Consider the following 57671-nt stretch of genomic DNA (forward strand, 5'->3'; position numbering starts at 1 on the left):
AGGTTCTCGCTCTCGCGTTTCCCTTTCCGGCGGTTCCGACTCTATCAGATCCTTTCGGCGTCTGATTCCCAGTCAGCGGGAGTTGTCTTCCCGGCTGTTGGGCCGTTCCGACGTCCCAAACCTTAGCGGATCCGCTCCGCGATTCCCAATCGGGCCTTGCGGTCCGATCGGGCACCACTGAGACTCCAAATCGAATTGAATTCGGGCACGCCGAAATCAACCCGGTCGGGAGATCGTGCTGGTGGTTTGGGTTGCCGCTCATGCGGCGGAGGTGCTGTCGCAGAACCGTTACGGCTCCGTGGCAACCCGAAGAACATTACGGGGCGGGGATGGGAGTGTCAACCCTCCCCTGTCAAGATTTTTTCCGAGGCCCACGCGCCCCGGCATCAGTCCAGGTCGGTGAGCCGGCCGCCGGCGTCGGGCTGGGCGTGCTCGACCCGCCGCAGCAGCCTGGTGAGGACCTCACCGAGCACCGCACGCTCCGCCGGGGAGAGGTCCTGGAGCAGATCCTCCTCGAAGACGGAGGCGAGGCGCATGGCCTCCAGCCACTTCTCGCGCCCCTCTGGGGTCAGCTCGACGATCACCCGGACGCGGTTGGACTCGTCCCTCTCCCGGGTGACGAGCCCCTCGGCGACCATCCGGTCGATGCGGTGGGTCATCGCGGCGGGGGTGAGGCCGAGACGCTTGGCCAGCTCGCTTGGGCCCATGCGGTAGGGGATCCCGGAGAGGACGAGGGCCTTGAGGACCTCCCACTCCGCGCTGCTGATGCCGAGGGCGCCGGTCTGGCGGCCGTAGGCGACGTTCATGCGGCGGTTGAGCCGGGAGAGCGCCGAGACGATCTTCTCGACCTGGGGGTCGAGGTCCTGGAACTCGCGCTGGTAGGCGGCGATCTGTTCGTCGAGTGTCGGCTCGCCGGCGCCGGGGGTGTCGGCCATGGGCCGAAGTATCGCACGGGCACGCTTGGCGTTGAAGTCCTTCACGATGTAGTCTTTAGCTTCGAACTTTAGCTTCAAAGTCTTGAGACTTCAGTAGTCCGTGACTTGACGACCTGAGAGAGGTGAACGTGACCAGGGCGATGGGCGCAGCGATGCGCCGGATCCACGTGGGCAACGCACTCAGCGCGTTCGGGCTCGGTTTCACCGTCCCCTACCTGTACGTCTATGTGGCGCAGGTGCGGGGGCTCGGTGCCATGACGGCGGGGTTCGTGCTCGCCGTCTTTGCCGTGGCCGCGCTGATCGTGCTGCCGTTCGCCGGCCGGGCGATCGTGCGGCGCGGCCCACGGCCGGTCCTTCTCACCGCCCTGGTGACGGCCGCGATCGGTGCGCTGAGCCTGGGGCTGGCGGGGAACGGCCCGGCCGTGCTGGCCGCGGCTGCGCTGCTGGGGGCCGGGCAGGCCGTGATGCAGCCGGCGCTGGCGACGATGATCGTGGACTGCTCGACGGCGGAGACCCGGTCCCGGGCCTTCGCGACGCAGTTCTTCCTGCAGAACCTGGGTCTGGGCGTCGGTGGCCTCATAGGCGGCCACCTCGTCGACACCACCCGGGTCTCCTCCTTCACTCTCCTCTTCGCGATCGAGGCGGCGATGTTCCTGCTGCTGGCCGTCGTGATGTCGACGGTGCGGATGCCGCACTCGCCGCGGATCGGGGACGCGCCGGCCTCGTCGTCGGCGAAGGGCAGCTGGAAGCAGCTGCTCGGGAACCGGGCGATGGTGCAACTGTCCGTGCTGGGCTTCGTGCTGTTCTTCGCCTGCTACGGACAGTTCGAGTCCGGGCTGAGCGCGTACGGCGTGGAGGCCGCGGGGATATCGACGTCCGCGCTCGGCACGGCGCTGGCCGCGAACACGCTGATGATCGTGGTCGCCCAGTTCGCCGTGCTCAAGTTCGTCGAGCGTCGGCGGCGGTCCCGGGTGATCGCGGGTGTCGGGCTGATCTGGGCCATCGCTTGGGTCGTGGCGGGATACGCGGGGCTGGGGCACGGCAGCCAGGAGATGGCGGCGGCCGCGTTCGTGTCGACGTACGCGCTGTTCGGGCTCGGTGAGGCGATGCTGTCGCCGACGGTGGCTCCGCTGGTGGCCGACCTTGCGCCGGCGGGGATGGCCGGGCAGTACAACTCGGCGTTCGCGCTGGTCAAGCAGCTGGCGCTGGCGGTGGGGCCGGCAGTGGGCGGGCCGATGGGGGCCTCGCTGCATGCGCCGTACATCGTGACGTTCCTGCTGTTCTCGCTGGGGATCAGCGTGCTGGCGGTACGGCTGGGCAAGCGGCTGACTGACGTCCAGGACCGGCCTTGGCTCGCCGCGAGGAGCAGGGTCGTGGCTCGGGGCGGGGCGACTTCGGAGTCCGTGTCCGCGTAGTGGGTGGCGGGGGTGGGGCGCTTACCGGCGCTGGCCGGGTGCCTCCCCCAGCGCCCACCCGCGCCGCCCTGCGGCACGCCTGCCCGCAGCTATGCAGGACACTGCGCTGCAGCGCCCCGTAAGGGGCGCTGGGGGTACCCCCGGCCGAAGGCTGGGGGAGGAACTGCGCGACCAGCCCCCACCGGCCCGCAGCCGAATCACCAGGGCCGCACCCCTCCTGCACTCTCCCTACCCCTTCGGCAGTACGAACTCGCACCACACCGCCTTCCCGCCCCCGGGCGTCCTTCTCGACCCCCATCCCGAAGCGATCGTCGCCACGATGGCGATCCCCCTGCCCGACTCGTCGCCCGGTTCCGCGCGGCGGCGCCTCGGCAGGTGGTCGTCGCCGTCCGTCACCTCGATGATCAGTCGGCGGTCGGTGCGGCGAAGCCGCAGCCGCATGGGCGGGGTGCCGTGCTGGAGGGAGTTGGCGACCAGCTCGCTCGTGGCGAGGACGCCCAGGTCGTGGAGATCGGCCGGGAAGCGCCAGCTGGTCAGCACGCCGGAGGCGAACGCACGGGCGCGTGGCGCCGCCTCGACGCCGCCGAGGAGTTCCAGGGCGGCGTTGCGGAACAGGTCGCTGTCCGGGCCCGTACGGGCCGGATGCTGGAGGACCAGGACGGCGACATCGTCGTCGTGGTCGGCCGTGACGCCGGCCGAGCGGACCAGTCGGTCGCAGACGACCTGGGGGGTGCCGGTGGCTCCCGCCAGAGCGCGCTCCAGTGCCTCGATGCCCTCGTCCAGGTCCTTGTCCCGGCGTTCGACCAGACCGTCCGTGTAGAGGACGGCCGTCGAGCCGGGGCCCAGCGGTACCGAGCCTGACGTGTGGACCCAGCCGCCGGTGCCGAGCGGCGGTCCGGTCGGCTCGTCGGTGCGCAGCACGCTGCCGTGCTCGTCGCGGACCAGGATCGGGAGGTGGCCGGCGGAGGCGTACACCAGCCGGCCCTCGTTGGGGTCGTGGACCGCGTAGACGCAGGTGGCGATCTGGTTGGGGTCGATCTCGGTGGCGAGGCCGTCGAGGAGCTGGAGGACCTCGTGCGGGGGGAGGTCCAGGCGGGCGTAGGCGCGGACCGCCGTACGGAGCTGGCCCATGACCGCCGCCGCGCGGACGCCCCGGCCCATCACGTCGCCGATGACGAGTGCGGTGCGGCCGCCGCCGAGGGTGATGACGTCGTACCAGTCACCGCCGACCGCGGCCTCGGTGCCGCCGGGCTGGTAGGTCGCGGCGATCCGCAGGTCGTCCGGCTGCTCCAGCTCCTGCGGGAGCAGCGAGCGCTGCAGGGTCACCGCGGTCTCGCGCTGGCGGCGTTCGCTGGCGCGCAGCCGCTCCGCCGCCTCGGCGTGGTCGGTGACGTCGGTGGCGAAGAGGAGGACGCCACCGTCGCGGTCGCCGTTCTCGGCGACCGGGGTGCAGGTGAACGTGTAGGTGCGGCCGTCGAGTGCCTTGCGGGACTTGAGCGTGCGGGGCTTGCCGCTGCGCAGGACCTGGTCGAGGAGGGGGAGGAGGCCCAGTTCGGCGAGTTCGGGCAGTGCCTCGCGGGCGGGGGCGCCCGGGGGGCGTACGCCGAAGGCGGTCGTATAGGCGTCGTTGACGTACGCGATGTGGTGGTCGGGGCCGTGGACGAGGGCGACCAGGGCCGGGACGTGGTCGAGGACGCCACGGGCGGGCAGTTCGTCGACCGCGGGCACACAGGGCGGGTTGTCGGTCAGTTGTTCGGCGCGGGCCGCGGGCACGGAGCCTTCCCCCCGTCGGTCCGCGGGGACCGCGTGCTCGGTCCGCGCTGCGGCGCGGCGCTGCGTTCCGGGGAGCCGGGCGCTCCAGCGCGTGAAGTTCACGAAACCTTGCCTCGTGTCGTCGTCTCCGGCCGGCTCGGGGAGCGGCCGGGGGCCGGGGGAAGTCCCCCGGTGCAGTTCTGGGGAGAAGCTGGGAAGAAGCCTTGTGCTCGGTCGGAGGGCAGTCTGGCAGGGTGGCCGTCGGCGACGACATCCGTCAGACGCCGGGGCGGGCCGTGGAGTTCCTGAGTTCCGTCAGGACGACCCGTTCGAGTCGTCAGAGGGACTGTGAGGAGGCTTTCCACCGGCCGCGAGTTCGAACTCCGCTCGGGGATGTTCGAGTGATCCGAGCGAGACGATCTCCCGTTTGAAGAGCCCCGAGAGGGTCCATTCGGCGAGGACACGGGCCTTGCGGTTGAAGGTGGGCACCCTGCTCAGGTGGTAGACGCGGTGCATGAACCAGGCAGGGTAGCCCTTCAGCCTGCGCCCGTAGACCTGGGCGACGCCCTTGTGGAAGCCGAGGGAGGCGACCGAGCCGACGTACTTGTGGGCGTAGGTGTCGAGGGGTTCGCTGCGCAGTGCGTGGGCGATGTTGTCGCCGAGGACCCTGGCCTGGCGGACCGCGTGCTGGGCGTTGGGGGCGGTCTCGGTGCCGGGTTCGGCGGCGGTGACGTCGGGGACGGCGGCGGCGTCGCCCGCGGCCCATGCGTGGTCGACGCCGTCGATCGTCAGTTCGGCGGTGCATTTCAGCCGCCCGCGCGGGGTGCGCGGCAGGTCGGTGGCGGCGAGCAGGGGGTGCGGTTTGACGCCGGCCGTCCACACGAGGGTGCGGGTCGGGAAGCGCTGGCCGTCGCTGAGGGCGGCGACGCGGTCGACGCAGGACTCCAGGCGGGTGTCGAGCAGCACCTGGATGTTACGGCGGCGCAGTTCGGTGACGGTGTAGCGGCCCAGCTCGGGGCCGACCTCGGGGAGGATCCGGTCGGTGGCCTCGACGAGGATCCATTTCATGTCCTCGGGCTGGACGTTGTGGTAATACCGCGAGGTGTAGCGGGCCATGTCCTCCAGTTCACCGAGGGCCTCCACGCCCGCGTAGCCGCCGCCGACGAAGACGAAGGTGAGGGCCGCGTCGCGGATCGCGGGGTCGCGGGTGGAGGAGGCGATGTCCATCTGCTCGATGACGTGGTTGCGCAGGCCGATGGCCTCCTCGACGGTCTTGAAGCCGATGCCGTGCTCGGCGAGACCGGGGATGGGCAGCGTGCGTGCGATCGAGCCGGGGGCGAGGACCAGTTCGTCGTACTCCAGGAAAGTGGCGCCTTTTCGCTCCTCGGCGGTGGCGAGGGTGGCGACTTCGGCGGTGCGCTTGGCGTGTTCGATGGACGTCACCTCGCCGATGACCACATGGCATCGGTCCAGAACGCGCCGCAGGGGTACGACGACATGACGAGGGGAAATCGAACCCGCGGCCGCTTCGGGAAGGAACGGCTGGTACGTCATGTAGGGATCGGGGGTGACGACAGTGATGTCGACCTCACCCTCCCTGAGCTCCCGCTTCAACCTCCGTTGCAGCCTCAGGGCCGTGTACATCCCGACGTAGCCGCCGCCGACAACGAGAATGCGCGCACGTTCCTTCACCATCCCATGACGCACCCGTGACTGTTGTTTGTCCACAGCCCCGGCAATTTGTGTGACCGGACGGCGACTGTGCAGTGCGCCGGGCACGCGCCCAGGGCCGGACGAAAGGGGCCAGGTCAGCGGGGGCGGGCAGGGGGGCGCGAAGGCACCGAATCGGGAGGTAAACGACCCGTACTCCGATCGGGGGGCGCACCGTGCGGAACGTCCCCCTTCTGAATTGACAGCCTCTCAACTATGTTCGTGTGTCGACGGGGTGTAGGGGATGTGGTCGGACGGTCCGCGACGGGCGGTCCACCCGGCCCGGGGTCCATGGATCGGTCATGGGTCGGTCGCATTTCCGCTCGCTCCGGCCATCAGTGACGGGGAGAGTCTCCGGGGGGAGACGTCGTTAACCGGGGGAATACAAATGCACATTCAGGACACACATTGGGCATCGGCCTCCGCTCTGGCGGCCGGTGGCGGAACGGTGAGCGCGACGGCGGGCAACGGACGCGGTGACGGGCCGCGTACGACGCCGTTGCGGGTGGACGCACAGCGCAATCTGGAGCACGTGCTGCGTGCGGCGCGCGAGGTCTTCGGCGAGCTGGGGTACGGCGCGCCGATGGAGGACGTGGCGCGGCGGGCGCGGGTCGGGGTCGGCACCGTGTACCGGCGCTTCCCGAGCAAGGACGTGCTGGTACGGCGGATAGCCGAGGAGGAGACCTCCCGGCTGACCGACCAGGCGCGGGCCGCGCTCGGGCAGGAGGACGAGCCGTGGTCGGCGCTGTCGCGCTTCCTGCGGACGTCGGTGGCGTCGGGGGCCGGGCGGCTGCTGCCGCCGCAGGTGCTTCGGGTCGGGGTGCCGGAGGAGGTCGGCGGCAGTGCCGTGGCCGGCTCCGGGACCGAGGAGGCTCGGGTGCCGCAGCAGCGGATGCAGCCGGGGGCCGGGGAGTTGCGGCTGGTGCCGGAGGAGCGGGAGCCGGTGGCCGACGCCGCCGACGACGACGCGGGCGCGGCCGCGCTGCTCGACGTCGTGGGGCGGCTGGTGGAACGGGCGCGGGCGGCGGGTGAGTTGCGGCCGGACGTCTCGGTTTCCGACGTGCTGCTGGTGATCGCCACGGCGGCACCGTCCCTGCCGGATGCTGCGCAGCAGGCGGCGGCTTCGTCCCGGTTGTTGGACATCTTGCTGGAGGGGTTGCGGTCCCGGCAGTGACGGTGGCTTGCGGTGTGCGCGGGAGCGCGGCAGCGTGTGCCGGGCCATGACCGTGGGCGGGTGCGGGTTGACTGTGGCTGGTCGCGCAGTTCCCCGCGCCCCTTACGGGGCGCTGCAGTCCCCGGCGTTTTCCCTTACGGGGCGCTGCAGACCCCGGCGTTTTCCCTTACGGGGCGTTGCGGTCCCGGTGTTTTCCCTTACGGGGCGCTGTGGTCCCGGTGTTTCCTCTTCCGGGTGACCGTCTCGTCGCTCGGGGGCCTGGGCAAAAGACGGTGTGGCAGTCTGAGCCGGTGATTCGGTCGGTTGGGCAGGCATCGGGGGCGTTCCGCGATGAGCGTTGACGGGTGGGACGAGTCCGTCGGTGAGGGGACGGCCTCGCCGCAGGTGCCCAGCCAGGGCGGTCGGGCCGGGGTGCCGCCGGCCGGCGAACCGCCGGAGGGGAACGTTCCGGCACAGCGTGACGGCAGTGTGCTGCCGCCGCCCCGGGAGCTGCCGCACCCCGACAGCCAGTTGATCGAGCGGATGCGGGCCGGCGACGACTCGGCGTACGAGGAGCTGTACCGGCGGCACGCGGACGCGGTACGGCGCTATGCGCGGACCTGTTGCCGGGACGGGCACACCGCCGACGACCTGACCGCCGAGGTGTTCGCCCGCATGCTGCAGGCGGTGCGCGGCGGGTCGGGGCCCGAGTACGCCGTGCGCGCCTACCTGCTCACCTCGGTACGGCGGGTCGCCGCGCAGTGGATCAAGTCGGCCCGGCGGGAGCAACTCGTCGACGACTTCGCGCTGTTCGCGGCGCAGGCCTCGCACGGTACCGAGGTGTCCGACGCCACTGCATCCATCGGCTCCTTCGGAGCGGGCCTCGACCTCGGCGCGGATGTGCGCGCCATGCACGAGGCCGAACAGTCGATGGCGATGCAGGCCTTCCGTTCGCTGCCGGAGCGCTGGCAGGCCGTGCTGTGGCACACCGAGATCGAGGACGAGTCGCCGAGCGAGGTGGCCACCCTCTTCGGGCTGGACGCCAACGGCACGCGGGTCCTCGCCAGCCGGGCCCGTGAGGGCCTCAAGCAGGCCTACCTCCAGGCCCATGTGAGCGCCTCCCTCATCGACGACGAGGAGTGCGCCCGCTACGCCGACCAGCTAGGCGGCTACGCCCGCCGCAAGCTGCGGGTCCGCGCCGAGCGGGGGCTGCGCAAGCACCTGGAGGAGTGCGCCAGGTGCCGGCTGGCCGCCGCCCAGATCGAAGAGGTCGCGAGCGGTATCCCGGCCGTCGTACCGGTCGCGGTCATCGGCTGGTTCGGGGCCGCCGGGTACGCCAAGGCACTCGGGATCGTCGCCGGGGGCGCCGGGGTGGGGGCCGCGGGCGCGGCCGCCGCGGCGAGCGGTTCGTCCGGCGGGGCGGGCGGCGGGGCCGGGGGTGCCGCCGCCTCGGAGGGGCTCGCGGGGCCGGTGAAGGCCGGTATCGCCGCCGGAGTGGTCGCGGCGGCCATCGCCGTGGTGGCCCTCGCCCTGACGAACGACAGCCACCCGGTCAAGGAGGCCGTGAAACCCACCCCGTCCGCGCCGGCCGTGCAGCCCGGGGCACCGACTCCCACCCCGACGAAGAAGAAACCGGAACCCGAGCCGGTCGTCCTCGCCCCCGAACCCACCCCGACACCCACCCCGACACCCACTCCGACGCCGACCCCGAGCCCCAGGCCCGCCCCGAGTCCGAGGCCGACCCCCACCCCGTCACCCACGCCGGCCCCGAGACCGACCCCCACCCCCACTCCGACGCCCACTCCGCCGCCCGCCCCGGTCGTCTACCAGTGGAGCGAGCTCCGCTTCGACGTCACCGGCGACGGCACCCGGCCCGAGATGCGGCTCGGCGAGAGCAGCTGGGTGTGGCAGCGGTACGGCGTGACGGTCGCCGGCAAGGAGTACGCGCACGGTGTCACCGTGCACGGCCGGTCCTCCGTCACCATCGACCTCAACCGGCAGTGCACCGCCTACGACGCGATGGCCGGCGTCGACGACATGACCCTCGGCCTCGGCAAGGTCACCTTCGCCGTCTACGCGGACGGGGTGCGGCTGTGGCGGTCCGGGGTGGTCGAGGGCGGGCAGGCCGCCGTACCCGTCCACGTGGACCTCACCGGGCACCGGACCGTGCGTCTGGTGGTCGAGCCGCAGACCGCCTTCGACACGGTGGCGCTCGCCGACTGGGCCGAGTCGAAGTTCACCTGCCGGTAGCGGTCGGTGCGCTGGCTCAGGTGCCGGTGGCGGCGGTCGGTGTGCTGCTCAGTTCGCGCAGGGCGTCCTCCTCGGTGAGGGAGGCGCCGCGCTTGCGCTCGGCCGCGTAGCACTGCGGGCTCAGCGTCGCGCGGGCGGCCGCGTCGACCTCCTCGGCGCGGGTGCGCTCCGGCTGGGGGCGGACGCTCCCGGCGCGCCAGTGGTCGGCGGCGGCGTACAGCCGTACCGCACCCGTCAGATCGCCGAGCCGGGCCAGCATGTCGGCGCCGACGTCCACCAGCGCCGCCGTGATCACCTCGGCGCACCGGTACTCCACCGCCTCGCTCAGCCCCCGGGCCACGACCGGCAGCGCCCGCGCGGGGCCGTGCTCCATGGCCGTGAGCATTGCCTCGACCGCGCGGATCGCGGCCCCGAACTGCGGGGGCGCGGAGCCGGCCGCCGTGGCGTCCCGGGCGGTCTCGTAGCACTCGCGCGCCCGGGCCAGGTCCCCGTCGTCATGGGCCAGGATCGCCCGCAGCAGCGCCACGTACGCCTTCGACTCCGCCACCCCGTACCGGTCGGAGGCCTCGCCCGCCCGGTCGAGGGTGACCTGGGCACCCGCCCGGTCGCCGGAGCGGAAGGCGATCTCGGCGAGCCGGGCGAGCAGGAACGGCGTCTCCGCGTACGCGCCGACCTCGTGGGCCAGCCGCAGCGCCTCCCGGTACTCGCTCTCCGCCGCCGCGAACCGGCCGCGCGCCATGTCCGCCTCGCCGGCCGCACTGCACACCTGCGCGCCCATCCAGCGGTCCCCGACCCGCCTGCTGAGGACGCGGAGCTCGGCCAGGTCCTCGTCGACGCCCCGCAGGTTTCCGGGTGAGTCGACCAGGATGTGGGTGCGGTACATCAGGGTGACGCCGACCTCCCAGTCGCCGCCGTACTCCCGGCAGTTGGCGACCACGGCGGCCATGTCCGGGGCGATGTCCACGGCGGGACCGCCCAGGGTCCACGCGGTGAGCGGCCAGATGAGACCCGGCAGCCGGGCGGCCCGGGGACCGCCCGGCTCGAACGCGGCCCTGATGAGCGCGACGTACCGCGGAGTCCGCTCGTCCGTCACCAGGTCCGGCTGGCCGGACTCGGACGCCAGGAACAGGTCGAGCAGTCTGAGGTCCATGCGCAGTTCGTACAGCGGATGCCCGGCCTCGGTGCCGGGGGCGGCCAGGAGTGCGCCCACGAAGTCCGCAGCGTCGGCGAGCGCACGCAGCTCGTCCGGGCCTGCGCCCTCGGGCAGGGCGTCCCGGGCGACGCCCAGGCGCAGTACCGCGCGCACCGAGGCCATCGCCTCCTGGCGGTAGTTGCGCAGCCACCAGAACCAGCCGACGGCGAGGACGATCCGGCCCGCCTGTACTTCGTCGCCCGCACGGACCGCACGGTCGAGGGCGGCCCGGATGTTGTCGAGGTCGGTCTCCAGGCGGCGGATCCAGGGGAGCTGCTCCCCGGAGCGCAGTCTCGGCTCCGCCTCCTCCACGAGCGCGCGCACCCACGCGCCGTGCCGCCGCTCGGCCGCCGCGCGCAGCCCGGGGACCTCCGCGGCGCGCTCGACGGCGTACTCGTGGATGGTCTCCAGCATGCGATAGCGCATGCCACCGGTGCCGTCCGGGGTGGCGACGATCAGGGACTTGTCGACGAGCGCGCCGACGAGGTCGGTGGCCGGTCCGGTGCACACGGCCTCCGCCGCCGTGAGGTCCCAGCCGCCGGCGAAGACGGACGCCTCGCGGAGCATCGTCCGCTCCCGTTCGTCGAGCAGGTCCCAGGACCAGTCGACGACCGCACGCAGGGTCTGCTGGCGGGGCAGGACCGTGCGGCTGCCGGAGGTGAGCAGGCGGAAGCGGTCGTCGAGCCGGTCGGCGATCTGCCGGGGCGTGAGCAGCCGCAGCCGGGCCGCCGCGAGCTCGATCGCAAGGGGCAGTCCGTCCAGGCGGCGGCAGATCTCGTCGACCGCCGCCGCGTCGCCCGGCACGGCGGCGGTGCCGGGCCGGACAGTGGCGGCGCGCTCCTCGAAGAGGCGGTGGGCCTGCTCGGGGGCGAGGGGCTCGACCGGGCGCACCGACTCACCTGGGACGCCCAGGGGTTCACGGCTGGTGGCGAGGACCGTGAGCCCCGGACAGTGGGTGAGCAGGGTCTCGGCGAGGACGGCCGCTGCTTCGATGACATGTTCGCAGTTGTCAAGGATCAGGAGTTGGCTGCGCGGGGCGCAGTACTCGACGAGCAGGGCCGTGGGGTCCTTCTGCACGGTCGCCAGCTCGTTGGTCATGAGCACGGTCTCGCGCAGGCCGAGCGCGCTCACCACCGCGCCCGGCACCGCCTGCGGCCGGTCGAGCGGGGCGAGCTCGACGAGCCATGCCTGCGGGAGCCCGGCGGCGGCCTCCTCGGCGAGACGGGTCTTTCCGGAGCCGCCCGGTCCGGTGAGGGTGACGAGACGGGCCCTGTGCAATTCGGAACGAACGGCTTCGAGTTCGGGTTCCCGGCCCACGAAAGAGGTAAGACGTGGACGGAGGTTGCCGGTGCGGGGCGGAGGCGCGCCGAGGGGGCTGTGTTCCTGGGTGAGCAACGACGCGTGCAGCGCCTGGAGTTCCGGGCCGGGGTCGGTGCCGAGGCCGTCGGCGAGGGTGCGGCGGGTGGTCTCGTACGCGGCGAGGGCGTCGGCCGGGCGGCCGGTGTCGCGCAGGGCGCGGATGAGCAGGGTGTGCAGCGGCTCGTCGTACGGGTGGGCCGTGGTGAGCTCGGTCAGCTCCGGTAGGGCGTCGACGGCACGGCCGAGGCGGAGGGCGGCGTCGGCGCGGACGCGGGTGGCTTCCAGCCGGAGCGCCTCGGGGCGGGCGGCGGCCGCGGTGCGGTCGGGGAGGTCGGCGAGGGCCGGGCCGCGCCACAGGGCGAGGGCCGTGCTGAGGAGACGGTGGGCTGCCGCCGGGTCGCCGATGGTCAGGGCTCGGGTGCCTTCGCGTACCTGCCGCTCGAAGACGTGCAGGTCGATGTCGTCCTCGGTCGCCGCCAGGCGGTAGCCGCCGGGGCCGGACGCGATGCTGTCCTTGCCGAGGCTGCGGCGGAGCCGGCCGACGAGCGCCTGGAGGGCGGCCGGGGCGTCCTGGGGCGGCTCGTCGTCCGTCGCCCAGATCTCCTCGATGAGGGTTTCGGGGGTGAGGGTGCGGGTGGGGTGGAGGGCGAGGACGGTGAGCAGGGCGCGGAGGCGGGGGCCGCCGACGGGTATGGGGGTGCCCTGGTCGTCGACGGCTTGGGCCACGCCCAGGATTCGGTACCGCACCGGGTCATTGTCGCCGGGGGCGGAGGAAGGGTCACGGAGTTTCGGCGCCGGGGGTTGCGGGTTGCCGGGGGCGGAGGAAGGGTCACGGAGTTTCGGCGCCGGGGGTTGCGGGTTGCCCCGGGTGGGGGCGGGGGCACGGCATTTCAGCGCGGGGAGTCGAAGGGTGCCCGGGGTGGGGGCCGGGGCGGGGGGTGTCGCTTACCGGCGCTTGCAGGGTGCCTCCCCCAGCCTTCGGCCGGGGGGACCCCCAGTGCCCACCCGTGCCGCCCCAGCGGCACGACTGCCCGCAGTTGAGTTTTTAGGTCTTTAGGGGCGCGGGGAACTGCGCGAGCAACCCCCACCGGCCCGCGGACGAAACACAGGGGCCGCAACCCTGATGCGGGGGCCTGGGGGCGGCAGCCCCCGGATTACGGCGACCCCCTCGCGAACCTCACGCCCCCGACGCCAACGCACCCCTCATCGGCGTCACCCCCGCAGGGACCGCACGCGCGCGTGCCGGCGTCCCCGTCCAGCACGTGCCCCGGCGGGACAGCAGTCGGCGGAGCCACAGCTCCAGGGAGACCAGGTCGGCCAGCCCGTCCAGCGGCAACGGCTCGCCCGCGGCCGCCGCGCGGAGCGCCTTGCGGACCACCCGCGCCTCCACCAGGCCCGCCTGCGCCAGCAGCGGCGTCGCGAAGAGGGAGATCAGGTCGTCGGCCGCGACGCGCAGCCCCGTGCGGGTGGCGGCCGCCGAGGAGGCGTGGGAGGGGGCGCCCCAGCCCGGCGGGAGGTCGGCGACGCCGGCGCCCTCCAGGACCGTGCGGAGGATCGCGGCGCGGGCGCCCGGCTGGACGCGCAGCGCTTCGGGGAGGTCGCGGCAGGCGCGGACCACCTGGTTGTCGAGGAAGGGCGTGTGGAGGCGCTGGGAGCGGATCTCGGCCGCCTGTTCCAGGACGCGGATGTCGGCCGCGTGGCGGGCCAGCACCGCACGCGCGCGGTAGTCTCCGGGGCGCTGCCCGGGGCCGACGCCGGAGCGGTTCGCCGCACCCTGGAGCAGAACCGATACTTCAGCGAGGGCCTCGCCGGTCAGCCAGCGCGCCGCCGGGCCCGGTCTCGCCCAGGTGAGCGCCGCGAGGGACGCACCCACCGCGCCGCCGGGGTCGTCGAACCGGCGCCGCAGCAGGCGCTCGGCGAGGGACTCGACGCCCGCGCGGTACGGCGTACGCGCGAGTCGGCGCGCCGCGCTGTACACGCGCGCCGGGACCATCACCGAGCCGTCGGCCTTGGCGAGCGCGGCGACCGGGCGGACGAGGTGGCGGCGCTTGCGGTCCATCAGCAGGTCGGCGAGGCGCGCGGGGTGTGCGTCGAGGACCTGGCGGGCGCCGTAGCCGGTGAAGTGGTCGGCGCTGCCGGCGGCGAGCCGGGCACGGTGCCGGGCCGCGAAGATCAGGGACGGGCCCGGTTCGTCGGTCAGGGGGCCGTCGAGGTCGGCGTACGGCAGCATCTCCTCGCCGCCGGTGACCACCACGTGGTGCAGGCGCGGGTTGGCGGCGAGGGTTCCCGCGCGCTGGAGTTCGGCCTCGCGGCCGCCCACGGCCAGGTCGTTGAAGGTGACGGCGAGGAGGCGCTCGCCGGCGCCGGTGCCGTGGCCGAGGACCGTGCCGGGCATGCCGGGCAGGCCCGCGGCGAGCAGTGCGAGCGTCCCCGACGCCGGGCCGCCGGAGAGGTCGGCGCCGATGCCCGGGACCGGCATCCCGCGCGCCGCGCGACGCTCGGCGGGGCCCATGCCGGGTACCGGACCGGGGTCGATGTCCGGGACGTGCCGGGGTGCCGACAGCCGCGCGCGTACCGCCTCTACGAGTGCGTCCCGTACGGCGTCCACCGCGCGGTCGGGGTCGGCGGAGGGTGCCGCGACCGCGAGCGAGGCGACGTGCTCGTACCCGGCGACCTCGCGCGCCCCGGTGCGCAGGATCAGCGCATGCCCCGGCGGAATGCGCCGCACGCCCTCGTACGGGGTCGAGTCGTGCACCGCGGCCGGTACGTCGGGGGCGGCGAGGAGGGCCGCGAGGTGGCCGTAGTCGAGGTTGGCCTCGATGAGGTCGGCGAGCGGGAGCGCGGCCGTGGCGTAGGCCGTACCGCCTGCCCAGGGGCTGTAGAAGACCGGGCGGGCGCCCGCGAGGTCGCCGCAGACGGTGACCCGGCGGCCGACCTGGACGACGGCGGTGTAGCTGCCGGGCCAGGCGGTCAGATGCCGGAGTGCGCCCCCGCGCGCCGTGAAGAGGCCGAGGCGCAGCTCCTCGTCGGTGGCGCCGCAGGTGCCGAGGACGGCGATGCGGTTCTGCGCGTCGGCCTTGATGACGCGCACCTCGTCGGGGCGCCAGTCGCCGACCGCCCAGAGCGGGTCGGGGTCGCCCCACAGGAGCTGGGAGCCGACGGGGTGGACGGTCTCGCCGTCGTAGCCCATGGCGCCGGCGGAGCCGAGCGTGGCGGCACCGGAGGCGGTGCTGCTCCATCCCACCAACCACCGCATCGACGCCTCCACAGGCTGTGGACAAACATGCACGGTACGAACCGGGTCCCCATGCTGCCATGAAGGACGCGCTCCGGAGGGGCGGTGGGGCCGCCTTTGATCCCTGGAAGATTTCACGGAGTTGCCGCAGGACCGGCCACGCGCGCGTGCTGTGGAAGAGTCTCGGCGGGAGCCAACCGCCTTACGACAGCGGGCGACTGCGACGCGAATGCGCCCCCGTACGCTCCCCCAAAACGCCCTTCGCGCCCTCAATTCCCGTGGTAGGAGCGTTGATCACCCGCAAAAGGTGGGGTCGATTTTCGGCCAAATCGCCGATGACCACACGGGCTTGCGCACGCTCCGTACACGCTTTGCGCACCGCACGCGCGTGTGCCCGAACGCGCACAGTCCGGGAGGCGGGCATCGCCTCCCGGACCGGTCCGCCACCCGCGGGGATGAAGGTGGCGGTGTCCCCCAGCCCACTGGATCCAGTACAGCGGGCCGACCCACGCACTAGCCATGGAACCGCTCCCCCGTTGGCCGGAGAAGAGCGCACGGGCGGGCGCACGGCCACACGGCGGGGGCACGCCGCGACAGGTCGTGCACGGTGCGTATACGGGCCGCACTCGCGTACGGACCACAATCCCGCCATCCGGAACAATGCCTCTTAACGCTTGGGATGCGGCGAACTACGCTGGGTTTACGAATGCCGCGTGGTTATGCCAGCGCGGCAGCCGTCTGTGTCGAGGGGTGGCGCATGTCCAGGGAGCAACGCGGGCCGAACGAAAAACTCGGCGCCGTTCTCGCCCTCGCGGGAATCAGCAACGCAGGACTCGCGCGACGCGTCAACGATCTTGGCGCTCAACGCGGGTTGACTCTTCGCTACGACAAGACGTCGGTGGCGCGCTGGGTGTCGAAGGGAATGGTGCCGCAGGGCGCCGCCCCGCACCTCATCGCTGCCGCGATCGGCCAGAAGCTCGGCCGCCCTGTGCCGCTCCACGAGATCGGCCTGGCGGACGCGGATCCCGCCCCCGAAGTGGGCCTCGCCTTCCCCAGGGACGTCGGCCAGGCGGTGCGGTCGGCGACGGAGCTGTACCGCCTCGACCTCGCCGGCCGCCGGGCCGGTTCCGGCGGCATCTGGCAGTCGCTGGCCGGATCGTTCGCGGTAAGCGCATACGCAACGCCCGCCTCGCGTTGGCTGATAACCCCCGCCGACAGTTCGGTCGCGCGCGAGGCGAACGCCGTGGACGGTGCGGGCGCACCGCTCAAAGTCGGCCACAGCGACGTGCAGAAGCTGCGGGAGGCCGCCGAGGACGCCAGGCGCTGGGACTCCAAGTACGGCGGCGGCGACTGGCGGTCGTCGATGGTGCCGGAGTGTCTACGCGTGGAGGCGGCGCCGCTGCTGCTCGGCGCGTACTCCGACGAGGTCGGGCGGGCGCTGTTCGGGGCGAGTGCCGAACTGACGCGCCTTGCCGGGTGGATGGCCTTCGACACCGGGCAGCAGGAGGCCGCGCAGCGGTACTACATCCAGGCGCTGCGGCTCGCCCGCGCGGCGGCCGACGTGCCGCTCGGCGGGTACGTCCTGGCATCGATGTCGTTGCAGGCGACGTACCGGGGCTTCGGCGACGAGGGCGTCGACCTCGCGCAGGCCGCGGTGGAGCGGAACCGGGGGCTGGCGACCGCGCGGACCATGAGCTTCTTCCGGCTGGTCGAGGCGCGGGCACACGCGCGGGCGGGTGACGCACAGGCCGCGGGGGCCGCGCTGAAGGGCGCGGAGGGGTGGCTGGAGCGGGCGCGCGAGGGGGACAACGATCCCTCCTGGCTCGGTTTCTACGGCTACGACCGGTTCGCCGCGGACGCGGCCGAGTGCTACCGGGACCTGAAGGCACCGCGGCAGGTGCGGCGCTTCACGGAGCAGGCCCTTTCCAAGCCGACGGAGGAGTTCGTGCGGTCGCACGGGCTGCGGCTGGTCGTCTCGGCCGTCGCCGAACTGGAGTCGGGCAACCTCGACGCGGCGTGCGAGCAGGGGGTGCGGGCCGTGGAGGTGGCCGGGCGGATCTCGTCGGCGCGGACGACGGAGTACGTGAAGGATCTGCTGCACCGGCTGGAGCCGTACGGGGACGAGCCGAGGGTGGTGGAGCTGCGGGAGCGGGCCCGGCCGTTGCTGATGGCGCCGGCGTGAGGGGCGCCCAGTCGTCTGCGACCTGAGGACACCGGGCGGGTGCGGGTGCGTGGGGGCTGGTCGCGCGGTTCCCCGCGCCCCTTTGGGGCGCGTGTCCGAAGCCGCTTGTCGAATACGGCCCCGTGCCCTGAAGGGGCGCGCCGCGGTCCCGTGCGTTTGAAGTGGCTGTCAGTGGCGCAGTGCACTATCGAGCGTGGGAGGTGGTGCAGGTGCGGGCCGGGATTGCTTACGACTGTGATGTGCTCGTCGTCGGGGGTGGCATCGTCGGGCTGTCCACCGCGTACGCGATCACCCGTGCCGCGCCCGGGATCCGGGTCACCGTGCTGGAGAAGGAGGCCGGGCCGGCCAGGCACCAGACGGGCCGGAACAGCGGGGTCATCCACAGCGGGATCTACTACCGGCCCGGGTCGCTGAAGGCGCAGTACGCCGCCAAGGGTGCCGCGGAGATGGTCAAGTTCTGCGCGGAGTACGGCATCGCGCACGCCGTCACCGGCAAGCTGATCGTCGCCACCGAGCGGGCCGAGCTGCCCCGGCTGCACGCCCTGGTGCAGCGCGGCCGGGAGAACGGCATACCGGTGCGGGAGCTCGGGGCCGCGCAGATCGGGGAGTACGAGCCCGAGGTGCGGGGGCTCGCCGCCATACACGTCGGGACGACCGGGGTGTGCGACTTCGTGGGGGTCGCCCGGCAGCTCGGGGAGGCCTCGGGGGCGGAGATCCGGTACGGCGCCCGGGTGGTCCGCGTGGACCGGCGGCCGGAGCGGGGCGTGGCCGTGCTCACCTCGCGCGGGGACGTCGTACGCGCGCGCGTGCTGGTCAACTGCGCGGGGCTGTACTGCGACGAGGTCGCGCGGCTGACCGGGGACGAGCCGGGGATGCGGATCGTGCCGTTCCGCGGGGAGTACTACGAGCTGGCCCGCCCTGAGCTGGTGCGGGGGCTGGTGTATCCGGTGCCGGACCCGGCGTTCCCGTTCCTCGGGGTGCATCTCACGCGCGGGATCGACGGAGGCGTGCACATCGGGCCCAACGCGGTGCCGGCGCTGGCCCGGGAGGGGTACGGGTGGGGCGTCGTACGGCCGCGGGAGGTCGCCGGGACGCTGGCCTGGCCCGGGTCCTGGGCGCTGGCGCGGCGGCACTGGCGGTACGGGGGCGGGGAGCTGCTCCGGTCGGTGTCGAAGAAGGCGTTCACGACGGCCGTACGACGGCTGCTGCCCGCCGCCGAGGAGGGAGACCTGGTGCGGACGGCCGCGGGGGTGCGGGCGCAGGCCGTGCTGCGGGACGGGACGCTCGTCGACGACTTCCTGATCAAGGAGGCGCCGCGCGCGGTCCACGTGCTGAACGCGCCCTCGCCCGCGGCGACCGCCTCGCTGCCGATCGGGCGGGAAGTGGCGCGGCGGGCGCTGGAGACGCTGGGCTCGGTGTGACACCCCGCAGGCCGTCCCGTGGGGGCCGTAAAATCGACCCACTGTGTCTGACTCCCACAATGCCCCCGAAGCCCCCCAGCCCGCCGAGCACGCCCCCGGTGAGCACCCCCACCACGCCCCCGGGGTGTCCGTCCGGCACACCCGGGCCAAGGGGGAGCCGCGGTTCCCGGACGGGCCCAGGGCCGATCCCGCCGGGTCGCACTTCGAGCGGCGGATCCGCAGCTTCCAGCCGCGCCGCAGCCGGGTCACCGCCGGACAGGCCGACGCGCTGCAGCGGCTGTGGCCCAAGTGGGGCCTGGACATCGACGGGCAGCGGGTCATCGACCTCGGCGAGCTGTTCGGAAACGGCAACCCGGTGGTGCTGGAGATCGGGTTCGGGATGGGCGAGGCGACCGCGCAGATGGCCGCCGAGGACCCGGGCGTCGACATCCTCGCCGTCGACGTGCACACGCCGGGACAGGGGAACCTGCTCAACCTCGCCGACCAGAACGGGCTGTCCAACGTCCGCGTCGGGAACGGCGACGCGATCATCCTGCTCCGGGAGATGCTGGCACCGGACTCGCTGGACGGACTGCGCGTGTACTTCCCGGACCCCTGGCCGAAGAAGCGGCACCACAAGCGGCGGCTGATCCAGGCCGAGTTCCTCGATCTCGCCGCGACCCGGCTGCGGCCCGGGGCGATCGTGCACTGCGCGACCGACTGGGAGCCGTACGCCGAGCAGATGCTCGAAGTGCTCGACGCGCACCCGGAGTTCGAGAACACGCAGGCCGACGGCGGTTTCGCGCCACGTCCGGCGCACCGGCCGCTGACCCGTTTCGAGGGCCAGGGACTGGACAAGGGACATGTGGTGAACGATCTGCTCTTCCGTCGCGTACAGCACCGGGTGCCGCAGAGCGAGCAGCACCGTCAGGAGTCACCTCGTTAGGGTCGATGCCGTGGCCACCTCCCCGCCGCCGTACTCGCCGTACCCGCAGCATCCGTCGTATCCGCCAAATCCGTCACATCCGTCACATCCGTCGTACCCACCGGACCCGGCCGACGACGGTCTGCGGCATCCCCGCTGGTGGCAGCGGCGCTGGGTGCGGTACGGGGCGCTGGGCACGCTGCTCGCCCTCTCCGGCCTGGTGATCCTCGCGCTGGTGCGGGAGCAGACGGGGACGGAGGGCTTTCTCGTCGGGCTCGGGCTCGCCGTCCTGCCCGTGCCGCTGCTCATAGGCGCGTTCCGATGGCTCGACCGGGTGCAGCCCGGCCCCTGGCGGAACCTGCTGTTCGCCTTCGCCTGGGGCGCCTGCGCGGCCGCGCTGATAGCCATCGTCGCCAACAGCTTCGCGACCAGATGGATAGCGACGGCGACCGCGGATCCGAGCAGCGCGGACCGGCTCGGGGCGACCGTGATAGCGCCGGTCGTCGAGGAGTCGGCGAAGGCGGCGGCCGTGCTCCTCGTCTTCCTCTTCCGCAGACGGGACTTCACCGGGATCGTCGACGGGGTGGTGATAGCCGGGGTCACCGCCACCGGGTTCGCGTTCACCGAGAACATCCTCTACCTCGGTACGGCCTTCGGGACCGACCAGCTGACCGGTGACAGCGGGATCGCCTCCGTCACCGCCGCGACGTTCTTCGTGCGCATCGTGATGTCCCCGTTCGCACACCCGCTCTTCACCGTCCTCACCGGCATCGGTTTCGGCATCGCCGCGCTCTCCGGGGAACGGCAGCGGGCGCGGCGGGTGCTGGTGCCGCTCGCCGGACTGCTGCTCGCGATGAGCATGCACGCGTTCTGGAACGGGTCCTCGACGTTCGGGCAGTACGGGTTCTTCGCCGTGTACGGCATGTTCATGGTGCCGTCGTTCGGGCTGCTGGCCTGGCTGGCGATCTGGACCCGGCAGCGGGAGCTGCGGACCGTGCGGGAGGAGTTGCCGGCATACGTCTACGCGGGGTGGCTGGGGACGGCCGAGCCGTTCGTGCTCGGGTCGATGCGGGCGCGGCAGATGGCCCGGGAGTACGCCGCGTACCACTTCGGGAAGGCGGCGGGGAGGGCGGTCGCCGAGTACGAGGGGTACGCGACGACGCTCGCGCTGCTGCGGCGCCGGGGGCAGCGCGGGCGGGCGGGAGCCGACTTCGTGGTGCGGGAGCGGGAGCTGCTGACCGAGCTGTGGAGCCGTCGGGAGCTGGTGCGGCCGGCCCTGGAGTACGCGGCACGGACGGCTGCGCCGGGCGGGTGGCCGGGGTACGGCGGCTACGCACCGCCGGCCTACGGGACGCCGGGGTGGTACGGGGCGGCGGTGCCGTACCCGGCCTACAACCCGTACCGGAGTTAGTGCTTCGGGTTGCGGAGGATTCGGCACCGCCGGGATGCGCCACGGGGGCTGAGCGCCGTTGCGGCGGAGAAGAAAAGGGAATGCGAGTCCCGGAAGAGGAGAAGGAAGGGGGACCGAAGCGGTCAGGCGGAAGCCGTCGTCAGCCTTGTCAGTTCCTCGTCCGTCAGGTTCAGGTCCGCCACGCCCAGCAGTGCCGGGAGCTGTTCCACCGTGCGGGCCGAGGCGATCGGGGCCGCGACGGTGGGCTGGGCTGCCAGCCAGGCCAGGGCGACCGTGGGGATGGGGGCGGAGTGGGTCTCGGCGATCTCGTCGAGGGCGGTGAGGACCTTCTGGCCGCGGTCCGACTCCAGGTACTGGGCGGCCCGGCCCGCTCGCGCGCTGTCGACCGTCGTACCGGGGCGGTACTTGCCGGTGAGGAAGCCGGCGGCCAGGGCGAAGTAGGGGACGGCCGCGAGGCCGGTGCGGGAGGCCAGGTCCTGGAGGGGGCCCTCGTAGGTGTCGCGGGAGACCAGGTTGTAGTGGGGCTGGAGGGCGACGTACCGGGCGAGGCCCTCGCGGTCGGAGAAGTCCAGGGACTCCTGCAGCCGCTCCGGCGTGATGTTCGACGCGGCGATGTGCCGGACCTTGCCGGCCCGCACCAGCTCGTCCAGCGCGCCGATGATCTCCTCGACCGGGACCTCGGGCTTGTCGAAGTGCGTGTAGTAGAGGTCGATGCGGTCGGTGCCGAGGCGGCGCAGGGACGCGTCGGCGGCGGCCTTGATGTTGGCGGCGGACAGGCCGAGGTACTCGGGGTGCTGGCTGACCTTCGTCGCGATGACGACGTCGTCGCGGTTGCCGCGCGCCTTGACCCACTTGCCGATGATCGTCTCGGACTCGCCGCCCTTGTTGCCCTCGATCCACGCCGTGTACGAGTCGGCGGTGTCGACGAAGTTGCCGCCCGCGGCGGCGTAGGCGTCCAGGACGGCGAAGGAGGCGGCCTCGTCGGCGGTCCAGCCGAAGACGTTGCCGCCGAGGGCGAGCGGGAAGACCTCCAGGTCGGAGGCGCCGAGCTTACGGAGGGCGGGGGAAGCGGAAGAAGCACTCATGCCTCACTTCAACACGCGTCACCGGGCGCCCCATCTCGGCGCAACACGAAGTTCTTGTAAAGGCGCACGGTACGAGGCTCACCGCCTGCACGAGGCTCACCGCCCGCCCGAGGCTCACCGCCTCCCCTGGGCGCGGCACGCCGAAGGCCCTGACGCCGGGGGGTTGCCGTCAGGGCCGCCGGGGACCGGCCGGTGGGGTCCGGGTCAGGGGTTGAGGCCCTTGCCGCGCAGCCAGGTCATCGGGTCGATGGCGGTGGCCTGGCCGTTCGGGTGGACCTCCAGGTGGAGGTGCGGGCCGGTGACGTTGCCGGTGGCGCCCACGCGGCCGATGACGTCGCCCGTGGAGACCTTCTGGCCGACCTTCACGCCGATCGAGGACTGGTGGCAGAACCACAGCTCGGTGCCGTCGTCGAGGGTGATGATCGTGCGGTAGCCGTAGGAGCCGGCCCAGCCCGCCTCGGTGACCGTGCCACTGTGCACGGCCTTGATCAGCGTGCCGGTGGGCGCGGCGAAGTCGAGGCCGGTGTGGTAGCCGGAGGACCACATGGAGCCGGCCTGGCCGAAGGTACCGGTGATCGTGTACGAGACGACGGGCAGCGTGTACTGCTTGGCCAGCTCGGCGAGCCGGGCCTGCTCGGCCTTCTGCTTCGCGGAGGCCTCGGCCTTCTCCTTGGCGTCGGCGGCCTTGGCGGCGGCCGCCTTCTCCGCCTTGGCCTCGGCGTCGGCGACCGCCTTGTCGGCGGCGGCGACCGCCTTGGCACTGGCCTTGGTGTCGAGCTGGTTCTGCTGCTGCGCGGCCTGGGCGATGATCCGGCTGCGCAGCGCCTCACCGGCGTCGGAGGAGGACGCGGAGGAGTCCCCGTCGGTGGCGGTCGTCGTGGTGACGCTGCTGAGCGCGGTCTGGGTGGCCTGGTGGCCGGTGCCCTCGCCGAGCAGGGAGCCGACGGAGGACGGCAGGTCGGGCAGGGAGATGGAGACCGGCGGCTTGCCGGTGTTGGCGCTGGCCATGCCGCCCGCGCCGACGGCGGCGATCACGCCGACGCCGAGAACCGTGGAGCTGCGGGCGAGCCCGCCGCCGCGCTGCTTGGCGACCCGGTGCCGGCCGCGCTCCGAGGCCAGGGACTCCTCGGTGGGGTTCCACTCCTCCCAGGGGCCCTCGTCGGTGCGGTAGCTGCCGTAGCCGAAGGTGTCGGGTTGACGCTGGCTGGGCACGAACGGGGCTGTCGGAGCAGGCCGGTTGGACGCCACGCGGGCGTACTCCTTTCCTTCCGTCGCCTACCGGGTTAGCTGACGGGTTCGGAGCGGGAAGGTCTCCTACGCGCGTATACCGGCCGTTTCCTACCCGGCGGTAGCCGTGCGATTCACCCCAAGGTGGTGGTTCCCCGGTTCCCTTGCGGGATTCGGCGCGTGCGCACGGAGCCGTCGCGGGTGACGGCTGGGACGACCGCGCTGCGTTATCGAACGTTAATAGACCCAGCTATGAGATTCCAAGCCGTTCGTCTTGATCATTAAGCTTTCAAAGCTTGGACTTACCTGCCACGATCGGTCAAAAACGGTCGAGTTGGCAGTGCTCGCTGCTCAGCTCAGGAGTCACACAGGTTTTGATGGTGACTCAGTTGTGATGCGGAGGGCGGCCGTCCGAACACGATGTGTGACACAGCACTGGGCAGGCGCACACGGCCGACGCACACGGCCGACGCACAGAGCAGGCGCTCAGGGCCGCCGCACCGCGAGCAGCGCCATGTCGTCCGTCATGCCGCCACCAGTGTGCCGGCGCACCTCGGCCGCGAGCCGGGCCAGCAGCGCGCCGGGGGCGGTGACGGTACGACCGGACAGCCGTCGCTCGGGGTCGTAGAACCGGCCGTGCGCGTCCCGGGCCTCGGAGAGGCCGTCGGTGTGCAGCAGCAGCGTGGCCCCGCTCGGGAACACGTGCTCGGCCGCCCGGTCGGGCCACGCCCCCAGCTCGCCCATCCCGAGCGGCAGCGCGGACTCCGGCGCCCGCACCGGGCACACCTCGCCGTCGCCGTGCAGCAGCAGGGGCGGCGGATGACCGCGGTTGACGACCCGGAGCGTGCCGTCGCCGTGCGGGAGTTCGGCGAGTACGGCGGTGGTGAACCCCTCGTGGGCGTCGATGCCGCCACGCCGGACGCCCTCACGCGCCAGCGCCCGCTCCAGCCGCGCGGCCACCGCCTCCAGCGTGGCCTCCTGCTCGGCGGCCTCCCGGAACGCGCCGATCACCACGGCGACGGCGGCGACCGCGCCCATGCCCTTGCCGCGCACGTCGCCGACGACCAGCCGCACGCCGTACGGCGTGTCCTGGACGGCGTACAGGTCACCGCCGATGAAGGTGCCCTCCTGGGCCGCCTCGTAGCGGGCGGCGATCTCGAAGCCGCCGATCCGCTCGGCGGGCTCGGGCAGGACGGCCCGCTGGGCGGCCTCGGCGACCTCTCGGGCGGAGGCGAGGCGCTGGTCGCCGATGCGGACGATCCGGTTGATGCCGGCGGCGAGGACGGCGACGGTGACCACGGTGACGACTTCGGTCACGGCGTCGGCATCCGGGAGGACGGCGAACCGCGCGTGCACGGCGTAGGTGGCGAGGAGCGCGGCCAGACCCGTGAGGACGGTGGTGCGCAGGGAGGACAGGGGCGCGGCGATCAGCGGGGCCGCCGTGAAGAAGGGGACCGCGGTGAAGGGCTGGGGGGTGAGGACGTCGTAGCAGACGCCCGCGCCGATCAGCAGCGCGGGCAGGTAGCGGGCGAGGGTGGGGGCGGATGCCTGGCCGTGCTGCTCCGCCTCTGCACGGCTCGCCACACGACCCCCCTGATGTCCCATGTGTCCGACGTGTGCGACGTCTCCGGTGCGCTCGACGTGTTCGACGCGCTTGACGTGTTCGACGCGTCCGATGTCTTCGATGCCTGTCCGTCCAGGTTTGCCGCTGCGAGCGGGTGGGGCGAATGGTGTGGGCCGGGCGGATGAGTTTGGACGTGTGTGATGAGGAACACGTGCCTGGGTATGACTCAGGGCCGGAATCCTCGATTGGATTCCGGCCCTGAGTTTCAGTAGCGGGGACAGGATTTGAACCTGCGACCTCTGGGTTATGAGCCCAGCGAGCTACCGAGCTGCTCCACCCCGCGTCGGTGACACCAGCATACGCCATCCGAAGAGGGGAAGTCACACGGGTTGAGACGCACGGGGGCGGCGGAGCCTTCGACGGGGTCAGCGGACGCCGAAGCGCCGGGCCCGGGCGACCGCCTCCCGGGGGCCGCCGTCGAACGGCCGGCCGTGCCCCGGCAGCAGGACGGTCTCCTGGGACAGCCCGGCGATGGCGTCCAGGGACGCGAGGGCGGCGGCCGAGTCATGGGTGAAGGCGCGGCAGACCAGGCAGGGGCCGGTGTGCCCGGTGAAGGCCTCCTGGGTGACCAGGGCGTCGCCGGTGAAGAACAGGCCCTGGTCGGGGAAGTGGAAGCCGGTGCTGCCGGGGGTGTGGCCGGGCAGCGCGACCGCCAGCGGCCGCCCGGGCACGTCGTCCAGCCGCGCGCCGTCGCCGAACGTGCGTGCCCGGGCGGGCGCCGCCGCGGTGAAGGCGCCCTGGCGGGCCATGGACACCATGGTGGCGAGCGCGGCGGGACGGCGGGCGAGGTACGGCAGCGGGGAGCGTTCGGACCTGGCGTGCCGCATGGCCTTGCGCGGTCCGTCCGTGAGCATGGCCCGGTCGTCCTCGTGGACCCACACCTCCGCGCCGGCCCGCTGGAGCTCCGCCGCGAGACCGATGTGATCGGGGTGCGCGTGGGTGATCAGGACGGCCCGGATGTCGGCCGGGCTCCGGCCGGCGGCGGCCAGGTGGTCGAGGAGCCGCCGCCGCTGTCCGGGCAGGCCGGCGTCGACGAGGGTGAGCCCGTCGGGGTGATCCACCAGGTAGAAGTTGACGAGGGGGTCCCCCAGCCGGACAACGCCCGGAGCGGCCTCCGGGCCGGCGCCGGGCCGGGCGGATCGAGGGCGGGACTGACTCATGACGTTCTGCTCTCGTACGAGGCGAGGGGGGAGGGGGAGGGGGCCGGGACCTGACCGTGGACGGTCGCGGTACCGGCCCCCGGGAGGTCCTGCTCAGAACATGCTGTTGCCGTTGGCCGAGGTGGCCGGGACGGCCTGGGTGACCGCCCAGTGCTCGACGATCTTCCCGCCTCGCACCCGGAAGATCTCGTACACCGACGTGCCCAGGTCGGAGGGGCTGTTCTGGTCGTGGAGGTGGACCGCGACCAGGTCGCCCTCGGCGACGACCTTGGCGACGGTGGCCTGGTACCGCGGATGCGCGGCGAAGAGGTTCGCGTAGGCCTGCTTGGTTGCGGCAGCGCCGTCGGCGAGCGCCGGGTCGTGCTGGACCAGCTTCGGCGAGACGTAGCGGTCGACCGCGCCGAGATCCTTCCGGCCGTCCAGCTGCTGGACGTAGGCGCGTACGAGGCGCTCGCTCGCTGCGGTGTGCGAGGCCGGGCCGGCGGCGTCGGTCTGCGGCGAGGTGAGCGTGGAGAACATGTCGTGGCCGTTGGCCGTGGTGGCGGGGACCGGCTGGATGGTGTCCCAGTGCTCCACGATCTTGTGGTTCTCCACCCGGAACACGTCGACGAGCCCGACGCCGCTGAAGGTGTCGGACGTGCCCGCGTGCGTCTGGAGCAGGACGAGGTCGCCCTGTGCGATCACGTGCGTGGTGACCGACCCGCTGCCGGGAGTGGCCGTCGCCTTCAGGTTCTCCACCAGCTGGCGCAGCGCCTCGGGCCCGTTGGCCACGGTGGGGTTGTGCTGGACGTAGTCGGGAGAGACGTACTTGTCGATCACGGACGTGTCGTAGTAGGTGAACAGCTGCTTGTACACGTACGTGACCAGCGCCTTGTCGGCCGCGGTCTCGCGGGCGGACACCGAGCCGGCGGCAGCGCCCGTCCCCGGGTGTCCGGCGGGCCGGGACACGGCCGTCGCGGGACCGGTCGCCAGTGCCGTCGCGGCCGCGACGGCGGCCACGGCCGCGCCGATCCGTATCGCAAGGTGTCTGTTCATCGCACTCTCCTGACTCGGAACAACCGCCGGCCCAAGGGCAGGTCGGCCAGGCCGACACTAGGAGCGCGGGACGGATCCGTCGTCGCCCTGTGAAGGGTGGTACTCACGGGGACAGGATCGCCGCGGCCGCGCCGCCTAGCCTGGGCTCATGGCACAGGGCAGCGACACCCACGCGCCGGGGCCGCTCGGCGAGTACCTCCGTGCGCGCCGGGCCCTGCTGAGCCCGGAGCTGCTCGGGCTGCCGGACGCGGGCCGCAGGCGGGTGCCGGGGCTGCGCCGCCATGAGCTGGCGCTGCTGGCCGGGGTGAGCACGGAGTACTACATCCGGCTGGAACAGGGCCGCAACCGTCACCCCTCCCCGCAGATCGTCGAAGCCCTCGCCCGGGCCCTGCACCTGGACGCGGAGGGCACGGCCCATCTCCACCAGCTCGCGGCCCCCGCCCCGCCCCGGCGCTCCCGGGCACGCGGCGAGCAGGTGCCGGCGGGCATCCGCATGCTCCTGGAGACGTGGTCCGCGCTGCCCGTGGTGGTGGCCGGGCGGCTCTGCGACGTACGCGCGGCGACCCCCCTGGCCGTCGCCCTCTCCCCCGCGCACCGGCCCGGGGCGAACCTGGCCCGGGAGGTGTTCCTGAACGACGCCGTACGCACCCTGCACCGCGACTGGGACGTCGCCACGGGCGGCCTCGCGTCGACGCTGCGGGTGGCGGTGGGGGAGGATCCGGGCGACCCTCGGCTGTCCGCCCTGGTCGGCGAACTGTCCGTGCACAGCGAGCGCTTCCGGTATCTGTGGGCGCGCCACGACGTCCGCCCGAAGCAGGGCGGACGGGCCCTGCTGCGGCACCCGCAGGTCGGTGAGCTGGATCTCCGGATCGAGAAGCTGGCGGTCCTGGGCACGAACAGCCTCACCATGATGTGCTTCCACGCCGAGCCCGGCAGCCCGTCCGCCGAGCGCCTGGCCCTGCTCGCCAGCCTCACGGCCGCCGAGACACCGACCGGCACGGACACAGCTACGGCCGCGGCCACAGCTACGGCAGAGCCGCTGCGCCAACACCGGCTCAGGTGACCTCAGGCGAGTGAACGCCCCTCCGGCCCGCCCATCCGGCCCATCCGGCCCGTCCGACCCGTCCGACCCGTCCCGCTCGCCCCTCCGCCATCAGCCATCAGCCATCAGCCATCAGCCCAGAAGATGCCCGTTCGGCGCCTTCGCCAGGCCCTCGTACTCCCCGAGCACCAGCACCTCCACCCCCGCCTCCCGCAGCATCCCCGTCCCGTCGGCCGCCGCCACGAACGTGTCCGGCTCGCGCCACGCCGTCACCACCCGCCGTACCCCGGCCCGGAGGATCAGCTCGGCGCAGGGGTGCGGGCGGGAGGCGCGGTGGGTGCAGGGTTCCAGGCTGGTGTAGACCGTGGCCATGGCCAGCCGGGGGTCGGCCGCGGGGAGCTTGGCCAGGGCCGCCTCCTCCGCGTGGACCACGGGGTCGCCGGCCTCCCGGGAGTGGCCGCGGGCCAGTTCCGTGCCGTCGGCGGCGACCACCACCGCGCCCACGCTGAACGCGGTCCGGGAGGGCGGGCACTCGGCCGCCAGTTCGCAGGCGAGCCGCAGCCAGTGCCGGTCCGCTGCGGACACCGATCCACCCGCACCGGGGGCCGTGGGCTCGTAGCGCATGAGGACGACGTCCTCGATACGGCGGGTGTCCAGGAGCCTCAGCCGCCCGGCCTGGTACCCGCCGGGACCGAACAGCCGCGGTGCCTTCGGATCGCCGACGAAGAGGGGGGCCAGGACCAGCTGGACCTCGTCGGCCAGGCCCTGCTGGAGGAGCTGGGTGTGGACGGTGCCGCCGCCCTCGACCATCAGGCGCCGCACGCCCCGTACGTCGTGCAGGTGCTCAAGGAGCGGCCGCCAGTCGAGGTCGGCGCCGAGGGAGACGACGTCGGCGGCGGTCCCGAGGGCGCGGGCCCGCCGCGCGCCCTCGTCCGTCGTGTACACGATCTTCTCGCCGCCGGTGTGCCAGAAGTTCGCGTCCGGGTCGAGGTCGCCGGTCGCGGTGACCGTGACCTTGAGCGGGTACTCGGGCCGGCCGGCGGCGGTCCGGGCCGCGCGCCGCTCCGGGGAGTTGACCAGGAGCCGGGGGTTGTCCGCGCGGATGGTGCCGGCGCCGATCAGAATGGCGTCGACGGAGGCGCGTACCTCGTCGACGCGGTCGAAGTCGGCGGGGGACGAGAGCAGGAGCCGGTCGGGGCCGGTGTCGTCGAGGTAGCCGTCGAGGGAGACGGCGGCGGACAGCAGGACGTAGGGGTACGGCATCGGACGCGCTCACTCTCGGCGGCGGCGGGGCAGGCCGGTGGGCCGGCGGGCTGCTCTGACTCGGACGCTTGGTTAAAGTTTGAAACAAACCTACACTGGTGGCATGACGACTCGCTGGCTGACCGCGAAGGAGCAGCGCGCCTGGCGCGCCTACATGGCGGCGACGAACCTCCTGGAGGACGCGATCGACCGGCAGCTCCAGCAGGACGCCGGCATGCCGCACCTGTACTACGGCATCCTCGCCAACCTCTCCGAGGAGCCGGAGCGCAAGCTGCGCATGACCGATCTCGCCCAGAAGTCGAAGATCACCCGGAGCCGGCTGACGTACGCCGTGACGCGGCTGGAGAAGGACGGGCTGGTCCGGCGCGAGGACTGCCAGTGGGACAAGCGGAGCAGCTTCGCGATCCTGACGGACGAGGGCATGGCTGTGCTGGAGCGGACGGCGCCGGGACATGTGGAGACGGTACGGGCGGCGGTCTTCGACCATCTCTCCGACGAGCAGGTGGAGCAGCTGGAGGAGATCAGCTCCGTGATCACGCGGGCGCTGGAGGGCGACGAGTCGACCCCCCTCCCGGCCTCGGACAAGCTGCCGTGGCGGCGCCGGTCGTCGTCGCCCTGTTCCGGATCCTGAACCCGACCCCGAACCCGGATCTCGAACCCGGATCTCGAACCCGGATCTCGAACCCGGATCGCGAACCCGGATCGTGCACTCGATTTCCCGAAACCGTACGGAAATCTGTTGCTTCAAATTTAAAGCATGGGGTAGGGTTCCAGCCGTGGATCTGCTTCAAATCTGAAGCAGGCACCCGCGACGTCCCACTGGAGACCCCGATGACCGACTTCCCCGCCGCCACCCAGCGCGCCCGTGTCCGGGTCCCGCTGCGCTTCAACGACGGTTACAGCGTCAACACCGAGCTCGTCACGTTCCATGGCCTGGCCGACGGGCAGGAGCACGTCGCCGTCGTCATCGGCGAGCCCGCCCCCGGTGCCCTCCCGCTGGTGCGTCTGCACTCCGAGTGCCTGACCGGCGACGTCTTCGGCTCGGCCCGCTGCGACTGCGGACCCCAGCTGCGCGAGGCCGTCGAGCGCATCGCCGACCGCGGCGGCGTCCTGCTCTACCTGCGCCAGGAGGGCCGCGGCATCGGCCTCTACAACAAGCTCGACGCCTACGCCCTCCAGGACCAGGGCCTCGACACCTACGAGGCGAACGCCGCCCTCGGCCTCCCCGAGGACGCCCGTGACTACACCGCCGCCGCCCAGATGCTGGCCGCCCTCGGGATCACCGACCTCGACCTGCTCTCCAACAACCCTGACAAGGCCGAGCAGTTGCGCGGCCTCGGCGTGACCGTCCGGGACCGCGTCCCGACCGGCGTCTTCAGCACCGCCCACAACGTCCGCTACCTGCGCGCGAAGGTCCTGCACACCCAGCACACGCTGCCGCTGGCCGAGCTGACGGAGCTCAACGCGGGCTGAGTCCCTGTTTTCCCGATGTACGACGCCCCGCCGGACGTGCTAGCAACAGCAGGCACACCGACGAGGGGAGCCTCCGTGGACGACCAGCTGGCGCGTGTTCTCGACGACCTCCACCAGGAGGGGCGGGCACACGACGGCCCGCTGGCCGACCGGCTGCTGAGGCTGCGCAACATGACCCCGGACGCGGCCCGGCTGATCTCGACGCTGATCCGGGCCCGACGCGCCACGTCCGTCCTGGAGATCGGCACGTCCAACGGCTACTCGGCGATCTGGTTCGCCGACGCGGTCCGCGACACCGGCGGCCGCCTGACGACGGTGGAGATCGACGCGGACCGGATCACCGCCGCGCTGGCCAACCTGGACCGGGCTGGAGTCCGGGAGTACGCGGACGTCGTCCACGGCGACGGCGCCGAGACCCTGGCCGGGACCCCCGACGCATCCGTCGACCTGGTCGTCCTCGACGCCGAGCGACCGGCCTACGTGGACTACTGGCCGCAACTGCGGCGCATCCTGAAGCCGTACGGCATCGTGGCCGTGGACAACGCGGTGAGCCACCGCGACCAGGTGAGCGCGTTCCATGAACTCCTCGCCACGGAGAAGGAGTTCGCCGTCACCCTGCACGAGGTGGGCGACGGTGTGCTGACCGGGATCCGGGTGCGCTGAGCACCGCGCCCCGTTGCACCCCGTTCAGGGTTTCCGGAGGCGGTTCAGCCGCCCTGCCCGAGCCTGGTGATCAGGTTCCCCCCGCGAGCAGTTCGGAGGAGGCCGGGTTCTGGCCGGTGTGCAGGTTCCGGTCGGGGGATGCCGGCAGAAGAGGGCGGGAGTCCGTCTCGCCGACCCCCGCCCCCTCCTGCCCGTGTCTCTCAGTTCGGCCGCCGCGTGCGTCGGCGCCACCACGTCAGTCCCCCGCCGATCAGCAGGATCCCGACCGCGCCCGAGGCCGCCGACGCGGCGATCAGGCCGGTGTTGTGCCTGCCGTCGGCGGAGCCGGCCGGCTGCAGGGCGTCGCCCACCTGGTTGCGGACGTCATTGCCACCGGTCGTGCCCTTCGCGAGCGGGCCTCGCGAACCCGCCGCGGGTTCGGCCAGGTAGGGGAAGGAGTCGCCGAACTTCCGGTCGTTGGCGTCGACCGCGTCACCCAGGTCGTTCTTGGCACCGACCAGCTCACCCTCGACGACCTGCAGCGCGATGTCCACGACGTCGTCGGTGAGCCGACGCCCGTTCGGGAAGCCCGCCTTGTCGCCGTCGAGCACGCCGAGCCGTTTCGGTTCGGCGGCCGGCTTGATCGAGGTGTTCAGGCGCAGCATCTCCGCCGGTCGCACGTTCGGCGGCTGGTTGAGGCCCTTGACGCCCTTGAGGAAGACGTCGACGAGATCGTTGCGCGGTTCCGCTGGCGCCTTGATCCCGTAGCCGGACTCGATGAGCTTCGGCAGCTCCGGACCGGTCACGTTATTCAGGAACTGGCCGTCGTTCCACGGCGAGGACGCGTTGAACCTGTCCTTGTCCTTCTGCGGGTTGACGACCTCGTTGACCAGCGGGTTGCCCAGACGGGAGACCTGCTCGTAGGAGCCCTGCGCGTTCTTCCGCTGGGTGGTCGACCAGATGCCGACGACCGGCTGGTCCTTCGACTCGGTGATCAGGTCGGTGGGCAGTTGCAGGGCGACCGAGTTGACGTCGTAGCCCTTGAGGGTGTCGTTGCCGACCTCGGAGAGGTTCCCGCCGTACAGCAGGTCGAACACGCGCAGGTCCAGGAAGAACGGGTCGTCCGCCTGGCCGGCGAACGTCTGGACGCCGTCGGCGAGCTGACGGACGGCCTGGCGGCGCAGTTTGCCGTAGTCCGGCATCGACGCCTTGCCGACGTTCGACGGCGCCACCGGTACGTCGTCGGCGAGCTTCGTCTCCGACACGACCTTCTGGTCGTGCAGCTTGAGCAGCTCGATGTCGTAGGTCTGCGTGACGTTCAGGTCCGGGTCGTCCAGGCTGGTGACCGGGCCCGTGTTGTACAGGAACGTCTTCTTCGACTTCGTGTGCGTGGTGAAGGTGTAGCGCAGCAGCAGTTCGCCCTGCGCGTCACCGTTGTTGTCGATGTGGATGTCGTACTGGGCGTCGTCCGCGAACGTGTAGAAGTTCGGGCCGCCCGCCGGGTCCTCGAACGGGATCCAGTCCGCGATGATCGTCGTCGTCTCCGGATGGTCCGGGCTGACGAAGGCGTACACGTCCGTGTTGTCGTACCGGGGTTCTCCCGAGATCAGCGGAGCCTCCCGGTGACTGGAGGCGGAGGCCGCCCCCGGTTCCAGCGTGACCACACCGGCGGCTGTGAGTCCCCCGGCGGCCAGCGCACCCGCGATGAGGGTCGCGAGGCCCCTGCGCCCCGCACCGCTCCTGGAGATAGGTGTCATACCGTCCGTCCTCCATGCCAACTTCCCTGACGCTTGAGGATTCGGAGCGGCCGTCTCTGCGGATTGGTGAATATCGACCGATCTGACGGATCTATCGGTGGATCTATCGATTGATCTCGACACACCCGGCCGGCCGACGGTCGCCGGGGGGCGCGTGAAGGGGCCCCTGCGACTCTCTTTCCGGGTCTTTCGGGTCTTCCGGGTCTTTCAGTGAACGAGGTCGAGCGCTGCGGCGATGATGCTGTCGGTGTCGATGGCGAACGCCGGCTCGTAGGTGACGCAACCGGGCTGCTCGATGCCGAGGGAGGGTGTGGTGATGGACTGGTGCGCGCCGCCCTCGGGGGCGAGGGTGACGCCGGAGGGCGTGCCGACCAGGATCGACTGACCTCCGGCGTAGATGCCGAACGACCACGGTTCCAGAGCCCGGTTGACGAAGGGGTCGTAGACCACGCCGATGGGCAGCAGCGGCTGGTCCCAGCGGCTCCAAGTGGCGCCCAGTTCGCCGAGCAGGCCGACCAGGTTGGTCTCGGCGATGCCGAGTTCCACGTGCTGGCCGGTCGGCCGCTCCCGCCAGTGCAGGATCGTCTCGGCGTCGTCGGCGAACCAGTCGGGGCGCTCGGTCGCCGACCACACGCCGACCTTGTTCAGCCAGCCGCCGAGGTTGGTGGAGGAGCTGACGTCCGGGCTGACGGTGACGATCCGGCGCGCCGCCTCCGGCGCCCGGCGGGTGAGGTCCAACAGGACGCGCCCGAGCGCCTGCTGGGTGTTGCCGGTGCCGGTCGGTGCGGGGCGGTCGAGGTCGGCGGGGATGGCGGGGATGGCGGGGATGGCGGGCGGTTGCCGGGGCTCGCGCCGGGGACGGCGCAGGCGCCGGGCGGCGGCCGCGGTCAGGGTCGCTTCCGGCGAGCCGTCGGCGAAGTGCGCCCAGGGGTGGTCGAGGTCGGTCCCCAGGCGGTGGGCCAGTGCCCTCATCTGCTCGGCGGAGAGCAGGGAGGAGTGGTTCTGCGGGTGGCCCTCGGTGGGCAGCCCGTGGCCCTTGACGGTGTACGCGAAGATCACGGTCGGGCGGGTGTCGTCCACGGCACGGTACGCCTCCGTCAGCGCGCCGAGGTCGTGGCCGCCCAGGTTGCGCAACGCGGCGAGCAGCGAGGCGTCGTCCAGGGACGCGACGAGTGCGGCGATCGGCCCGGCGACGGAACCGGTGCCGGGCAGGCGCTCGCGCAGCTGGCCCGCGGAGCAGCGCAGCAGACGCTGGTACTCGGGGTTGCCCATGGCGTCGATACGGGCGCGCAGGGCCTCGCCGCCCGGCCGGGTGAACAACTCCCGCAGCAGGTGGCCGTACTTGAGGGTGATGACCTGCCAGCCCGCCGCCGCGAACATGCCCTGCAGCCGGTCCGCGGCGATGCCGGGCACCACCCTGTCCAGGGACTGCCGGTTCAGGTCGACGACCCAGACCACCTCGCCCAGGCCGGGCACCATGGGGTCCTGGATCGCCTCCCAGATGGCGCCCTCGTCCAGCTCCGCGTCACCGAGCAGGGAGTACTGCCGTCCCGTACCGGCGCCGCCGAAGTGGCCCTCGACGTAACAGCGGGCGAGGGTGCCCCACAGGGGGGCGGTGGCGCCGATGCCGACCGAACCGGTGGAGTAGTCGACGGAGTCGGGGTCCTTGGACCGGCTGGGGTAGCTCTGCAGGCCACCGAAGGCGCGCAGGGTCGTCAGGCAGGACTCGTCCAGTCCGCCCAGCAGGTGGTTGATCGCGTGCAGCACCGGCGAGGCATGGGGCTTGACGGACACCCGGTCGTCAGCGGTCAGGGCGTGGAACCACAGGGCTGTCATGATCGAGGTGATCGAGGCGCTGGACGCCTGGTGGCCGCCGACCTTCAGGCCGGAGGGGTTGGGCCGCACCCGGTTGGCGTGGTCGATGATCGCGGTGGACAGCCACAGCACCCGCTGCTCGACCGCCTGCAGCACGGGGAGAGACACCTGCCGGGCAAGGTCCGCCCCATCGGCATCGAACCCATCCGCATCGACCCCATCCGCATCGACCAGATCGGCATCGACCAGATCGGCATCGACCAGATCGGCCTTCGCGACCATCGCAGACCACCTCCGCTGCCGGCATCATGCCTTCGCACATTCACCGCTGTGCTCAGCCAGTGGACAGGTGACCCTTCGAATGCACAAGTTGCCGTCGTTCGATTGAGCATTCTGCTCAAATTCCGAGGTAGCCGAGAGAGACGGACTGAGCACCATGAACAGCGAACGCACCCTGGACGCGACCGACGCGCGGATCCTGCTCGCTCTGGACGCCGACCCCCGGGCCACCGTCGTCGCCCTGGCCGAGCGGCTGGGGATGTCCCGCAACACCGTCCAGGCACGGGTGGCCAGGATGGAGCAGGGCGGCGCACTGGGATCCTTCGAGCGCCGGGTCGCCCCGAGGGCCCTGGGCTATCCGCTCACCGCGTTCGTCACCGCACGGGTCGACCAGCATCGTCTGGCCGAGGTGTCCCAGGCGCTCACGGGGATCGCGGAGGTCGTGGAGGTCTTCGGCCTCAGCGGCGAGACCGACCTGCTGGTACGGGTGGTCGCCACGGACGCCGAGGATCTGTACCGGATCGCGGGGCAGATCCTCGCCGCTCCCGGCATCGAACGCACGACGACAGCCCTGGCCATGCGCGAACTCGTGCCGCACCGCGTCGCCCCACTGCTGCGCCATGCCGCGGCAGGCAGGTGACCAGCCGCTTCTCCACGGGCCACAGACGCATCACACAGGTCGGCGAGGATCTCCGCGCGCGCCGTGCGCTCACGCATGACGAGCCGCTGAGGTGTGCCTCTCCCTTGGTGGTGGGCGGCCGGTGCCCTACTCGTCGATCACCACACCCTTCGCGGCGAGGAGCGGCGCCAGGTTACAGATCTCGGCCACGGTCCTGCCGGACCGGTACGCGGCGATGAAGTCGGCCTCGGTGTCGATGCGCCGTTGCGAGGCGGCGATCGCCTCGGTGAGGTCCTCCCGTCGCACGACCACCACGCCGTCGGCGTCCGCGTTGACGACGTCTCCGGGCCGGATCAGCTGGCCGCCGACGGTGACCGGCTCGCAGAGGGGGCCGACGGTCTCCTTGACGGTGCCCTTGATGCAGACGCTGTGGGAGAAGACGGGAAAGCCGAGCTCGCGCAGTTCCCGGGTGTCCCGGACGCCGGTGTCGGTGATCAGGCCACCGAGTCCCTTGGACTGGCAGGCGTTGGCGAGGACGTCACCGAAGGAACCGGCCTCCGCGTAGGCACCGCCCGAGACGACGATGACGTCGCCGGGCCGGGCGTAGTGGATCGCGGTCTGGAGCATGAGGTTGTCGCGTGGCGCGCAGACGACGGTGAAGGCGGGACCGCAGAGTTTCATGCCGTGGTCGACCGGCTTGATCGTCGAGTCGAGGGCGCCCAGACGGCCCTGTGCCTCGTGGATCGTCGCGGAGGAGAAGGCGCTCAGCTGCTTGACGAGATCGGGGTCGGGACGCTCGAACTTCGTGCTGATGGTGTTCACGGGGGCCTCTCAGGTGGACGCGGCCGGGGCGAGGGCGGCGCAGGCCGCGGCGATTCCGGCGCACGCCTCGGTGAGGACGTCGGCGGAGGTGGCGAAGGAGATGCGGAAGTAGCCCGGTGCGCCGTAGGCGGAGCCGTGGATCACGGCCACCTGCCGGCTGTCGAGCAGGTGGCGGGCGAACTGCTCGTCGTCGGCGATGTGCTCGCCGTCCGGGGTGCGCAGGCCGATGGCGTCGGCGCAGTTCACCAGCAGGTAGAAGCCGCCCGCGGGCGGGGTGCAGCTCAGGCGGGGAATGTCGTTGACGAGTTTGGCGGTGGCGTCGCGCCGGGCGCGGTAGGTCCGGACCGTTTCCTCGACGAAGTCCTGCGGGCCGGTCAGCGCGGCCGCCGCGGCCGCCTGGCTCACGGAGGAGGGACAGGACGACATCTGCGACTGGAGGGTGTTGACCGCGGAGACGAGGTCGGCGGGACCGGCTCCGTAGCCGATCCGCCAGCCGGTCATCGCGTACGTCTTGGACACGCCGTTGGTGAGGAACACCCGGTCGGCCAGGCGCGGTTCGACGGCGGCCAGCGATCGGCTCCGCCCCTCGCCGAACCAGATCTCGTCGTAGATCTCGTCGGTGAGCACCCGCACCCGGGGGTGGTCGAGGAGGACCTCGGCGAGTGCGCGCAGTTCGTCCGTCGTGTAGGCGGCGCCGGTGGGGTTGCCGGGGGTGTTGAGGATGACCCAGCGGGTGCGGTGGGTGAGGGCCCCCCGCAGCGCTCCGGGCGTGAGCTTGAAGCCGTCGGCCTCGGAGCAGGGCACGATGACCGGGGTGCCGTCGTTGGCGAGGACCATGTCGGGGTACGACACCCAGTACGGAGCCGGCACGACGACCTCGTCGCCTTCGTCCAGGGTGGCCATGAGCGCGAGGAAGATGACCTGCTTGGCTCCGCCGCCGACGGTGATCTGCGCGTCCGTGTAGTGCAGGCCGTGCCGGGAGCGGAGCTTCTCGATGATCGCGGCCCGCAGCTGCGGGGTGCCGTTGACGGGGGTGTACTTGGTCTGTCCCGCCTCGATGGCCCGCACCGCCGCCGCCTTGACGTGTGCGGGAGTGTCGAAGTCGGGCTCGCCGACGGTGAGGTCGTGGATGACGAGCCCCTGGCTCCCCAGCTCGCGCACGCGTTGGGCGGCGGCCGTGCTGGGCGAGGGGTTGATGCGGCGCACCCTGGCCGCAGTGGTGTGGGCGACGGTCATGCGGCTCAGCCCTCCCGGCGCTCGAAGTTCAGGCCGCCGGGGACCTGGAAGGTGGGCAGGATCTCGATGTGGCCGATGTTCACGTGCCGCGGCGAGTCGACGGCGAACTCGATGGAGTCGGCGATGTCCTCGGGCTTGAGGGACTCGTAACCGTCGTAGAACTGGCGCTGGGCCGCCTCCATGTCACCGAGCAGGCGGCCGAAGATCTCGGTCTCCACACGGCCCGGGCAGATCTCGGTGACCCGGACGCGGCGGCCGTAGCCGTCGACGCGCAGCTGACGGGAGAGGGTGTGCACGGCGGCCTTGGTGGCGTGGTAGACGGTGTTGCCGCCGAAGTTGTAGACCCCGGCGATGGAGCTGATGTTGACGATGTGCCCGAGGTCCCGCTCGACCATGCCGGGCATCAGCAGCCGGACGAGGTGCAGCACGGCCCGGATGTTCACCGCGATCTGCTCGTCGACGGCGAACTCGTCGGCGCTGAGGATGTTGCCGGTACGGGAGACGCCCGCGTTGTTGACCAGGACGTCGATCTCCAGTCCTTCAAGGGCCTTGGTCAGGGCCTCGGTGTCGGTGATGTCGACGGCATGCGGGACGGCCCCGGTGGCGTCCGCGAGTGCCTGGAGGCGTTCGGTGTTACGGGCCACGGCGTGGACTTCGAGGCCCCGCTTGGCGAGGCGCTCGACCACGACGGCTCCGATTCCGGTGGACGCACCTGTGACGAGGGCGGTCCGGTAGTCGGAGATGGGCATGCTGATGCTCCTTGCGGGTGGAGGTGGGGGTGGGGGGCGCGGATGTGGGTCAGGCGTCGCGCAGCGGGAGGTGCGCCCGGTCCCTGACCACCGAGACCGCGGCGAGGGTGCCGAGGGCGGTGAGGACCGCGTAGAAGGCCGGCATGTTGACGTTGCCGGTGCGGGCGATGAGCCACGTCATGAGGAGCGGGGCGGTGCCGCCGAAGAGGGCCGAGGAGAGGTTGTAGCCCAGGCCGTAGGCGGAGTACCGCAGCCGGGTGGGGAAGAGTTCGACGAGGAGGATGTGGATCACGCCGGTGTGGCCCGCGAAGACGACGGCCATGACACATGCGCCGAGCACGGCCAGGGCCAGGTTGCCGGTACCGATGAGCAGGTAACAGGGGATTCCGACGACGGCCATGGTGATCGCGGAGCCGGCTATGACCTTCTTGCGGCCGATCCGGTCCGACAGGCGGCCCATGTACGGGATGGCCAGACAGATCGCCACCAGGCTGGAGGCGGTCACCAGAAGGCCCTGGATCTTGCTGAAGTTCAGCTCGGTGCTCATGAAGGTGGGCATGTAGGTGAACAGGACGTAGTAGCCGGAGCCGTTCATCAGCGGGATGAACAGGGCGAGCAGCATGGCCCGGCGGTGTTCCGCGGAGGAGAACGCCTCCTTCAGGGGGTTCCGGGACAGGCCGTTCTCCTCACGCAGGCGTGTGAAGTTGGGCGTGTCGCTGATCCGCCTGCGGATGTAGATGCCGGTGAGGCCGAGCGGCACGGCGAGCAGGAACGGGATGCGCCAGCCCCACGCCTCCATGCGGTCGGCGCCGAGTCCGCTGGTCATGGCCGCGGCGATCAGGGTGCCGGTGAGCAGGGAGAGGAACGACGCGATCTGCGCGTAGCTGGTGTACTGGCCGCGCCTGCCCTCCGGGGCGTGCTCGGCGAGGAAGCTCATCGCGCCGGACGCCTCGCCGCCGACGGAGAAGCCCTGGGCGATGCGCAGCAGGATCAGCAGTGCCGGAGCGGCGACGCCGATGGCCGCGTAGGACGGCAGCGCGCCGATGGCGGCGGTGGCGGCGCTGATCAGCAGGATGACGAAGACGAGCATGCGCTGACGGCCGATGCGGTCGCCGAGGTGGCCGCAGATGACGCCGCCGAGAGGGCGGAAGAAGAAGGAGACGGCGTAGCCGAGGAACACGAGCTGGACGGCGTCGTGGGAGCCGGGGAAGAAGACGGTGGCGAGCGTGCCGGCCATGAAGCCGAAGATGCCGTTGTCGTAGAGCTCGGCGAAGATGCCGACGCATCCGGCGAGCGTGATCCTGCGGGCGGTTCTGGGATCGACGGTGCTGGGTACCGGCTGAGCGGCCACGGTGCTCATGGACTTCTCCTGTCTCGGAGCAAGCGGGGATGAGGGAGGTGCTTCGGCCAGGTGCGGGTGGTCGAGGGGCGGCTGACCGGGACGGCATCAGCTGCCGGCGGGGACGGGAGCGGCTCTCAGCCGCCGGGGATGGGGACGGGGACGGTGATCAGCCGCCGAGAGGGACAGGGACGGGGATACGCAGGGTGTCGAACGCGGTGCGGACGCGCTCTTTGAGGGCCTCGACGGCGTTGCGCTGCGCCCGGTGGGCGGTGACCGCCTGGTCGAGGGTGCGGTGGCGGAAGCGGACGGTCTGCCCGGGTCTCACCTGCCCGAGCGCGTTGAGGCCGGTGGCGGTGACGACGGCGAGGACGGGATAGCCGGCCGTGACGCCGCGCCCGCGGTGCAGCACGAGGAGTTCGTCCCCGGCCGGCACCTCGACGGCTCCGACGGGTACGCCGCGGGAGAGGATCTCGCCGTGGGTGACACGGCGGGGTACGCGCCCCTCCAGACGCAGGCCGATGTGGTTGCTGCGCGGGGTGACGGTGAACGGCGCCGTGTACAGGCGGGCCGCGGTGTCGCCGAAGTCGGCCTGGTCGGGGCCGTCGGTGACGTCGATCGTCCACGGTGCGCGGATCAGCGGGACGGGTGGGTGCAGCCGGAACAGAGGGATGCCGGAGAACGGGTGGACGAGGGGCGGGCAGGTCGTGTGAAGGACCAGTTCGGTTCCGGCTTTCAGCGTGGTCCCGAAGCCGAGGACGGTGTCCGGGGCGCAACTGCCCTGGAGATGGTCGGCGTCGAAGGAACCGAGGACGGCGAGGTAGACGCGCAGCCCCTCGCGGATGTTGCTCACCCGGATCGTCTCGCCCGCCCGTACCGGAACGGGCTGCCACTGCGGTGCCGGTACCCCGCCCACGGTGACGTCGGCGGGTGCTCCGGTCACCGCGACGAGGATGTCGCCGGAGGGGGTGCCCGCGAAGTCCAGCGCGGTGAGCTCCAGCAGCGGGGCCCGTTCGTCGTTGCCGCACAGCACGTTGGCGACGCGCGCCGAGTGCTGGTCGCAGGCCCCGTTGGCGGGCAGTCCGTAGCGGGAGCGTCCGACGCGGCCGAGGTCCTGCACGGTGGTGAGGCCGGGGGTGCGGACGGTGAGGGTCTCAGCCATGGCAGGCCGCCAGGGGGGTGCCGGCATGGTCGTCCCACTCGTCGGGGGTGATGGGGACGAAGCGGAAGGTGTCGCCGGGGAGGTAGGCGGTGAGCGGATCGCCGTGCAGGTCGAGGATGCCGACCGGGGTGCGGCCGAGGAGCGGCCAGCCCCCGGGCGAGGGCATGGGGCAGATCACGGCCTGGCGGCCGGCGACGGCGACGCTGCCGGGCTCGACCCGGACGCGGGGTGACGCCAGGCGCGGCACGGGTGCGGGGAAGGGCGGGCCGTCCGTCATCGGCGCGCCGGCGGGAGCGCCGAGACAACGGACGGTGAGGTCGGAGCCGGTGTGCAGGTCGATGACCTCGCTCTCGGTCAGGCCGAGCTGTGCGGCGACCCGGGGCAGGTCGGGGCCGTGGTCGCCGCCGTAGACGACGGGCACGACGAAGCGCCGGGGAGCCCGGGTGCGGGGGGCCGCCGAGGCGAACCGGGCGGCCTCGTGCCAGAGGATGCCGCGCACGGTGTCGTGGTCCGTGCGGGCGCAGTCGAACTCCACGAGCAGGGTGTCGTAGGTGGGTACGACGTCCTGGACGCCGTGCAGCTGGATGGCGTCGAGCACGTCCGCCAGGGCGTGGACCAGCCGCCAGCTCTCCTCCGGGCCCAGGCCGACCGCCTTGACGGTCAGCGCGGAGTCACCGCAGTCCGAGATCACGACGTTGGCGTTCATGTCAGTCACCCTTGCCGGTCAGCACGTCGTCGAGGCTGGTGATCCGCACGTCCGCCGCGAGGAGTTCGGACCGGATCCGTCCGGCCAGCGCGATGGCGCCGGGGGTGTCGCCGTGCAGCAGCACCGTGTCGCAGGCGACCGGTATGTCCTTGCCGTCGACGCTGCCGATGACGCCCTCGGTGACCATGCGCAGGGTGCGGCGGGCGATCTCGTCCGCGTCGTGGATCACCGCACCGGCTTCGGAGCGGGGCACCAGAGTGCCGTCGTCCCGGTAGGCCCGGTCCGCGATGCCGACGACGGCGACCCGCAGGCCGCGGGCCCGGGCGACGTCGGCGAGTTCGCCGTCCTGGGCGAGCACGATCAGGGAGTCGTCCAGGACGGCCACGGCGTCCACGACCGCCGTGGCGTAGTCGGCGCGGACGGCCACCAGGTTGCCGAGTCGTCCGTGCGGTGCGACGTGCCGCACCCGGGTGCCATGGGCGCGGGCGAACGCCTGGAGGGCGCCGACCTGGTACAGCACGTCGGTGCGTACTTCCTCCGCGGTCAGGTCCATGGCACGCCGGCCGAAGCCGACCAGGTCCGGGAAACCGGGGTGGGCACCGACGGCCACGCCGTTCGCCACACACGCGCGGACGGTGGCGTCCATGATGCGCGGGTCGCCGGCGTGGAAGCCACAGGCGATATTGGCGGATGTGAGGAGTTCCAGAAGGGCTTCGTCATCGCCCATCGTGTAGGCCCCGAAACCCTCGCCGAGATCGGCGACGAGATCAACCATACGGGTCAAGGCGTCCTCCGGGGAAAATGATCGACGGTACGGTCACACATTCGGTTCGGTGGATTCGATATTCACCGGGAAGGGCCGTGTGACCTACGAGGAGAAACGGCGGAAGAGATGCGGAGCCACTGGTCGGGTGCTCACCTTCGAGCAGTTCCTCGGGCGATGTTCCGGTCAATTCCTCGGGTGATGTTCCGGCCAACTTAATCCAGCCCTCACCCGGCCGCCAATACCTGTTCGGTTTGGCGTTATCGCGGATTCGTATGACACGGCTCACGTCCAGGGCCGTCCGGGTATGGGCTCCGACCCCGCAGGCTTCCTACGATGTGACCCGGCTCGACGGAAGGCTCCCCCGTGGACACCAGGCGTCTCTACTCGTTCATCAAGATCATTGACGCGGGGAGCATCACGCGCGCGGCCGACATCCTGCACATCGCCCAGCCGGCGTTGAGCCAGCAGCTGTCCGCCCTGGAGGCACAGTTCGGGCAGCAGCTGGTGATCCGCAGCAAACGCGGCGTCGCACCGACCGAGGCAGGTCGGACCCTGTACCGCCACGCCCAGCTGATCCTGCGGCAGGTCGACCTGGCCCACGCCGCGGTCCGGGTGTCGGGACGCGCGCCCGCCGGAAGCGTCTCGGTCGGCCTGGCCCCCTACAGCCTGGGCGCGGCGCTCGCCCTTCCGCTGCTGAAGAGGGTGCGCGAGCGATACCCCGAGATCCTGCTGCATGTCAACGAGAACTTCGGCGGGGTGATCAGCGAGGCCATCATGACCGGCCGGATGGACATGGCGTTCATCTACGGGGCGGGACCGCTGCGTGGCGTGCAGTTCGAGCATCTGCGCACCGAGGACCTGTTCCTGATCAGCGCCCGGGGCGGGACGCGGGATCCGCGCGGGAACGAGGTGCGCCTGCGGGAACTGGAGCGGGTACCGCTGCTGCTGCCCAGCCGGATCCACACGGTCCGGCAGGTGGTGGACGCCGCTTTCCACCAGCTCGCGCTGGAACCGAACGTGGTCGGTGAGGTCGAGTCCGCCCTCACCCTGGTCAACGCCGTGGAGGACCGGCTGGGCGCCACCGTCCTCCCCGGCTCCGCCGCGCGCGCGATCCTCGACATGCGCTCCTTGAGTGCGCGCCGCATCGTGGACCCGGTCATCCAGGTGAAGCTGTCCATGGTCACTTCCGACAACCAGCCGCTGTCCGAACCGGCGCTCGCCGTGCACGACGTGTTTCTCGAACTGGTACGGGACTTTCACGACGATCCGGTCGACGAAAAGCCGGCGGAGGACAATCGGTGAAAGACAGCCGGTGAGAGACGAATCGGTAGGCGATAGGAACGACCAATAGCGTCACATCGAATCGCTATTGGTCACCGGTACGGACCGTGGTTAGCGTGGGGCAGAACTTCCGTCCGGCCGACAGGAATTCTTTCGGCACTGGCGGCGCACGTCGTGTAAATGACACCGGTCCTGTCACTGGAGAAACCGATGACGATTCGTTTGCTCAGCACCCGGGCGGACCTGCCGGGTTCCGGGTTGCGGCGGCTGGCCGCGGCGGCGGAGGTGGTGTCCTGGGCGGGCACCGGCAAGCCCGGCCACGGCGATCTCGCCGCCCTCGCCCCTGGCAGCACCGGCATCCTCGCCCTGGGCAACGACCCGGTGGACGCCGCGCTGATGGCCGCCGCCGGCCCGTCCCTGCGGGTGATCGCGCTCGCGAGCATGGGCTTCGACAACGTGGACCGAGCCGCCGCCACCGAGCGCGGCATCGTCGTCACCCACACGCCCCGCGTCCTGGCGGAGACCACGGCAGACCTCACCTTCGCCCTGATCCTCGCGGCCCGCCGCCGCCTCGGCGCCGCCGCCGCGAGTCTGGCGCGGGGCGACTGGGACCTGTTCCGGATGCACGACCATCTGGGTCTGGACGTCCACGGAGCCACCCTCGGCCTCGTCGGCTACGGGCAGATCGGGCGCGCGGTGGCGCGCCGGGCCCAGGGCTTCGGCATGCGCGTGATCCACCACGACCCGTACGCGGCCGAGGATCCCGTCTCGGCGTCGGTGAGCCTGGAGACCCTGCTGGCCGAGGCGGACATCGTGTCGCTGCACGTACCGCTCACCCCCGAGACGCGGCACCTGATCTCCCACCGTGAACTCGCCGCCATGAAGCCGACCGCCACCCTCGTCAGCACCTCACGCGGCGGCGTGATCGACGAGACGGCCCTCCTCGAAGCGATCCGGCGAGGCACGCTGCACTCGGCAGGCCTCGACGTGTTCGAGCTGGAACCGATGGGCGCGGACCTCTCCCCGCTCGTGGGCGAGCCGAACGTGGTCGCCCTCCCGCACATCGGCTCGGCCACCGACGCCACCCGCGCCGCGATGGTGGACCTGGCCGTCGACAACATCCTCGACGTCCTCGCGGGGCGCCCCGCGCGTTCCCCGCTGCCCGGCACGGCCGCGGTTCCCGGGGGTGTGCCCGCATGAGCCACCCGTCCTTCGACATCAGGGGCAAGGCCGCCCTGGTCACCGGCTCCAGCCGCGGCATCGGCAAGGCTCTGGCGGCGGGGCTCCTGGACGCCGGCTGCACGGTCGTCCTCAACGGCCGTGACGCCGACGCGCTCGAGAAGACACGCTCCCAACTCGCCGCCGGGCACGGCGACCGGGTCCACGCCGTCGCCTTCGACGTCACCGATCCGGCGGCGGTCACCGCGGGCGTCGCCCGCGCCGAGGAGACCGCGGGCGCGCTCTCCATCCTCGTCAACAACACCGGGGCACAGCACCGCAGGCCGCTGCTGGAGTTCTCCGACGACGACTGGCACCGACTGCTCGACACCAACCTCACCAGCGCCTTCCTCGTCGGCCGGGAGGTCGCCCGGCGCATGGCCGTACGCGGCCACGGCAAGATCGTGAACATCTGCTCGCTGCAGAGCGAGGCGGCCCGGCCCGGCATCGCGCCGTACGCGGCCACCAAGGGCGGCCTGAAAATGCTCACCAAGGGCATGTGCGCGGACCTCGGCCCCCTGGGTATCCAGGTCAACGGCATCGGCCCTGGCTACTTCGACACGGAACTGACCTCGGCCCTGGTCGCGGACGAGGAGTTCAGCGCCTGGGTGCGCCGACGTACCCCGTCCGGCCGCTGGGGCAGGGTCGAGGACCTCATCGGCGCCCTTGTCTTCCTTGCGTCCCCGGCCTCCGACTTCGTCAACGGACAGATCCTGTACGTCGACGGCGGCATGCTCTCCGTCCTCTGAGCCCGCCAGGACACCCGCACTTCCTGAAGGAAGCCCTCTGTTCCCGGAAGGGAGCCCCCATGCACGCCTGCGTCCTCCACGCGGCGCAAGACCTCCGTGTGGAGGAGTTCACGCCGTCCGCGCCCGCCCCCGGCGAGGTGGCCGTCACCGTCGCATTCGGCGGCATCTGCGGATCCGACCTGCACTACTACCGCCACGGCCGCGTCGGTGACTTCACCGTGCGGGAACCGATGGTGCTGGGCCACGAGATCGTGGGCCACGTGGCCGTCCTCGGCCCGGGCACGGCCGGTCCGGCCGCCGGTACCCCGGTCGTGGTCCATCCGGCCACCCCGTGCGACCACTGCGCCGAGTGCGACACAGGGCGGCGCAACGTGTGCGCCGGCACCCGCTATCTGGGCAGCGCCGCCCGCACACCGCATGTCCAGGGCGGCTTCGCCCAGCACGTCACCGTCCCGGCCGCCCAGATCCGAGCGCTGCCGCCGGACCTCGATCTGCGGCTCGCGGTGCTGGCCGAGCCGCTGTCCGTGGCCCTGCACGCGGTGCGGCGAGCCGGTGACGTACGGGGCAAGCGCGTCCTGGTGACCGGCGCAGGGCCGATCGGTTGCCTCGTCACCGCGGTCCTGCGCCATGCGGGTGCCGCCGAGATCGAGGTGAGCGACCTGGTGGAAACGCCTCTGCGGATCGCGCGAGCCTGCGGTGCCACAACTACCGTCCGGGTCGGCGCGGAGGACGGCGCGGGGGGCCCGCCCTTCGATGTCGCGGTGGAAGCCTCCGGCGCGCCCACGGGACTGCGGACCTGCGTGGAACGGACCCGCCGGGGCGGCACGGTCGTCCTCCTCGGACTCCTGCCTCCCGGCGAGGTGCCGTTGCTCGGGAACATCACCGTCACCCGAGAGCTGGAGTTGCGCGGCGCCTTCCGCTTCGACACCGAATTCGACGACGCGATCCGCCTGTTGGCCGACGGCCTGCCCGTCGACGCCGTCGTGACGCACACCTTCCCGCTGTCGGACGCCCGGACGGCCTTCGACCTCGCCCACGACCGCACGATCGCCTCCAAGGTCCTCCTGGACCTGACCCGGCACCCGCACCCGGAGACGGCGCCGTCCACACCGTGAGGCCCAACCGCTCACGCACGGCTCTGAGGCGCTTACGCCGGGGCGGGCGTCGGCAGCGAACTCGTCGTTTGCAGGTTCACCACCGCGCTTGGTCCTCAGGCAAGAATCTCGTCGTTGGAATCAAAGCCGTGGCTGTCCGTCGGCAGGTCGGGAAAATACTCGGTCTCGGCCTCGCCGGTCAGGACAGCGAGCAGGAAGGAGGCGCACTGGGTTGCGTGGTGTTCCCATTCCGGGCCGCGGCCCTCATTGAGGATGACCGTCCACTCGTCCGGCTTCTGCTCCGACTGTCGCAGCCAGTACAGGTACATGCCGCTGCCCTCGATGCAGGCCCAGGGCAGCACCTGCGCGTCGGGGTCCTGGAGTTCCGCCGGTCGGGCTTCGGTCTGCCAGAGGTCCGCGAGGATCTCCGCGCGCTCCGTGGCCTGGTCGACGAGGTTGTAGTTCTCGTCGGGGCATTCCGGGTCCAGAAGCCAGACGGTCTCGTCGAAGACGCCCCCGCCGTAGGTTTCGACCAGCTCCTTGTAGTCGTCCGGCAAAGGCGTGCCCAGTTGCCGCTCGACGGCTGCCCAATCGCGTGAGGGGTGTGGGGTGGCCGGGGGGGATGAGCTCGAAGAGACGTTCCACGGCGGGATGCATGGCGGTCGGCTTCCGTGACAGCAAGGAATGTCGGTTGTCGTGGCGGCGAGCTGGCCGGGAGTGACGCGGCCCGTCGCTTCATGGGATGAACTTCACCTCGGGGAAGGCCGGGCACGGGCCGTCGAGCAGGTGCCCTCGGTGGCGGCGTAGGTGCAGGTCGAAGAAGGCGAGCGGGTATGCCTGCTGGATCCGAACCGCCCGGACCGGATCGAGGGTGCCGATCCAGTCCCGCAACTCCTCGTCGCTCATCCCGACGGCCTGCGCCAGCTGTGGGATCAAGAACTGCGCGTCGCAGTACGACGAGTGAACCGCACCCTCCGCCTGGACGTCGAGCCGCCATCCCCGCAGGTGCGACCAGAACTCGGCGACGCTCGGCTGCGTGGCCCGGGGGTACGCGGCGGTCATCAGCATGAACGGCCGGTCCAGGTCGGTGATGACCGTCGGCTCCATCGGCCCGTCGAAGCTCAACCCGGCCCGGACGCGCTGGTCCTCGCTCATGACGAGGGCGGTCGCCGTCGCGCCTTTCGACCAGCCGAACATGCCGATGCGCTGCGGATCGAGGGCGCCGAGAAGGCCGGCCGGCAGCGGCCGGTGTTCGGCGTCGGGGTTGCGCCCGGCGGCGAGGTCCTCGACGCGGTCGAGCACGAACCGGATGTCCGTGGCGAAGTCCCGTGCGCCCAAGGCGGGTTCGTCGAGCGGGACTGTGAGCCGGCCGTCGGGGAACTGGCTGAACGCGTCGTACGTGTGATCCACCGTGACCACCGCATACCCGTGGCTGGCAAGCTCCTGCACCACGATGGTGGTGTCCGCACGGTGATCGTGCGCGCCGTGCGAGAACACGACGACGGGCAGTCGTCGGCCCGTTCGCAGCACCGGTGCGCCCTCGTGACCGGCCGTGAGCGGCGCCACCGCGACATCGGCCGGAAAGCCCAACGATGTGAGGAGCGCCCGCGCCAGGGCGGGGGCTGTCCAGCGAGCCGGTGGATACCGTTTGACGCCCCGGGCGGGATACCAGACAGCAGCCATCAACTCTCGGTGATGCCCGGAGCCTGCCACGGGATCCGGACGTGAGGTGTCGACGAGGTGCAGGGGCACCGTGCCCACCGGGTACGGTCCGGTCGGCACGGGCAGAGTGAGCTGCACCGGGCCCGGAGCGGTCGAAGCCGCCCTCGCCCGGCCTGCGACGCCGATCGGCACGGTGACCCCGACTGCCACCGCGGCTCCGAGTATGCGACGGCGTGTCATTGCGTCTTGGTTCATGAACGGGGTTGTCACGGACCCTCCCTGGGTTTCTGGACAGCACTGAGCTGCGTCCGGCGCTCGGGCCGTCGGTCCAGCCCGGCAGCGTTCCCGTCTTGATCAGTTCAGTGGCTCGGTGGAATGCGGCCTTCACCTGGCGCGGACATGAGAAAGGTGAGCACGGCCAGCACACGGCGGTTGTCGTCGTCGGAGGGGGCGAGCTCCAGCTTGGCGAAGATGCTGGTGCTGTGCTTGGACACAGCCTTCTCGCTGATGAAGAGGCGGTTCGCGACGGCGCTGTTGGAGCGTCCCTCGGCCATGAGCTCCAGCACCTGGCGTTCCCGCTCGGTAAGCCTGGAGAGGGGTTCGCGTGCGCCGCGGCTGCGGCGGCCGAGCAGCTTGGTGACCACTTCGGGGTCCATGACCGTGCCGCCCGCGGCGACCGTACGGATCACGTCGACGAACTGGTCGTCGCTGAACACCCGGTGCTTGAGCAGGTAGCCGACCCCTCCGGCCTGGTCGGCGAGCAACTCCTGGGCGTAGATCTGCTCGACGTACTGCGAGAGCAGCAGGATCGGCAGCCCGGGTATCCGTTCCCGGGCGGTCAGCGCCGCACGGAGTCCGTCGTCGGTGTGGGTGGGCGGCAGCCTGATGTCCACGATCGCCAGGTCCGGCCGGAACTCGAGCAGCGCGTCGAGCAGGCCCGGCGCGCTGTCGGTGGCCGCCACGATCTCGAACCCACGTGCTTTGAGGAGCCTGACCAGCCCTTCCCGGAGCAGGAAGAGATCTTCCGCGACGACTACGCGCACGGCACCTCCATGACCACGATCGTCGGCCCGCCGGGCGGGCTGCTGACCGCCAGGATGCCGTCGAAGGCCGCCAGCCGTCGCTCCACCCCGGCCAGCCCGGTGCCCCGGGCGGGATCCGCGCCGCCCACTCCGTCGTCGACCACCTCGATGCGCAGCAGCCCGTCCGTCCGGGCCATGCGGATCTGGAGGCCGCGCGCCGAGGCATGCCGGACGGCGTTGGTGACCACCTCGGCGACGGCGAAGTAGCAGGCCGACTCCAGTGGGGCGGCGAGCCGTTCGGGCAGATCGATATCGGTCTCGCAGGGCAGGGGCAGGTCCAGTGCGAGCGCCCGGACCGCCTCCCCCAGCCCTCGGTCGGCCAGCATCGGCGGGTGCATCCCTCTGATCAGGCCGCGCAGTTCCTCCAGTGCCGCCGCCGAGGCGACGCGGGCCTCCGCGACGAGGGCGGCGGCCTCGTGCGGATCGCTGTGGATCATCTCCTCCGCGACCCGGAGGTTCATCCCGATGGTGACCAGCCGTCCCTGTGCGCCGTCGTGCAGGTCCCGCTCGATCCTGCGCAGCTCCGCGGCCGCGGAACGGACCGCATCGGCCCGCGTCTCGGTCAGCTGCGCCACCCGCCGGGCCAGCGCCGGGTCCGGCCCGCGACCGAGCAGCCGACCGGCGTCCGCCAGCACGGTCCTCGGCAGCAGCCACAGCCCGAGGGCCAGCAGTACCGCCCCCTGGATTCCGCCGAGGACCGACGCATGGTGAGCCACCATCTCGAAGGGGCCGAACGGCGCCGGCACGCGTGGGGAGCCGAACTTCCGCACCTCCACCAGGTGCTGCCCGAACCCGCTCTGGGCGACGTCGTACGCCCCGATCCCCACCAGCCCCAGGGCCGCCAGGTCCGCCGCCGCCCTCGGCCACCGCACCAGCCCGGCCACGACGGCCGCCAGCAGCGCCAGCCCGACCAGGTAACTCGTCACGCCCGGCCCGATCCCGGTGCCCGGCGACGCGGACCGCCACAGATCGAGGCCGAGCAGGTCGCCGGTCATCACCACCACGGCGGGCAGCAGCAGGGCCCAGCGCGCGGACCTGAGCGCATCGGCTCCGGCCAGGCGCCCGGGCCTGCCGTTCGCCGGCCGGCACAGAGCAGCACCGGCGAGGGCAGCGAGCACCGGGATGCTCACACAGCCCACCAGGACATTCAGGGGTGTCAGGCCGTAGGAAACAGCGGAACGCGTGAGCGCATGCGTGAGCCAGTACGTCCATTCCAGCAGTTCGCCGGTCACCGCTGCGAGCACGGGCAGTACCCACCGCCTGGGCACGCGCGCCGAGGGGAGCAGCGTGGTGGCCAGCAGACCGGCCGTCAGCAGCGCCGCCGCGAGCAGCCCGTCGGGTTGGAGATCCGGCACGGTGACGATGTAGCCCCCCGTTCCGGCAGTGTTGTGCAGGGCGAGCAGCAGAGCCGGCACACTGCCGTACGCGGCCGTACCCACCAGTCCCGCCACGACCGGCCAGCCGATCCGCCCAGCCGGTCGCCCGGTACTCACCGGCCGGTCCCGCGCCTGTTCCGCCCTGAAGGCCAGCACGGCACAGACCGCGGTCAGTGCCACGAGCACGCCCCCCGGCCAGGGCGCCCCGTCCACCGGAAACGGCCACATATCCGTCCCCCGTCCCGTCTTCCAGGCCACGCGCTGTGACCTGGAGATCATGCTGCTGCGAGGGGACCGGCAAGCGCCATGGGCCGAAACCTACTTCTGGGGTAGGCAAACACCTACCCCTCGTCGAAGCGGAGGAAGTCCCAGCTGCACAGGTGACGCACGCTGTCGAACGACAGATCCACCGAGAAGGCTTCGACGCGGTCTACTCGGTATACGGCGCCGTCTGGTTCACGGCCCCGCCCTGCCCGCTGCCATCGGTTCGCGAGTGTCTCCGGCCCGCCGGCCAAATCGTGTTCTCCCCTGCAGACGAGGTCTGGCGGATCTTGCCGGGTGGTTCCGGACGCTGCCTCGGCGTCCGGAACCACTTCGTCCACTCACGCATAGCTCACACATGACGGGCCGTTGAGCAGTGGCTTTCGCTCTACAAGAGGACGACGCACCCCCGCCGCTCCAGTTCGGTCAGCAGCGACGGGGTTGGCTCGCAGTCGTTCCACCGCAAGTCCAGCTTCTCCAGCGCGGGCATGTCGACGACCCAGTCCGGCAGCCGTGTGAGGTGGTTGCCGCGTACGTCGAGTTGGCGCAGTCGGGACAGGCCGGCCAGCACCTCCGGGAGTTCTGTGAGGGTGTTCTCCCGCAGGTCGAGATGGCGCAGTTCGCGGAGGTCGGCCATGGATGGCGGCAGGCTTTCGACCGCGTTGCCCCGCAGCCAGAGTTCGCGCAGGTTGCGTAGGTCTCCGACGCTGTCAGGCAGCGAGGTGAGTTGGTTGTGCTGTGCCCGGAGTTCGATCAGGGCGGCCATGCGGCCGATGGCCTCGGGCAGGGCGGTGAGGGCGTTCTCGCCGACATTGAGGTAGCGCAGCCGGGTCAGGCTTCCCAATGCGTCCGGGATCTCCGACAGCTTGTTGTCGTGCAGGTAGAGGAAACCTGTGAGGTCGGCCAGATCACCCAGTTCGGCGGGCACCGAGGTGAGGTGGTTGTGGCCGAGGTCCAGGGTGGCCAGCCGGTGCAGTCGTCCGATCTCGGGCGAGAGGTCGGTGAGCCCGTTGTCCGCGAGGATCAGCACCTGGAGGTCGGGGTCCTGCCAGACCGACGCGGGTACTTTTCCAAGCTGTTGACGCCACAGGTTCAGCGTGTGCGGCACAGCGTGGTCCTTCCTCGATATGCCGGCGGGCCGATGGTTCAGGTGAAGAATCGCAGCACGTGCGAACACACACCTGACGGGGACGAACCGGAAGCCCCCTGACCAGGACCAGGGGTCACGCCGGGTCTGCCACTGCGGCCTGTTCCCCGGCCGCCGCCAACAGGCGCAGCACGTCACCGAGCCGGCGGCGGACCTCCGCGTCGTCGATGAGGCCGTCCGCGCCGACCGTTCGCCGGTCCACCGGGATCCTCACGCAGGCCGACTCCACGATGTCGGCACCGGTGTAGCCCAGAACCGCTCGCAGCGTGGCCTCCGCGCCCTGGCCGCGGCCCGGTGTCGCCGCGTTGACCCAGGCCACCGGCTTGTCGCAGATCTCGGTACCACCGACCGTCCAGTCCAGCAGGTTCTTGAACGAACCCGGCAGGGTTCCGGCGTACTCCGGGGTACAGATCAGGATTCCGTCCGCTCCCTCGATCGCCGCCCGCAGCCGCGCCACGGGGGCCGGCAACGGGTCGGTGTCGTCATCCGGGTTGAAATGCGGAAGCTCCGCCAGACCGTCGTACGTGACGGCACGCACCTGGACGGACGGCGCCACGACCTGCGCGGTGCGCAGCACGGCCTCATTGGTGGAACCAGCGCGCAGGCTCCCGGACAGCAACAGAATCACCGGCACAGCGGACATCTGCTCAACCTACTTCCCCGACATTCCCATCGGCCAACAGCACTGCCCGGCAAGGGGGTTCATACAAGTCGGGGCGGCCCAGGTGCCGGAGGCGCCGATGACGGCCCGGGCGACGCCGGTGACGGTGGCGCCGTAGCGGATCTTGCCGCCGAGGCCTTCCCGGTGGCCGCCTTTGCTGTGACTGCCATGAGGGGCGTTGCCCATGGCGAGATGCGCCCTACCTGGGTCGGTCTGCGGCGAGGTGGTTGATGTCGGGGTTGCGCAGTACGTGGGGAGCGGCCCCGTCGAGGCGGGTGACGGCGAGCATGGCCTGTCCGACGGTGTCGGTGGTGGTGACGTGGCGCGGGAAGGCGCGGCGCAGCAATGGGTAGAGGCCCGCGGTGACGCGGTAGAGGGCGCGGTAGAGCGGCGTGCGGGAGGACGCGCCGGCGACGGGCTGGATGTAGCCGGGGCGGAACATGTATGCCCTCATCGGCATGGCCAGGAGTTCGTTCTCGGTGCGGCCCTTGACGCGGGCCCACATCTGGCGGCTCGTGCCGGGTTCGTCGGCGCCTTCGCCGGAGACGTAGACGAAGGTCAGCGAGGGGCTGGCCATGTGCAGGGCGCGGGCCGCGGCGAGGGTGTAGCCATGGGTGACGCGGGTGTATCTCTCCTCGCTCAGGCCGGCGGCGGAGACGCCGAGGCAGAAGAAGCAGGCGTCCAGATCCTTCGACTGCTCTTGGATGGTGGCGTAGTCGGCGAAATCGGTGTGGGCGATCTGACGCAGTTTGGGATGTGCCGACGGGAGGGGGCGGCGGACGACGGCCAGGACCTCGGTGACGGTGTCGTCGAGGAGGCAGGCGCGCAGCGCGCCGTGCCCGACCATGCCGGAGGCTCCGAAGACGATGACGCGCAAGGCTGCTCCCGAGGGTGGAAAGCGGTCGGGTGAGGGTCGTGCTCTCAGCACGAGGCGCGGACGAGTGTGCCTGCGGTGAGGGTGGTCAGCATCTGCCGCAGGGTGGCGGCGAAGTCCATCCTCAGGGCGGCGAGGGAGGGGTCGGCCTCGTACGCGGTGAGCATGGCCTGGGACGGGCGGGCGTGGGTCCACACCGCCCCGATGGTCATGATCGTGAATGCCGCCAGCTCCGGCGCCCGGTCGCCCAGTTCGGGCAGGTGCATGCGGGCGAGAGCGGCGAGTGTGTCGACGTTGGCGAGTGCGGCCTTCTTGTAGCGGGCTGCGACCTCGGGGGAGACGTTGTGTTCGAGTACTCCCGCCTGGGCGCTGAGGAGGTCGCACATCACCCTGCGGTCGGTGAGGGACTCGGTGACAGCGGTGGCGAACTGCTCGCCGCGCTCGCTCGCGGGCGCCTCGCGGTCGATGGCGGCGGACAGCCGGGCGGGAAGCGCGTCCGTCCACTGGGTGCGGGCCCGGTCCAGCAGTTCCAGCAGGATCGCCTCGCGGGACTCGAAGTAGCGCATGACGTTGGACTTGGCCAGCCCGGTGCGACGGCTCAGTTCGTTCAGGCTGACCGCGCTGACGGGCATCTCGTCGAGCATGGAGGCGGTGGTGTCGAGGATGGACTGGTGCCGGATTTCGCGCTGCTCCTCGGTGCGCGCGCGTTGGAAGGACGTCATGGCCCACATACTACAGACTGCCGGTCTTTTGACATGAGACCGGCGGTACCTTAAATTGGGGCAGGCAACAGACCGCCGGTCTGTTCAGCCCGGCGCGGCCTGAGCGGCGGCGCTCGCGAAGCTCAAGCCCAGAAGACCCGAAGGAGTCCCCCATGACCCGCACCGTCGTCATCACCGGCACCACGTCAGGCTTCGGCCTCGACAGCGTGCGCCTGTTCGCGTCCCAGGGATGGAACGTCGTGGCGACCGTCCGCAAGGAGGGCGACCTCGGCCTCCACAGCGACGTGCCGAACGTCAGGACCCTCCTGCTCGATGTCAATGACGAAGCGGCCGACGCCTCGTTCGCCGAAGAGGCCCTTGCGCAGTTCGGCGGCGTCGACGCCCTGGTCAACAACGCCGGCTACTACCACATGGGCCCCGTAGAGGCCTCGTCCATGCAGCAGATCCACGACCAGTTCCAGACCAACGTCTTCGGTCTGATGGCCCTGACGAAGGCGTTCGTGCCGCACTTCCGCACGCAGCGTTCCGGCGTCATCGTCAACGTCTCGTCGATCAGCGCCGACCAGGGCTACCCGTACACAGCCGTCTACGCCGCGTCCAAGGCCGCTGTCGCGGCCTTCTCCGAGGGCCTCAACATCGAGATGGCCGACTTCGGCGTCTCGGTCAAGGCGGTCTTCCCCGGCGCCCACGCCACCCGCATCTTCACCAAGATCGACCAGGCGGGCGGCATCCCCGAGGACTACCAGTCCGGCATGCAGCGCTTCTTCGGCAGTCAGGGCACCGGCTCCAGCCCCGCCGTGACCGCGAAGGCCGTCTACGAGGCCGTCACCGACGGCGAGATCGAGAAGGTCCGCTACTACACCGGCCCCGACGGCGTCGCCATCCCTCGTACCAAGCAGCTCCTGGGCGCCGACTGGTACTGGGAGGAGTTCCGCAACGCCGCCACCGGCAACCCCAGCGACCTGTGGAAGAGCCTCGTCACCCAGGGCACGGAACCCGTCGAATTCACCCTCTGACCCACGAAGCCCACCGAACTCCTCGGGCCCGAGCACGGCACGTAGAACGCGACCACCATCGCGCTGGGCCTCTACACCGCGTACGACCTCGCCGCGACCCTCGCCTCCGTCCCGGCCGGTCACCTGTCCGACCGCCTCGGCGAACGCGGCCCGGTGCTCGTCCTGGCGGCCTGCGGGGTCGCCGTCTTCGCCGCCGCGTACAGCCTGTTCGCCACGACCGGCGCGGCCGTCGCCGCGCTCGCGATCCCGGTCGTGCCCGCCGGGGGGGGCTGGTGAGAGCCACCCACTGTGATCTGCTGACCTGGCCGTACATGTTGCGGACGCCGCCTCATCCCGTCGATGCGAGGAGAGGCGGCGTCCGGTGTTCCAGGGGCGGGCCAGGGGTCAGGCGTCGAACTCCTCGATCAGCCAGGTGCACAGCTCCTCGGTCGGGAGGGTGTGCGGGGTCGTCGTGGACGAGCAGCGGAACGCGTCCACGCCGCTCTGGGAGGGGTCCAGGCCGTCGACCCTGGCGTACAGGTCTTCCTGCGTCTCGAAGTCCAGGATGTCGACCGCGCTGACCGAGGGGACGAAGCACACCTTCGGGTGCCGCAGGTCCGCCTCGCCGCCCGCCTCGATGATCGAGTTGGCGAGGATCTCATACGTCGCGAGCGTCCCGCCCGGTGCGCCGTCCAGCTCCGGGAAGCCGCTGGTCGTAATGGTCTGCTCGTACTCCGGGAACTTCCGGTACAGGTAGGCGACCGTCACGTCGTCACCCTGCGCCTGGGTGTAGAAGGTGGTGCCGGGGTAGCGGACGTCGAGCCGCAGGGCGACCTCGCCCGGCCCGACGTCGGGCAGCCCGATGCCGTCGCCGCGGCCGTTGGAGACGGCGAGCTTGCGCGGGATCTGCGGCCACTGGCCGACCCGCTCCAGCTCGTTCAGCAGCGCCGTGCGCTCGGGGGCCACCCCGGTCTTCTTGGCATCGTTGTCGTAGTGCTGCCACAGCATCTGCCGCGCGGCCGGGCTGTTCATCTGCTGCTTGAAGGGGTGGGGCTGGACGAGGTTCACGTTCGGGAGCAGGTACGCGAACGCCTGGACGCCGACGGGGATGCTCACGCCGCGGTGCGGGGTGTCGAACGAGAAGTACACGCCCGTCTGGTGCTCGTCCTCGTGGAAGTCGGTCTCCATCCGGGCGAGGGTGTAGCGGGTGATCAGCCCGCCCATGCTGAAGCCGCCGACGATCAGCCGCTCGGAGCCCTCGCGCAGCTGGATGGCCTTGCGGATGGTGGCCTCGGCTGCCTTGGAGTTCTCCAGGATGGACGCGGTGCGGTCGTCGAAGCCGAGCAGGATCACGTCCCTGCCGCTGCGCCGGAGTTCGGAGAGGAAGGGATGGTCCTCTCCCTCCAGGAACTGATAGAGCTTGCCGAGGTCGCTCTTGCCGTGGTTGAAGCCGTCGGCGATGATCACCGGCCGGGTGAGGCGGCGGTCGTCACCGGCGTGGAAGACCCAGGCGAAGCCCTTCTCGATTTCGTCCCACACCTCGTGATCGGGGATGTCGATCAGGTGGGTGGGTGCGTCGAGCGGGTCGCCGATCCTGATCGGGCCGATCTCGGGCTCGGTGGTCTCGGACATGGTCGTGCTCCTTGCGGGAGGGGTGGGGGAACGACCACATCATGAGGGGTGAAAAGCCCGGACCACCCGTTTGACCTGCGGAGTTCATTACAAATGATGCAACGCCCGCAGGAAGTGTTTGGCCCGGGGAACATCGGCGCTGCCGCTCGGTGGCGAGGAACCCGGGGCTGGCCGGCTCGCGACCGAGAACACCACGA

General features: G+C 71.5%; 47 protein-coding genes, 1 tRNA gene and 1 riboswitch. Of the genes, 18 read left to right on the forward strand and 30 right to left on the reverse strand.

Annotation, left to right across the window (positions count from 1 at the left end):
• Positions 1–386: 386 nt before the first annotated feature.
• The gene (locus ACFWPS_RS37700) at positions 387–935 is read right to left on the reverse strand and encodes a MarR family winged helix-turn-helix transcriptional regulator (RefSeq protein WP_383713966.1); all 549 of its coding nucleotides are present in this window, start codon (positions 933–935) and stop codon (positions 387–389) included.
• A gap of 140 nt (positions 936–1075) precedes the next feature.
• Between ACFWPS_RS37700 and ACFWPS_RS37705 the strand changes: the two genes are divergently transcribed.
• The gene (locus ACFWPS_RS37705) at positions 1076–2350 is read left to right on the forward strand and encodes an MFS transporter (protein WP_383714109.1); all 1275 of its coding nucleotides are present in this window, start codon (positions 1076–1078) and stop codon (positions 2348–2350) included.
• A 228-nt stretch (positions 2351–2578) separates the two neighbouring features.
• On the opposite strand, the gene ACFWPS_RS37710 is transcribed toward ACFWPS_RS37705, so the two are convergent.
• A complete protein-coding gene (locus ACFWPS_RS37710) occupies positions 2579–4225 on the reverse strand; it encodes a SpoIIE family protein phosphatase (RefSeq protein ID WP_383713967.1) in 1647 nt (548 codons plus the stop codon).
• Positions 4226–4417: 192 nt separating this feature from the next.
• Positions 4418–5797, reverse strand: coding sequence for an NAD(P)/FAD-dependent oxidoreductase (locus tag ACFWPS_RS37715; protein ID WP_383713970.1), 1380 nt, complete (start codon positions 5795–5797; stop codon positions 4418–4420).
• 403 nt (positions 5798–6200) lie between these two features.
• On the opposite strand from ACFWPS_RS37715, the gene ACFWPS_RS37720 reads away from it, so the two are divergent.
• Positions 6201–6986 carry a TetR/AcrR family transcriptional regulator gene (locus ACFWPS_RS37720; RefSeq protein WP_383713972.1) on the forward strand — a complete coding sequence of 262 codons (786 nt, stop codon included), beginning with the start codon at positions 6201–6203 and terminating at the stop codon, positions 6984–6986.
• A gap of 330 nt (positions 6987–7316) precedes the next feature.
• Positions 7317–9215, forward strand: coding sequence for a sigma-70 family RNA polymerase sigma factor (locus ACFWPS_RS37725; RefSeq protein ID WP_383713975.1), 1899 nt, complete (start codon positions 7317–7319; stop codon positions 9213–9215).
• A gap of 16 nt (positions 9216–9231) precedes the next feature.
• Here ACFWPS_RS37725 and ACFWPS_RS37730 read toward each other — a convergent pair whose 3' ends face one another.
• Both ACFWPS_RS37730 and ACFWPS_RS37735 read right to left on the reverse strand, forming a co-directional pair.
• Positions 9232–12513 carry a BTAD domain-containing putative transcriptional regulator gene (locus tag ACFWPS_RS37730; protein WP_383713978.1) on the reverse strand — a complete coding sequence of 1094 codons (3282 nt, stop codon included), beginning with the start codon at positions 12511–12513 and terminating at the stop codon, positions 9232–9234.
• 430 nt (positions 12514–12943) lie between these two features.
• The gene (locus tag ACFWPS_RS37735; protein ID WP_383713981.1) at positions 12944–15022 is read right to left on the reverse strand and encodes an asparagine synthase-related protein; all 2079 of its coding nucleotides are present in this window, start codon (positions 15020–15022) and stop codon (positions 12944–12946) included.
• Positions 15023–15758: 736 nt separating this feature from the next.
• Between ACFWPS_RS37735 and ACFWPS_RS37740 the strand changes: the two genes are divergently transcribed.
• From ACFWPS_RS37740 to ACFWPS_RS37755, 4 genes are all read left to right on the forward strand, one after another.
• Positions 15759–17183 (forward strand): MFS transporter, encoded by a 1425-nt coding sequence (locus ACFWPS_RS37740; RefSeq protein WP_383713983.1) that lies wholly within the window; start codon positions 15759–15761, stop codon positions 17181–17183.
• Between the two features lie 200 nt (positions 17184–17383).
• Positions 17384–18604 carry an L-2-hydroxyglutarate oxidase gene (gene lhgO / locus ACFWPS_RS37745; protein WP_383714112.1) on the forward strand — a complete coding sequence of 407 codons (1221 nt, stop codon included), beginning with the start codon at positions 17384–17386 and terminating at the stop codon, positions 18602–18604.
• Positions 18605–18647: 43 nt separating this feature from the next.
• Positions 18648–19529, forward strand: a complete 882-nt coding sequence (trmB, locus tag ACFWPS_RS37750; protein WP_383713986.1) for a tRNA (guanosine(46)-N7)-methyltransferase TrmB — start codon at positions 18648–18650, stop codon at positions 19527–19529.
• A 121-nt stretch (positions 19530–19650) separates the two neighbouring features.
• Positions 19651–20919, forward strand: a complete 1269-nt coding sequence (locus ACFWPS_RS37755) for a PrsW family intramembrane metalloprotease (RefSeq protein WP_383714114.1) — start codon at positions 19651–19653, stop codon at positions 20917–20919.
• 122 nt (positions 20920–21041) lie between these two features.
• Here the strand turns inward: ACFWPS_RS37755 and ACFWPS_RS37760 are convergent, their stop codons facing one another.
• The 6 genes from ACFWPS_RS37760 to ACFWPS_RS37785 all read right to left on the reverse strand — a co-directional run bounded on the left by ACFWPS_RS37760 (position 21042) and on the right by ACFWPS_RS37785 (position 27050).
• Positions 21042–22004 carry an aldo/keto reductase gene (locus tag ACFWPS_RS37760; protein WP_383713989.1) on the reverse strand — a complete coding sequence of 321 codons (963 nt, stop codon included), beginning with the start codon at positions 22002–22004 and terminating at the stop codon, positions 21042–21044.
• Between the two features lie 204 nt (positions 22005–22208).
• Positions 22209–23252, reverse strand: a complete 1044-nt coding sequence (locus ACFWPS_RS37765; protein WP_383713992.1) for a M23 family metallopeptidase — start codon at positions 23250–23252, stop codon at positions 22209–22211.
• Between the two features lie 7 nt (positions 23253–23259).
• Positions 23260–23420: riboswitch (cyclic di-AMP (ydaO/yuaA leader) on the reverse strand.
• Between the two features lie 297 nt (positions 23421–23717).
• On the reverse strand, positions 23718–24836 hold the full coding sequence (locus ACFWPS_RS37770; protein ID WP_383713995.1) for a PP2C family protein-serine/threonine phosphatase: 1119 nt from the start codon (positions 24834–24836) through the stop codon (positions 23718–23720).
• Positions 24837–25064: 228 nt separating this feature from the next.
• Positions 25065–25138: transfer RNA gene (locus ACFWPS_RS37775), tRNA-Met, on the reverse strand.
• 82 nt (positions 25139–25220) lie between these two features.
• Positions 25221–26015: an MBL fold metallo-hydrolase gene (locus ACFWPS_RS37780; RefSeq protein ID WP_383713997.1), complete on the reverse strand. Its 795-nt coding sequence runs from the start codon at positions 26013–26015 to the stop codon at positions 25221–25223.
• Positions 26016–26108: 93 nt separating this feature from the next.
• Positions 26109–27050, reverse strand: a complete 942-nt coding sequence (locus tag ACFWPS_RS37785) for a nuclear transport factor 2 family protein (RefSeq protein WP_383714000.1) — start codon at positions 27048–27050, stop codon at positions 26109–26111.
• A gap of 148 nt (positions 27051–27198) precedes the next feature.
• Here ACFWPS_RS37785 and ACFWPS_RS37790 point away from each other — a divergent pair, with 148 nt between their 5' ends.
• Entirely contained in the window at positions 27199–28113 is a 915-nt protein-coding gene (locus ACFWPS_RS37790; RefSeq protein WP_383714003.1) for a helix-turn-helix domain-containing protein, read from the forward strand.
• A 111-nt stretch (positions 28114–28224) separates the two neighbouring features.
• Here the strand turns inward: ACFWPS_RS37790 and ACFWPS_RS37795 are convergent, their stop codons facing one another.
• The gene (locus ACFWPS_RS37795; RefSeq protein ID WP_383714005.1) at positions 28225–29355 is read right to left on the reverse strand and encodes a dihydrofolate reductase family protein; all 1131 of its coding nucleotides are present in this window, start codon (positions 29353–29355) and stop codon (positions 28225–28227) included.
• A 103-nt stretch (positions 29356–29458) separates the two neighbouring features.
• On the opposite strand from ACFWPS_RS37795, the gene ACFWPS_RS37800 reads away from it, so the two are divergent.
• The 3 genes from ACFWPS_RS37800 (at position 29459) to ACFWPS_RS37810 (ending at position 31491) form a co-directional block, all read left to right on the forward strand.
• Positions 29459–29986 carry a MarR family winged helix-turn-helix transcriptional regulator gene (locus ACFWPS_RS37800; RefSeq protein ID WP_383714007.1) on the forward strand — a complete coding sequence of 176 codons (528 nt, stop codon included), beginning with the start codon at positions 29459–29461 and terminating at the stop codon, positions 29984–29986.
• A gap of 200 nt (positions 29987–30186) precedes the next feature.
• Positions 30187–30828 (forward strand): GTP cyclohydrolase II, encoded by a 642-nt coding sequence (ribA, locus tag ACFWPS_RS37805; RefSeq protein ID WP_383714010.1) that lies wholly within the window; start codon positions 30187–30189, stop codon positions 30826–30828.
• 75 nt (positions 30829–30903) lie between these two features.
• Positions 30904–31491, forward strand: coding sequence for an O-methyltransferase (locus ACFWPS_RS37810; protein WP_383714012.1), 588 nt, complete (start codon positions 30904–30906; stop codon positions 31489–31491).
• 200 nt (positions 31492–31691) lie between these two features.
• Here the strand turns inward: ACFWPS_RS37810 and ACFWPS_RS37815 are convergent, their stop codons facing one another.
• Both ACFWPS_RS37815 and ACFWPS_RS37820 read right to left on the reverse strand, forming a co-directional pair.
• Complete coding sequence (locus tag ACFWPS_RS37815) at positions 31692–33227, reverse strand: DUF4331 domain-containing protein (RefSeq protein ID WP_383714015.1); 1536 nt, start codon at positions 33225–33227, stop codon at positions 31692–31694.
• A 207-nt stretch (positions 33228–33434) separates the two neighbouring features.
• A complete protein-coding gene (locus ACFWPS_RS37820) occupies positions 33435–35324 on the reverse strand; it encodes a pyruvate dehydrogenase (protein WP_383714018.1) in 1890 nt (629 codons plus the stop codon).
• 154 nt (positions 35325–35478) lie between these two features.
• Between ACFWPS_RS37820 and ACFWPS_RS37825 the strand changes: the two genes are divergently transcribed.
• The gene (locus ACFWPS_RS37825) at positions 35479–35961 is read left to right on the forward strand and encodes an Lrp/AsnC family transcriptional regulator (protein ID WP_383714021.1); all 483 of its coding nucleotides are present in this window, start codon (positions 35479–35481) and stop codon (positions 35959–35961) included.
• A gap of 126 nt (positions 35962–36087) precedes the next feature.
• On the opposite strand, the gene ACFWPS_RS37830 is transcribed toward ACFWPS_RS37825, so the two are convergent.
• From ACFWPS_RS37830 to ACFWPS_RS37860, 7 genes are all read right to left on the reverse strand, one after another.
• Positions 36088–36762: a 4-carboxy-4-hydroxy-2-oxoadipate aldolase/oxaloacetate decarboxylase gene (locus tag ACFWPS_RS37830; protein WP_383714023.1), complete on the reverse strand. Its 675-nt coding sequence runs from the start codon at positions 36760–36762 to the stop codon at positions 36088–36090.
• A gap of 9 nt (positions 36763–36771) precedes the next feature.
• Positions 36772–37998, reverse strand: a complete 1227-nt coding sequence (locus tag ACFWPS_RS37835) for an aspartate transaminase (protein ID WP_383714025.1) — start codon at positions 37996–37998, stop codon at positions 36772–36774.
• A 5-nt stretch (positions 37999–38003) separates the two neighbouring features.
• Positions 38004–38747, reverse strand: a complete 744-nt coding sequence (locus tag ACFWPS_RS37840) for an SDR family oxidoreductase (protein ID WP_383714027.1) — start codon at positions 38745–38747, stop codon at positions 38004–38006.
• A 49-nt stretch (positions 38748–38796) separates the two neighbouring features.
• Positions 38797–40107, reverse strand: a complete 1311-nt coding sequence (locus tag ACFWPS_RS37845; protein ID WP_383714029.1) for an MFS transporter — start codon at positions 40105–40107, stop codon at positions 38797–38799.
• Positions 40108–40255: 148 nt separating this feature from the next.
• Entirely contained in the window at positions 40256–41248 is a 993-nt protein-coding gene (locus ACFWPS_RS37850) for a biotin-dependent carboxyltransferase family protein (protein WP_383714032.1), read from the reverse strand.
• On the reverse strand, positions 41241–41954 hold the full coding sequence (locus ACFWPS_RS37855; RefSeq protein WP_383714034.1) for an allophanate hydrolase subunit 1: 714 nt from the start codon (positions 41952–41954) through the stop codon (positions 41241–41243). Before ACFWPS_RS37855 ends, ACFWPS_RS37850 begins: the two co-directional genes overlap by 8 nt.
• Before the next feature lies 1 nt (position 41955).
• On the reverse strand, positions 41956–42729 hold the full coding sequence (locus tag ACFWPS_RS37860) for a LamB/YcsF family protein (RefSeq protein ID WP_383714117.1): 774 nt from the start codon (positions 42727–42729) through the stop codon (positions 41956–41958).
• A 354-nt stretch (positions 42730–43083) separates the two neighbouring features.
• On the opposite strand from ACFWPS_RS37860, the gene nac reads away from it, so the two are divergent.
• From nac to ACFWPS_RS37880, 4 genes are all read left to right on the forward strand, one after another.
• Complete coding sequence (gene nac / locus ACFWPS_RS37865; RefSeq protein WP_383714037.1) at positions 43084–44022, forward strand: nitrogen assimilation transcriptional regulator NAC; 939 nt, start codon at positions 43084–43086, stop codon at positions 44020–44022.
• A 189-nt stretch (positions 44023–44211) separates the two neighbouring features.
• Positions 44212–45201, forward strand: a complete 990-nt coding sequence (locus ACFWPS_RS37870) for a 2-hydroxyacid dehydrogenase (RefSeq protein WP_383714039.1) — start codon at positions 44212–44214, stop codon at positions 45199–45201.
• Positions 45198–45968, forward strand: a complete 771-nt coding sequence (locus ACFWPS_RS37875; RefSeq protein ID WP_383714042.1) for a glucose 1-dehydrogenase — start codon at positions 45198–45200, stop codon at positions 45966–45968. Before ACFWPS_RS37870 ends, ACFWPS_RS37875 begins: the two co-directional genes overlap by 4 nt.
• Positions 45969–46027: 59 nt before the next feature.
• Entirely contained in the window at positions 46028–47083 is a 1056-nt protein-coding gene (locus tag ACFWPS_RS37880) for an L-idonate 5-dehydrogenase (RefSeq protein WP_383714043.1), read from the forward strand.
• Positions 47084–47178: 95 nt separating this feature from the next.
• Here ACFWPS_RS37880 and ACFWPS_RS37885 read toward each other — a convergent pair whose 3' ends face one another.
• The 8 genes from ACFWPS_RS37885 to ACFWPS_RS37920 form a co-directional block, all read right to left on the reverse strand.
• A complete protein-coding gene (locus tag ACFWPS_RS37885; RefSeq protein WP_383714046.1) occupies positions 47179–47619 on the reverse strand; it encodes an SMI1/KNR4 family protein in 441 nt (146 codons plus the stop codon).
• Positions 47620–47797: 178 nt separating this feature from the next.
• Complete coding sequence (locus tag ACFWPS_RS37890) at positions 47798–48745, reverse strand: alpha/beta hydrolase family protein (protein ID WP_383714049.1); 948 nt, start codon at positions 48743–48745, stop codon at positions 47798–47800.
• Between the two features lie 338 nt (positions 48746–49083).
• Positions 49084–49767 carry a LuxR C-terminal-related transcriptional regulator gene (locus ACFWPS_RS37895; protein ID WP_383714052.1) on the reverse strand — a complete coding sequence of 228 codons (684 nt, stop codon included), beginning with the start codon at positions 49765–49767 and terminating at the stop codon, positions 49084–49086.
• Positions 49758–51362: a sensor histidine kinase gene (locus ACFWPS_RS37900; RefSeq protein ID WP_383714055.1), complete on the reverse strand. Its 1605-nt coding sequence runs from the start codon at positions 51360–51362 to the stop codon at positions 49758–49760. The genes ACFWPS_RS37895 and ACFWPS_RS37900 overlap by 10 nt, the downstream gene beginning before the upstream one ends.
• A 469-nt stretch (positions 51363–51831) precedes the next feature.
• A complete protein-coding gene (locus ACFWPS_RS37905) occupies positions 51832–52551 on the reverse strand; it encodes a leucine-rich repeat domain-containing protein (RefSeq protein ID WP_383714059.1) in 720 nt (239 codons plus the stop codon).
• A 115-nt stretch (positions 52552–52666) separates the two neighbouring features.
• Positions 52667–53233, reverse strand: coding sequence for an NADPH-dependent FMN reductase (locus ACFWPS_RS37910; protein ID WP_383714062.1), 567 nt, complete (start codon positions 53231–53233; stop codon positions 52667–52669).
• 217 nt (positions 53234–53450) lie between these two features.
• A complete protein-coding gene (locus ACFWPS_RS37915) occupies positions 53451–54128 on the reverse strand; it encodes an NAD-dependent epimerase/dehydratase family protein (protein ID WP_383714065.1) in 678 nt (225 codons plus the stop codon).
• Positions 54129–54172: 44 nt separating this feature from the next.
• A complete protein-coding gene (locus tag ACFWPS_RS37920) occupies positions 54173–54847 on the reverse strand; it encodes a TetR family transcriptional regulator (RefSeq protein ID WP_383714067.1) in 675 nt (224 codons plus the stop codon).
• A gap of 152 nt (positions 54848–54999) precedes the next feature.
• Here ACFWPS_RS37920 and ACFWPS_RS37925 point away from each other — a divergent pair, with 152 nt between their 5' ends.
• Positions 55000–55863, forward strand: a complete 864-nt coding sequence (locus ACFWPS_RS37925) for an SDR family NAD(P)-dependent oxidoreductase (RefSeq protein ID WP_383714070.1) — start codon at positions 55000–55002, stop codon at positions 55861–55863.
• A 153-nt stretch (positions 55864–56016) separates the two neighbouring features.
• Entirely contained in the window at positions 56017–56139 is a 123-nt protein-coding gene (locus ACFWPS_RS37930) for a hypothetical protein (RefSeq protein WP_383714073.1), read from the forward strand.
• A 108-nt stretch (positions 56140–56247) separates the two neighbouring features.
• Here ACFWPS_RS37930 and ACFWPS_RS37935 read toward each other — a convergent pair whose 3' ends face one another.
• Positions 56248–57474, reverse strand: coding sequence for an esterase/lipase family protein (locus ACFWPS_RS37935; protein ID WP_383714075.1), 1227 nt, complete (start codon positions 57472–57474; stop codon positions 56248–56250).
• Positions 57475–57671 lie beyond the last annotated feature (197 nt).

The organism is Streptomyces sp. NPDC058457 (assembly GCF_042720695.1).
Classification (GTDB): Bacteria; Actinomycetota; Actinomycetes; order Streptomycetales; family Streptomycetaceae; genus Streptomyces.

Coding starts and splice junctions, on each gene's coding strand:
- ACFWPS_RS37700 (WP_383713966.1), bottom strand. CDS start 935: ATGGCCGACACCCCCGGCGCCGGCGAGCCGACACTCGACGAACAGATC.
- ACFWPS_RS37890 (WP_383714049.1), bottom strand. CDS start 48,745: ATGGCTGCTGTCTGGTATCCCGCCCGGGGCGTCAAACGGTATCCACCG.
- ACFWPS_RS37925 (WP_383714070.1), top strand. CDS start 55,000: ATGACCCGCACCGTCGTCATCACCGGCACCACGTCAGGCTTCGGCCTC.
- ACFWPS_RS37815 (WP_383714015.1), bottom strand. CDS start 33,227: ATGACACCTATCTCCAGGAGCGGTGCGGGGCGCAGGGGCCTCGCGACC.
- ACFWPS_RS37725 (WP_383713975.1), top strand. CDS start 7,317: ATGAGCGTTGACGGGTGGGACGAGTCCGTCGGTGAGGGGACGGCCTCG.
- ACFWPS_RS37910 (WP_383714062.1), bottom strand. CDS start 53,233: ATGTCCGCTGTGCCGGTGATTCTGTTGCTGTCCGGGAGCCTGCGCGCT.
- ACFWPS_RS37850 (WP_383714032.1), bottom strand. CDS start 41,248: ATGGCTGAGACCCTCACCGTCCGCACCCCCGGCCTCACCACCGTGCAG.
- ACFWPS_RS37790 (WP_383714003.1), top strand. CDS start 27,199: ATGGCACAGGGCAGCGACACCCACGCGCCGGGGCCGCTCGGCGAGTAC.
- ACFWPS_RS37720 (WP_383713972.1), top strand. CDS start 6,201: ATGCACATTCAGGACACACATTGGGCATCGGCCTCCGCTCTGGCGGCC.
- ACFWPS_RS37795 (WP_383714005.1), bottom strand. CDS start 29,355: ATGCCGTACCCCTACGTCCTGCTGTCCGCCGCCGTCTCCCTCGACGGC.
- ACFWPS_RS37825 (WP_383714021.1), top strand. CDS start 35,479: ATGAACAGCGAACGCACCCTGGACGCGACCGACGCGCGGATCCTGCTC.
- ACFWPS_RS37835 (WP_383714025.1), bottom strand. CDS start 37,998: ATGACCGTCGCCCACACCACTGCGGCCAGGGTGCGCCGCATCAACCCC.
- ACFWPS_RS37735 (WP_383713981.1), bottom strand. CDS start 15,022: ATGCGGTGGTTGGTGGGATGGAGCAGCACCGCCTCCGGTGCCGCCACG.
- ribA (WP_383714010.1), top strand. CDS start 30,187: ATGACCGACTTCCCCGCCGCCACCCAGCGCGCCCGTGTCCGGGTCCCG.
- ACFWPS_RS37920 (WP_383714067.1), bottom strand. CDS start 54,847: ATGACGTCCTTCCAACGCGCGCGCACCGAGGAGCAGCGCGAAATCCGG.
- ACFWPS_RS37880 (WP_383714043.1), top strand. CDS start 46,028: ATGCACGCCTGCGTCCTCCACGCGGCGCAAGACCTCCGTGTGGAGGAG.
- ACFWPS_RS37785 (WP_383714000.1), bottom strand. CDS start 27,050: ATGAACAGACACCTTGCGATACGGATCGGCGCGGCCGTGGCCGCCGTC.
- ACFWPS_RS37780 (WP_383713997.1), bottom strand. CDS start 26,015: ATGAGTCAGTCCCGCCCTCGATCCGCCCGGCCCGGCGCCGGCCCGGAG.
- ACFWPS_RS37715 (WP_383713970.1), bottom strand. CDS start 5,797: ATGGTGAAGGAACGTGCGCGCATTCTCGTTGTCGGCGGCGGCTACGTC.
- ACFWPS_RS37855 (WP_383714034.1), bottom strand. CDS start 41,954: ATGAACGCCAACGTCGTGATCTCGGACTGCGGTGACTCCGCGCTGACC.
- ACFWPS_RS37760 (WP_383713989.1), bottom strand. CDS start 22,004: ATGAGTGCTTCTTCCGCTTCCCCCGCCCTCCGTAAGCTCGGCGCCTCC.
- ACFWPS_RS37875 (WP_383714042.1), top strand. CDS start 45,198: ATGAGCCACCCGTCCTTCGACATCAGGGGCAAGGCCGCCCTGGTCACC.
- ACFWPS_RS37935 (WP_383714075.1), bottom strand. CDS start 57,474: ATGTCCGAGACCACCGAGCCCGAGATCGGCCCGATCAGGATCGGCGAC.
- ACFWPS_RS37845 (WP_383714029.1), bottom strand. CDS start 40,107: ATGAGCACCGTGGCCGCTCAGCCGGTACCCAGCACCGTCGATCCCAGA.
- ACFWPS_RS37870 (WP_383714039.1), top strand. CDS start 44,212: ATGACGATTCGTTTGCTCAGCACCCGGGCGGACCTGCCGGGTTCCGGG.
- ACFWPS_RS37770 (WP_383713995.1), bottom strand. CDS start 24,836: ATGGGACATCAGGGGGGTCGTGTGGCGAGCCGTGCAGAGGCGGAGCAG.
- ACFWPS_RS37860 (WP_383714117.1), bottom strand. CDS start 42,729: ATGGTTGATCTCGTCGCCGATCTCGGCGAGGGTTTCGGGGCCTACACG.
- ACFWPS_RS37740 (WP_383713983.1), top strand. CDS start 15,759: ATGTCCAGGGAGCAACGCGGGCCGAACGAAAAACTCGGCGCCGTTCTC.
- ACFWPS_RS37705 (WP_383714109.1), top strand. CDS start 1,076: ATGGGCGCAGCGATGCGCCGGATCCACGTGGGCAACGCACTCAGCGCG.
- ACFWPS_RS37820 (WP_383714018.1), bottom strand. CDS start 35,324: ATGGTCGCGAAGGCCGATCTGGTCGATGCCGATCTGGTCGATGCCGAT.
- ACFWPS_RS37800 (WP_383714007.1), top strand. CDS start 29,459: ATGACGACTCGCTGGCTGACCGCGAAGGAGCAGCGCGCCTGGCGCGCC.
- ACFWPS_RS37840 (WP_383714027.1), bottom strand. CDS start 38,747: ATGCCCATCTCCGACTACCGGACCGCCCTCGTCACAGGTGCGTCCACC.